39 protein-coding genes, 1 tRNA gene, 1 rRNA gene and 3 other annotated features are annotated in these 44,948 nt (G+C 34.3%); of the genes, 40 read left to right on the top strand and 1 reads right to left on the bottom strand.

Annotation, left to right across the window (positions count from 1 at the left end):
• The 26 genes from rrf to disA all read left to right on the top strand — a co-directional run.
• Positions 1 to 99: ribosomal RNA gene (rrf, locus tag C3E88_RS10500) — 5S ribosomal RNA — on the top strand; the annotation flags it as partial.
• Between the two features lie 126 nt (positions 100 to 225).
• Positions 226 to 732, top strand: a complete 507-nt coding sequence (locus C3E88_RS10495) for a thioredoxin family protein (protein WP_236910134.1) — start codon at positions 226 to 228, stop codon at positions 730 to 732.
• 12 nt (positions 733 to 744) lie between these two features.
• The gene (locus tag C3E88_RS10490; protein ID WP_236910133.1) at positions 745 to 1,614 is read left to right on the top strand and encodes a radical SAM protein; all 870 of its coding nucleotides are present in this window, start codon (positions 745 to 747) and stop codon (positions 1,612 to 1,614) included.
• 249 nt (positions 1,615 to 1,863) lie between these two features.
• Entirely contained in the window at positions 1,864 to 3,129 is a 1,266-nt protein-coding gene (locus C3E88_RS10485) for a uracil-xanthine permease family protein (protein ID WP_236910132.1), read from the top strand.
• Positions 3,130 to 3,249: 120 nt separating this feature from the next.
• On the top strand, positions 3,250 to 5,955 hold the full coding sequence (locus C3E88_RS10480; protein WP_236910131.1) for a sigma 54-interacting transcriptional regulator: 2,706 nt from the start codon (positions 3,250 to 3,252) through the stop codon (positions 5,953 to 5,955).
• Between the two features lie 244 nt (positions 5,956 to 6,199).
• Entirely contained in the window at positions 6,200 to 6,511 is a 312-nt protein-coding gene (locus C3E88_RS10475; protein WP_236910130.1) for a PTS sugar transporter subunit IIB, read from the top strand.
• 30 nt (positions 6,512 to 6,541) lie between these two features.
• Entirely contained in the window at positions 6,542 to 7,813 is a 1,272-nt protein-coding gene (locus C3E88_RS10470; RefSeq protein ID WP_236910129.1) for a PTS sugar transporter subunit IIC, read from the top strand.
• Positions 7,814 to 7,984: 171 nt separating this feature from the next.
• Entirely contained in the window at positions 7,985 to 9,313 is a 1,329-nt protein-coding gene (locus C3E88_RS10465) for a 6-phospho-beta-glucosidase (RefSeq protein ID WP_236910128.1), read from the top strand.
• Between the two features lie 78 nt (positions 9,314 to 9,391).
• Positions 9,392 to 9,733, top strand: coding sequence for a PTS lactose/cellobiose transporter subunit IIA (locus C3E88_RS10460; protein ID WP_236910127.1), 342 nt, complete (start codon positions 9,392 to 9,394; stop codon positions 9,731 to 9,733).
• Positions 9,726 to 10,814, top strand: coding sequence for a DUF871 domain-containing protein (locus tag C3E88_RS10455; protein WP_236910126.1), 1,089 nt, complete (start codon positions 9,726 to 9,728; stop codon positions 10,812 to 10,814). The genes C3E88_RS10460 and C3E88_RS10455 overlap by 8 nt, the downstream gene beginning before the upstream one ends.
• A gap of 158 nt (positions 10,815 to 10,972) precedes the next feature.
• Positions 10,973 to 12,196, top strand: a complete 1,224-nt coding sequence (locus C3E88_RS10450; protein WP_236910125.1) for an NAD(P)/FAD-dependent oxidoreductase — start codon at positions 10,973 to 10,975, stop codon at positions 12,194 to 12,196.
• 28 nt (positions 12,197 to 12,224) lie between these two features.
• Positions 12,225 to 13,517 (top strand): NAD(P)H-dependent oxidoreductase, encoded by a 1,293-nt coding sequence (locus tag C3E88_RS10445; RefSeq protein WP_236910124.1) that lies wholly within the window; start codon positions 12,225 to 12,227, stop codon positions 13,515 to 13,517.
• 72 nt (positions 13,518 to 13,589) lie between these two features.
• Positions 13,590 to 14,576, top strand: coding sequence for a lipoate--protein ligase (locus C3E88_RS10440; RefSeq protein WP_236910123.1), 987 nt, complete (start codon positions 13,590 to 13,592; stop codon positions 14,574 to 14,576).
• Positions 14,577 to 14,631: 55 nt separating this feature from the next.
• Positions 14,632 to 14,849 (top strand) — a binding site (T-box leader).
• A 48-nt stretch (positions 14,850 to 14,897) separates the two neighbouring features.
• Positions 14,898 to 18,005, top strand: a complete 3,108-nt coding sequence (gene ileS, locus C3E88_RS10435; protein WP_336513087.1) for an isoleucine--tRNA ligase — start codon at positions 14,898 to 14,900, stop codon at positions 18,003 to 18,005.
• A gap of 101 nt (positions 18,006 to 18,106) precedes the next feature.
• The gene (locus C3E88_RS10430) at positions 18,107 to 19,618 is read left to right on the top strand and encodes a M3 family metallopeptidase (RefSeq protein ID WP_236910121.1); all 1,512 of its coding nucleotides are present in this window, start codon (positions 18,107 to 18,109) and stop codon (positions 19,616 to 19,618) included.
• A gap of 160 nt (positions 19,619 to 19,778) precedes the next feature.
• Positions 19,779 to 20,309 (top strand): dCTP deaminase, encoded by a 531-nt coding sequence (gene dcd, locus C3E88_RS10425; protein WP_236910120.1) that lies wholly within the window; start codon positions 19,779 to 19,781, stop codon positions 20,307 to 20,309.
• 63 nt (positions 20,310 to 20,372) lie between these two features.
• Positions 20,373 to 20,717, top strand: a complete 345-nt coding sequence (locus C3E88_RS10420) for a hypothetical protein (RefSeq protein ID WP_236910119.1) — start codon at positions 20,373 to 20,375, stop codon at positions 20,715 to 20,717.
• Positions 20,718 to 20,852: 135 nt separating this feature from the next.
• Positions 20,853 to 21,212 (top strand): ferritin-like domain-containing protein, encoded by a 360-nt coding sequence (locus C3E88_RS10415; protein ID WP_236910118.1) that lies wholly within the window; start codon positions 20,853 to 20,855, stop codon positions 21,210 to 21,212.
• Positions 21,213 to 21,227: 15 nt separating this feature from the next.
• Positions 21,228 to 22,013 carry a family 1 encapsulin nanocompartment shell protein gene (locus tag C3E88_RS10410; protein ID WP_236910117.1) on the top strand — a complete coding sequence of 262 codons (786 nt, stop codon included), beginning with the start codon at positions 21,228 to 21,230 and terminating at the stop codon, positions 22,011 to 22,013.
• Positions 22,014 to 22,324: 311 nt separating this feature from the next.
• Positions 22,325 to 24,388: an elongation factor G gene (fusA, locus tag C3E88_RS10405; protein ID WP_236910116.1), complete on the top strand. Its 2,064-nt coding sequence runs from the start codon at positions 22,325 to 22,327 to the stop codon at positions 24,386 to 24,388.
• Between the two features lie 169 nt (positions 24,389 to 24,557).
• On the top strand, positions 24,558 to 25,016 hold the full coding sequence (locus C3E88_RS10400) for a CtsR family transcriptional regulator (protein WP_236910115.1): 459 nt from the start codon (positions 24,558 to 24,560) through the stop codon (positions 25,014 to 25,016).
• 13 nt (positions 25,017 to 25,029) lie between these two features.
• Positions 25,030 to 25,533, top strand: coding sequence for a UvrB/UvrC motif-containing protein (locus tag C3E88_RS10395; protein ID WP_236910114.1), 504 nt, complete (start codon positions 25,030 to 25,032; stop codon positions 25,531 to 25,533).
• 13 nt (positions 25,534 to 25,546) lie between these two features.
• On the top strand, positions 25,547 to 26,569 hold the full coding sequence (locus tag C3E88_RS10390; RefSeq protein WP_236910113.1) for a protein arginine kinase: 1,023 nt from the start codon (positions 25,547 to 25,549) through the stop codon (positions 26,567 to 26,569).
• A gap of 21 nt (positions 26,570 to 26,590) precedes the next feature.
• Positions 26,591 to 29,023 carry an ATP-dependent Clp protease ATP-binding subunit gene (locus C3E88_RS10385; protein ID WP_236910136.1) on the top strand — a complete coding sequence of 811 codons (2,433 nt, stop codon included), beginning with the start codon at positions 26,591 to 26,593 and terminating at the stop codon, positions 29,021 to 29,023.
• A 35-nt stretch (positions 29,024 to 29,058) separates the two neighbouring features.
• Complete coding sequence (gene radA / locus C3E88_RS10380; protein ID WP_236910112.1) at positions 29,059 to 30,453, top strand: DNA repair protein RadA; 1,395 nt, start codon at positions 29,059 to 29,061, stop codon at positions 30,451 to 30,453.
• Between the two features lie 205 nt (positions 30,454 to 30,658).
• Complete coding sequence (gene disA / locus C3E88_RS10375; protein ID WP_236910111.1) at positions 30,659 to 31,729, top strand: DNA integrity scanning diadenylate cyclase DisA; 1,071 nt, start codon at positions 30,659 to 30,661, stop codon at positions 31,727 to 31,729.
• Positions 31,730 to 31,757: 28 nt separating this feature from the next.
• Here disA and C3E88_RS10370 read toward each other — a convergent pair whose 3' ends face one another.
• The gene (locus C3E88_RS10370) at positions 31,758 to 32,180 is read right to left on the bottom strand and encodes a DUF1573 domain-containing protein (protein WP_236910110.1); all 423 of its coding nucleotides are present in this window, start codon (positions 32,178 to 32,180) and stop codon (positions 31,758 to 31,760) included.
• 214 nt (positions 32,181 to 32,394) lie between these two features.
• Between C3E88_RS10370 and C3E88_RS10365 the strand changes: the two genes are divergently transcribed.
• From C3E88_RS10365 to C3E88_RS10300, 14 genes are all read left to right on the top strand, one after another.
• Positions 32,395 to 32,877 (top strand): CarD family transcriptional regulator, encoded by a 483-nt coding sequence (locus tag C3E88_RS10365; protein ID WP_236910109.1) that lies wholly within the window; start codon positions 32,395 to 32,397, stop codon positions 32,875 to 32,877.
• Positions 32,878 to 32,950: 73 nt separating this feature from the next.
• Positions 32,951 to 34,048 (top strand): PIN/TRAM domain-containing protein, encoded by a 1,098-nt coding sequence (locus C3E88_RS10360; protein ID WP_236910108.1) that lies wholly within the window; start codon positions 32,951 to 32,953, stop codon positions 34,046 to 34,048.
• A 107-nt stretch (positions 34,049 to 34,155) separates the two neighbouring features.
• Entirely contained in the window at positions 34,156 to 34,896 is a 741-nt protein-coding gene (gene ispD, locus C3E88_RS10355; protein WP_236910107.1) for a 2-C-methyl-D-erythritol 4-phosphate cytidylyltransferase, read from the top strand.
• 10 nt (positions 34,897 to 34,906) lie between these two features.
• Positions 34,907 to 35,383: a 2-C-methyl-D-erythritol 2,4-cyclodiphosphate synthase gene (gene ispF / locus C3E88_RS10350; RefSeq protein ID WP_236910106.1), complete on the top strand. Its 477-nt coding sequence runs from the start codon at positions 34,907 to 34,909 to the stop codon at positions 35,381 to 35,383.
• Positions 35,384 to 35,439: 56 nt separating this feature from the next.
• Positions 35,440 to 35,651: a binding site (T-box leader), on the top strand.
• A gap of 81 nt (positions 35,652 to 35,732) precedes the next feature.
• Complete coding sequence (locus C3E88_RS10345) at positions 35,733 to 37,457, top strand: proline--tRNA ligase (RefSeq protein WP_236910105.1); 1,725 nt, start codon at positions 35,733 to 35,735, stop codon at positions 37,455 to 37,457.
• Positions 37,458 to 37,585: 128 nt separating this feature from the next.
• Entirely contained in the window at positions 37,586 to 38,443 is an 858-nt protein-coding gene (locus C3E88_RS10340) for a DUF1002 domain-containing protein (RefSeq protein ID WP_236910104.1), read from the top strand.
• A gap of 83 nt (positions 38,444 to 38,526) precedes the next feature.
• Positions 38,527 to 40,014, top strand: coding sequence for a glutamate--tRNA ligase (gltX, locus tag C3E88_RS10335; RefSeq protein ID WP_236910103.1), 1,488 nt, complete (start codon positions 38,527 to 38,529; stop codon positions 40,012 to 40,014).
• 49 nt (positions 40,015 to 40,063) lie between these two features.
• Positions 40,064 to 40,280: a binding site (T-box leader), on the top strand.
• Positions 40,281 to 40,348: 68 nt separating this feature from the next.
• The gene (cysS, locus tag C3E88_RS10330) at positions 40,349 to 41,746 is read left to right on the top strand and encodes a cysteine--tRNA ligase (protein WP_236910102.1); all 1,398 of its coding nucleotides are present in this window, start codon (positions 40,349 to 40,351) and stop codon (positions 41,744 to 41,746) included.
• The gene (thyX, locus tag C3E88_RS10325; protein WP_236910101.1) at positions 41,731 to 42,531 is read left to right on the top strand and encodes an FAD-dependent thymidylate synthase; all 801 of its coding nucleotides are present in this window, start codon (positions 41,731 to 41,733) and stop codon (positions 42,529 to 42,531) included. Before cysS ends, thyX begins: the two co-directional genes overlap by 16 nt.
• A 36-nt stretch (positions 42,532 to 42,567) precedes the next feature.
• Positions 42,568 to 43,314 carry a 23S rRNA (guanosine(2251)-2'-O)-methyltransferase RlmB gene (rlmB, locus tag C3E88_RS10320; RefSeq protein WP_236910100.1) on the top strand — a complete coding sequence of 249 codons (747 nt, stop codon included), beginning with the start codon at positions 42,568 to 42,570 and terminating at the stop codon, positions 43,312 to 43,314.
• On the top strand, positions 43,298 to 43,831 hold the full coding sequence (locus C3E88_RS10315; protein WP_236910099.1) for an NYN domain-containing protein: 534 nt from the start codon (positions 43,298 to 43,300) through the stop codon (positions 43,829 to 43,831). The genes rlmB and C3E88_RS10315 overlap by 17 nt, the downstream gene beginning before the upstream one ends.
• 111 nt (positions 43,832 to 43,942) lie before the next feature.
• Positions 43,943 to 44,560 carry an RNA polymerase sporulation sigma factor SigH gene (gene sigH, locus C3E88_RS10310; protein ID WP_236910135.1) on the top strand — a complete coding sequence of 206 codons (618 nt, stop codon included), beginning with the start codon at positions 43,943 to 43,945 and terminating at the stop codon, positions 44,558 to 44,560.
• A 56-nt stretch (positions 44,561 to 44,616) separates the two neighbouring features.
• Positions 44,617 to 44,692 (top strand) — tRNA-Thr (locus C3E88_RS10305).
• Between the two features lie 172 nt (positions 44,693 to 44,864).
• A partial coding sequence (locus tag C3E88_RS10300; protein WP_236910097.1) for a GTP-binding protein occupies positions 44,865 to 44,948 on the top strand: 84 nt, incomplete at its 3' end.

Raw genomic sequence — 44,948 nt, 5'->3', positions numbered from 1 at the left:
AGGGATACACCTGTTCCCATACCGAACACAGAAGTTAAGCCTCTCAGCGCCGATGGTACTTGGGTGGTAACGCCCTGGGAGAGTAGGACGCTGCCAGATACATAAGAAAAGCTCTATTTCGTAGGTCGAAGTAGGGTTTTTTTATTTGCAGTAATATAAAATACATAATATAATCTATTTAATCCGTTAAGATATTTTGATAATTAGCATAGAAAGGGGATTAGTATGGACATGAAAAAAGTATTTTATGAAGGCATATCCTTTGAGGTATTTGTCAAAAATGGCGAGGGATCCCATATAGAAAAGACATTAGACTTGCTTCATAGTATTCAGTTTGAAGAAAATATTGTAAGTCGAATAAAAGCAATTGACAAAAAAATTAATATTTTAGCCTTAGCGGAAATATGGTGTCCAGATTGCATGATAAACGTTCCCGTACTTCAAAAGATGAAGAAATATAATGATAATATCGAGTTTTCCATAATAAAAAGAGAGGGTAATGAAAAATATTTTAAAAAGTATTCGGTAGATGGGAAAATAAAAATTCCTACTTTTATAGTTTTTGATGATGATTTTAATGAAATTGGATACTTTATAGAAAGACCTAAAATTATAAAAGATATTTATAAAAGCGATAATCAAGTGGATATAATAATTGCTACGAAAAAATATAGAAATGGGCAGTATGGAAATGAAACAGCTAGAGACATATTAGATATGTTGAATTATTGAGGAGAGATAATAATGAAATATGAAGGTGCACTGTATAGGCCACCTAGTGAAGCCTATAGCTTAATAGTTCAGGCTACTATAGGATGTTCTCACAATAAGTGTACATTTTGTTCTATGTATAGAGGAGAACAATTCAAAATAAGAGAGACAGATGAAATAATAGAGGATCTAATTCTAGGTAGAAAATATTATAAAAATGTAAAAAGAGTATTTTTAGCTGATGGAGATGCATTGGTAATTAAGACGGAGGAATTGGTAAGGATACTCAAACAGATTCAGAGGATATTTCCTGAATGTGAAAGAGTAGGTATATATGGCTCTCCTAGATCTATTTTACTAAAAACAAGAGAAGAATTGAAACTTCTAGAGAAACTAGGTTTGAGAATAGTATATCTAGGCTTAGAATCTGGAAGTGATAAGATTTTAAGGGATATCAATAAGGGAGTTAACTCCACTGAGATGATAGAAGCAGGTAAGATGGTAGTGGATTCTAATATAGCCCTTTCTATCACATTGATATCTGGAATAGGTGGTATGAAATATTCAAGGGAACATGCCCTTGAGTCAGCCAAAGTATTAAATGAGATGAATCCTGACTATATTGGTTTATTAACATTACTATTAGAAGACGGAACAGAACTATATAGAGATGTACAAGAAGGAAGTTTTCAACTATTAACCCCTAGGGAAATACTTTTAGAAACAAAGTTATTAGTGGAAAATCTTAAGGTAGACAATTGTATCTTTAGGAGCAATCATGCTTCTAATTATCTCCCATTGAAAGGAACTTTAATGGAGGATAAACAGCTTATACTTAAGCAAATTGAAGAAGGTTTGAATATGGATGGGTTTGAGGATAAAGAACTATATAGACGCTTGTAAAAAAGTTTTAGTTGCATAACATTGAAAATGGTGATATACTATTTAGGAAAAAGTGAATATAAGATCTTTAAATCAGTCCCGAGAGGCTGGCAAGATTGTAATATAGTATACTTATGTCATAGCACATAAAACTTCTTGCTGCAGCAAGAAGTTTTTTTATGCAGATTAATTACAATCGTGCCTTTAAATCAGTCCTGAGAGGCTGAAAAGGAGAGTATTCTCCTTTAAACTTTAAAAGGAGGTTTTTTTATGACAGAAAATATTATCAAAACTAATGAGACCCATGGGTCTAAAGAAAAAATATGGAATAATTCTAAAAAGGTGATATTAGCTCTTCAGCACTTAATTGCTATGTTCGGTGCTACTGTATTAGTACCAATATTAACAGGATTTGACCCATCGGTAGCATTGTTTTCAGCAGGCCTCGGAACACTAATATTCCATCTTTGTACAAAAGGGAAAGTTCCAGTATTCTTGGGCTCATCCTTTGCTTTTATACCAGTAATATTAACGGTAAAGGAAGCTTATAATGGAGATTTAGCCTATGCTCAAGGAGGAATAATGGTAGCCGGTCTAATATATGTATTGCTATCCTTCTTAATAAAGAAGATAGGGGTAGAAAGAATTAAAAAATATTTATCTCCCCAGGTAGTAGGACCTATGATAATAGTAATAGGTATGAACTTAATCCCTGTAGCTTTTCAAAATGCTAGTGAAAACTTTCTAATAGCAGGTATAACCTTAGGAACAGCATTACTAGTCAATTTTAAGGGCAAAGGTATATTTAAACAATTGTCAATATTAATGGGTGTAACCGTTGGATATATAATTTCATTAAGGATGGGAATTATAGACATGAATATAATAAAAGAAGCGCCAATACTAGCAATACCAGCTTTTAGATTGCCTAAATTTGATATAGGTGCTATAACCATAATTGCTCCTGTAGTATTAGCAGTATTCATGGAGCATTTAGGGGATATAACTACTAATGGCCAAGTTGTTGGCAAAAACTTTATAGAAGATCCAGGCTTAAACAGAACCCTATTAGGGGATGGATTAGCTACAATGGCAGCAAGTTTAATTGGAGGACCAGCCAATACAACTTATGGTGAAAACACAGGGGTTTTAGCTATAACTAAAAACTATGATCCATCTATATTGAGATTGGCGGCAGTATTTGCAGTAATATTAGGATTTGTATCAAAAATAGGCATATTTTTGAATACTATACCAACGCCAGTAATGGGTGGAATAAGCTTGATGCTTTTTAGCATGATATCCCTTATAGGGGTTAAGACCATTAAGGCTAACAAGGTAGAGTGTAACTTAAAGAATATAATAGTTATTGGGACTATATTAGCACTAGGACTTGGTAGTGGAATAATAGAAAGTAAATTTGGCATAACTATAGGGATTCCAATAAATGAAACGGTGAAAATTACAGGACTAAGTTTTGCAGCTATAGTAGGAATAGTATTAAATGCAATATTAAATAGAAATGAAAATAAATAAGACAATATCAAAAGCCTGTCCAAAACAATGGGACAGGCTTTATTTTATTTGGTATAATAAATACAAGTTTATATAAAGGGTTAGTCTACACCCTACTATGGCCAGAAGGAGGTGGTATGTTTGAAGAGGGTAGACGAGGTATATAAAATTTTGGTTCACTTACAAGGAGAAAAGCAGGAAGGCGTATCTGCTTCTGATATAGCGTCTATATTGGAAACGGATAGATCTAACATCAGCAGGTATTTAAACATCATGTATAAAGAAGGGAAGTTAGAGAAAATAGATGGAAGGCCTGTGCTATATAAGTCCATTAAAGCCGATACAAATATGGATTATGGTAAAAAGGCTTCTTCAACAGATTCTAACAACAGTTTAGATAGAATGGTAGGTGCAACTCAAAGTTTGGCTATGCCTATACAAAAGGCAAAGGCAGCTATAATGTATCCTCCTAAAGGTCTACATACTTTACTTTTAGGTGAAACTGGTGTAGGAAAATCCATGTTTGCAGAACTTATGTATCGTTTTGCCGTAGAATCTAATGCCATCTCAAGTGATGCCCCCTTTATTAGATTTAATTGTGCTGACTATGTAGATAATCCAAATCTATTGACGGCTCAAATATTTGGGGTAAAAAAGGGAGCCTATACTGGCGCCCATAGGGATAAGGATGGATTACTTGCCCAAGCAGATAAAGGATTTATTTTTTTAGATGAAATCCATAGATTACCGCCCCAAGGTCAAGAGATGTTATTTACATATATTGACAATGGTTTTTTTAGACCTTTAGGGGAAACGGAAAGATTAACCTATGTAGATGTTAGAATAATCGCTGCAACTACAGAAAACCCAAACTCCCATCTATTGACTACTTTTACTCGTAGGATACCTATGACAATAACCCTCCCACCTATAAGAGATAGGACTTTATCTGAAAGATATTTATTGATAGAAACCTTTATCAAGGAAGAATCCTGTCGTATAGGTAAAAGTATATATATAAATAAAAACTCAATTATTTCTTATCTACTATATAACTGTCCAAACAATATTGGACAGCTTAAATCTGATATTCAACTAGCCTGTGCAAAGGCATTTTTAAAATATAAAGCCGAGAATGGCGATTATATAATTATCAATCAAGGAGACATACCTAATCACGTGAGAAAAGGAATTTTAAGAATAAAAGAATATAGAAATGAAGTAGATGATATATTAAATTCTACTTACGATATTTTGAAATTTAATCAATATGATGCACCTTCTCTTCCATTAAATGTAGGTGATAATAGATCAGAAGACTTTTATACTGCCATTGAACAAAAACTAGAATCCTTAAAAGAAGCGGGTATGGATGAACAGGACATTAATGAGATAATGAATATTGATATTGAATCTCATTTTGAAAAATATATTGGAAGGATATATAGGCGTTTTGATAAATCTGAGATATCAAATGTAGTAGATGAGGATATATTGCAAGTAGCTGAAGAAATATTATTGTTAGCACAAAAACATTTGGGAAAGGAATTTGATGAAAAAATATATTTTGGGCTATCCTTTCATTTGGAACGGAGCATAGAAAGGATAAGAAAAGGGGAAAAAATATATAATCCTAAGTTAAATTTCATAAGAATAAATTATGAACAGGAATTTTTATTTGCCATGAAAATTGCAAAGATAATAGACAATAAGTTTGACATCGAAACACCTGTAGATGAAATAGGGTATCTAGCAATGTTTTTTGCAACGGATTCCAATAAAATATATAAGGAAGAAAAACCTAAGGTAGGGGTAATAGTTGTTATGCATGGTAGGTCTACTGCTAGCAGTATGGTAGAAGTAGCCAATAGTCTAATAGGTACGAAACATGCTGTAGCTTTAGATATGCCCCTATCAATGAAACCAAAGGTTATGTATGAGATAACAAAGGAAAAGGTTCAACAGATAGATAAAGGGAAGGGAGTAGTATTACTAGTAGATATGGGTTCTTTAACTACCTTTGGAGATATGATATGGGAAGAGACTGGAATAGAAGTAAAAACTATAGAAAGGGTTAGTACTCCTATGGTTCTTGAAGTGCTAAGAAAAGCCGTAATGGGTTATAGCATAGATGAGATGATAGAAGTTTTAGATGAAAAAGAACTATATAGGGAGGATATAACAAGGAAACAGATAAGAAGAAATGTAATTGTAACTGCTTGTTTTACAGGAGATGGTGCTTCGAAAAAGCTTCAATCTATAATAGAATCTACCTTAGGTGATGAAGATATAGATACAATGGCCATAAACATAGTAGATGAGGAAAAGCTAGAAAACAGAATATATAAATTAAGTAAAAGGCATAATATAATAGCTATTGTAGCAACAGTACATGTAGACATAAGATATATACCTTTTATACCTGCTATAGAAATACTTAAGGGTGATGGTATAGATAAATTGAAAAAGATCACCTATGAAGAAAATATGTATATAAAAATAGCAGAATCCCTAACAGAACATCTAATTAATCTGGATGGGGAAGAGATAACTAAGGATACCAAATATCTAATTCATAGTATTGAAAACAGATTAAAAATAAAAGTAATCCCTGATGCTAAGATGGGAATTGTACTTCATATAGCCTTTTTAATAGACAATATATTGACTGGTATAGTTCCAAGGAAGTTTGAAGGTTTAGATATATATATAAATTCGTATGAAAGGCAGATGAATATTATTAGAGAATCCATTGCCTTTATGGAAAACAAGTACAAGGTCTCCTTAGGTGAAGATGAATTAGCTTATATATTAAAATTATTTTTGTTAAATCAAAGCAGTGTGTAATAGTGTGTAAAAGTTTACACACTATTTTGTTTTTTATAAAGAAGTTTACACTGTATTTATCAGGTACATAATGGCATATACTTGTCACAAACCACTATTGGTATGGCATTATTCTTTTACTATTCTATTGGAAATGTTGGCGAGGTAATTGCATTTATAATATAGTACATAGAAAATAAATTATAGGAGGTGGATAAGGTATAGACCAAACCGTATACTAATATTTTCGAAAGGACTGATTCCTATGCTAAACATTATGCTTGTTTGTTCTGCAGGCATGTCGACCAGTTTACTGGTTAGTAAAATGAATAAGGTAGCTGAGAGTAAAGGAATGGATGTAAATGTATTTGCAGTAGCAGAAGCAGATGTTAAAAATAACATGAATAAAGTAGATATCATGTTACTTGGGCCTCAGGTACGATACTTACTGCCAAAGATGAAAGAGATGATGAAACCTAAGGGTGTACCTGTTGGGATAGTCGATACGATTAGCTACGGGACTATGAATGGGGAAAAGGTTTTAGATCAAGCATTAAGTATGGTTAAGAACCAATAATAAAGTTTCATATCTAAAAGGGGGATGAACATGGATAGGTTTATGGATTTTATGGAAAGGAAGTTTGTTCCGGTTGCAGCTAGGATCGGGGGACAAAGGCATTTAGTTGCTATTCGTGATGGGTTTGTTGCCATTATGCCACTAATACTTGCAGGATCTACTGCTTTATTATTAAAAAACACCATCTTTAAATGGATAACGCCATTAGAAGTATTAGTTCCCATATGTGACCAGGTTTGGTGGGGTTCCTTAGCTATAATGACCTTATTAGTCATTTTTTCTACAGCTTATAGTTTAGCAAAATCTTATGATGTCAATGCTCTAGCAGCTGGACTAATAGCAGTAGGATCTTATTTTGCTACATTGCCACAGTCCCATGGAGATGCAGGTTGGGGATATATTCATTGGGGATATTTACAAGCTACAGGCTTGTTTACGGGATTAATAGTTGCTTTAATTGCGACAGAAATATTTGTTAAACTAATCAAAAAAGACTTGACTATTAAAATGCCAGAAGAAGTACCACCAGCAGTAGGTAGGGCTTTTGCAGCGGTTATACCAGGTATGATTACCATGTTTACTTTTGGAATTGTATTTCTAATAATAGATAAACTAGGTGGCGTAAGCTTATATGATGTGATATATGAAGGAATTCAAAAGCCATTACAAGGCTTTAGTCAAGGAGTAGGCTCAGCAATGTTAATGGCTATGCTTATTAACCTATTTTGGTTCTTTGGTCTTCATGGGGCAAATATACTAGATCCGATAATGAATGCATTATATTTGCCAGCTCTTACAGACAATGCTGCCGCTATAGAAGCAGGAAAGGTAGCACCAAATGTAATAACTAGGGTTTTCTTTGATTCCTATGTGCACCTAGGAGGTTCTGGAGCAACATTAGCATTGATAATTGCTATTTTTATTGCGACTAAGAAGAGAACAGAATACAAAGAAGTGGCAAAATTATCAGCACCATCAGGGATATTTCAGATTAATGAGCCGATGATGTTTGGAATACCTATAGTATTAAACCCAATACTATTCATTCCATTTATAATAACTCCTGGAATATTAACCCTAATAGGTTATATTGGTACCGCTACAGGCTTTGCACCACCAACATATGTTGCTATTCCTTGGACAACTCCTCCAATAATTGGAGCGTTTTTAGCAACAGGAGCTACTGGAGCCAGTTGGAGAGCGGCTGTGTTGGCAGCAATAAATCTAGTAGTTGCAGTGCTTATCTATCTACCCTTTATAAAACTAGCTGATAGACAAAGAAAGGAAGAACAAACAAATTAGTAACTGTGCTTTTTATGCTAAAGGGGTTTGGGAATATCTATGTAAGAAGTAGAGAAGAAATTCTCTACTTCTTACCAATACTCTGTATAAACCAGTTTATTTATTGATATATAAGAATTTCTTAAATTTTTATATATCAATAAATAATATACTCTAAGAGAGGTGGTATATTTGAATAATAAAATTAAAATAGCTGTAATTGGAGGTGGTTCATCCTACACTCCCGAATTTGTAGAGGGAATTATTAAAAGATACGATGAGCTTCCAGTAGAGGAACTTTGGCTTGTAGATATAGAAGAAGGTAAGGAAAAACTCGATATTGTTGGAAATTTAGCGAAGAGAATGGTAGATGAAGCCAATATACCAATGGATGTTTATCTAACTTTAAACAGTGAAGAAGCATTGTATGGAGCAGATTTTGTCACGACCCAAATAAGGGTAGGGATGCTTGAAGCCAGGGGTAAAGATGAAAGTATTCCTCTATCCCATGGATTTATAGGACAGGAAACCAATGGTGCAGGTGGACTTCTTAAAGGGTTGAGGACTATCCCAGTATTATTAGGAATTACTGATGACATGGTCAAGCTGTGCCCTGAGGCATGGTTGATAAACTTTACAAATCCAGTAGGTATGGTAACAGAAGCCTTCTCTAGGTATTCAAAACACAGGAAGTTTATAGGCCTTTGTAATGTTCCTATTGGGGTAGAGAGAGGGATAGCAGAGATAATGGGTATAGAAGAGGATAGGATTAGAATAGATTTTGCTGGATTAAATCATATGGTATATGGTTTCAACGTTTTTATAGATGGAAGGGATAAAACAGAAGAGGTATTAGATGTGTATGTAGAAAATTCAGTTTCTGTAAATATGGAAAACATTGATCCTATGGAATGGGACAAAGAATTTATCAAGGCCCTTGGTCTGATACCTTGTCCCTACCACAAATATTATTATAAAACTGCAGATATGCTTAGAAATGATATGGAAAAATTTAAAGAGGGTACAAATAGGGCAGAAGAGGTAATGAAAATAGAGGAGGAATTGTTTGAACTATATAAGGACACAAAATTAAGACAAAAGCCTAAAGAACTGGAAAAACGGGGTGGCGCTTATTATTCTGATGCGGCTTGTAATCTCATAAGTTCCATATATAATGATAAGGGAGACCTTCAGGTGGTAAATACATTAAATGGCAATACCATAAAGGATTTAGATGAGACCAGTGCTATAGAAATAACTTGTAAAATAACAAAAGATGGGCCTATGCCTTATAAATTTATTGACCAGTTTCCTGTTCCTATAAGAGGGCTTATACATCAGATAAAGTCTTTTGAAATATTGGGGGCAGAAGCAGCAGTAGGAGGAAATTATGATAAGGCACTCCTAGCAATGATAACAAATCCTCTTGTTGCAAACGATAAAGAGGGACGAAAAATGTTAGATGAATTGTTACAAGCACATAAAACATACTTATCAAATTTTTTTGATAAACATGAATAACATTATTTTTTAGAGGATTTATAGGATATTATAGGCTGTTATTATATAACTATCTAATTTTTTAAAGGGGAGAGTAATATGAATTTAGAGATGATAATTATGAACATAATAAATTATAGTGGTGAAGCTAGGAGCCTATGTATGGAAGGGATATCCTATGCAAAAAAAGGTGATTTAAACAGAGCAAGGGCTAATATTGAAGAGGCAAATGAAAAAATAGCTTGTGCACATAAAAGTCAAACTAAATTGATACAATCAGAAGCTCGAGGTGAGAAACAAGATTTTTCTTTGCTATTAGTCCATGCCCAGGATCATCTAATGAATTCAATAATGGCTAGGGATATGGCCAGAGAGTTTATAGATTTGTATGAGGTGGTTTATGACTCTTTAATAGCAGAAGGGAGAAGAGCTAATGCGTAAATTGGGTGTATCTATATATCCAAATAATTCATCTATAGAGGAGGACAAAAAGTATTTGAGTTTAGCATCCAAATATGGATTTAGTAGAATATTTACAAATTTGATATCTGTAGAAGAAGATAAGGATAGGATATTAAGAGAATTTAGAGAAATAGTAAGCTATGGAAGAGATTTAGGCATGGAGGTAATAGCAGATGTATCCCCGTCAGTATTTAGATCTTTAGATATCCATTATTCAGATCTAAGGTTCTTTAAGGATATGAACTTAACAGGAATAAGATTGGATCTAGGCTTCACTGGTAATGAGGAAAGTATAATGTCCTTTAATCCCTATGATTTAAAGATAGAGATAAATATGAGTAGCAATACAAGATATTTGGAAAACATAATGACTTATTTACCTAATAAAGACAATATTATTGGATGCCACAATTTTTATCCCCATAGGTATACAGGATTATCCAGGAAACATTTTATGGAGACATCTGAGGTATTCAAAAAATATGGCATAAGGACGGCAGCCTTTGTTTCATCGGCAAAGGCTACCTTTGGACCTTGGACAGTAAATGAGGGGTTACCTACATTAGAGGAACACAGGGAACTTCCCATAGAAATCCAGGTAAAGGATTTATTTAATACAGGTCTGATAGATGATGTAATCATAGCAAATTGTTATGCTTCTGAGGAGGAATTGAAAATAATAGGAGATATGGACAAGAATATACTTACATTAGGAGTAGAGTTAATAGAAGATCTACCAAAGGTAGAAAGGGATATAGTATTGGGAGAAATTCACTTTAATAGAGGGGATGTTTCAGAATACGTAATCAGATCCACTCAAAGTAGGGTTAAATATAAAGACCATGATTTCACATTGATGAATCCAAAAGATATTGAAAGAGGAGATGTAGTTATAGATAGTAGTCTTTATGAACATTATGCTGGAGAGTTACAAATAGCATTGAAACCTATGAAGAATAGTGGTAGAACTAGTGTTGTAGGAAAGGTAATAGATGAGGAGATGTTTTTATTAGATTATATAAAACCTTGGCAGAAATTTAGGCTAAAATCTTCTATATAGAATTTAGAGAATAAAAAGAATAAGGTTGTAGATTAGCCATTCAGATGGAAAATCTACAACCTCTTTTTTAATTAAAAATAGACAAAATTACAAATAACGTATAAAATGTAATGGAATAATAAAAAAGATGAATCTTAATTAGGGAGGAATTTTAAACTATGCCTAAAGTATTAGTCGTAGGCGGTGGGGCGGCAGGGATGATGGCTGCCATTTCAGCTACAAACCAAGGTGCAGAGGTTGTTATACTTGAAAGAAATAATAGAGTAGGCAAAAAAATACTAGCTACAGGTAATGGAAGATGTAATTATACAAATATAAATCTATCTATCAGCAATTATCATGGGAACAATCCTAAATTTGCTTATAGTTGTATTTCCAAGTTTGGAGTAGATAAAACATTAGATTTCTTTGAACAGCTAGGCATAACTCCAGCTGTAGAAGATAATGGTAAAGTATTTCCCTTATCTTTTCAAAGTTCAAGTGTATTAGACGTATTAAGATTTGAGCTGGAGGACTTAGGTATAGAGGTTTTGACCGATGGTTTTGTTACGAATATAAAAAAAGAAGATAAATTCCAACTAACCTTGATGAATGGTAGGAAAATATATGGTGATAGAGTAATTTTAGCTACTGGGGGTAATGCAGCGCCTAATACGGGTTCAGATGGGAATGGCTATACCCTTGCTAAAAATATGGGTCACAGTATAGTAGATGTTTTCCCAGGGCTAGTGCAGCTTAAACTTGAAGGAAATATATTTAAGCAAGTAGATGGAGTTAAATTTGTAGGAACAGCAGGCCTTTATAGAAAAAATCAATTGATTAAAGAAGATAGGGGAGATATATTATTTACCAATTATGGTATATCAGGTCCCCCTATACTCCAATTGAGTAGAACTGCTTTAGAATATTTAAACAATGGTAAGGATATAGAGCTAAAGGTATCTATTATAGATACTAAGACAGAAGAGGAGCTATATGATTATTTAATATATAGATTTGGATTTATGGCAAAGAAGACCATAGAGAGGGGACTAATAGGACTAATAAACAAGAGATTAATCCTTCCCATATTGAAGGAAATAAGAATTGATAAAAATAAACAAATTGCCCATTTGAGCAATGAAGAAGTCAGAAGATTATCGGGAATACTTACGGATTGGAGATTTAATATATCTGGAAGCAAATCATTTAAAGATGCTCAGATAACGGCAGGTGGAATAGATACAAATGAAATAGATAGTTCTACCATGGAATCTAAATTAGTAGAGGGATTATACTTTGCAGGAGAAATAGTGGATATAGATGGAGATTGTGGTGGATTTAATCTCCAATGGGCTTGGTCGTCAGGATATATAGCTGGGGAAAATTCTGCTTTAAGCTAAGAAGAAGGATAGGGAAAGGAGTATTACAATGTCAAGTATGAATAAAAAACTAGTTAGATTAGCGAAACAAGATAATCCAATAAAGGTTGCCGTAGTTGGAGCAGGCAAAATGGGCAAAGGTTTAGTCAGTCAGATGTCAAGGATAAAGGGGATGGAGCCTTCCCTAGTCATAAATAGAAATGGCGGAAAAGCGTTAAAGGCTTTATTATCTGCAGGGATTAAAAAGGATGATATAGTAATATCCAACTCCTTAAAGAATATTAATTTTGCGTTGGAAAAGGGAAAGTATGTAGTAAGTGAAGATATGGATATGGCTGCTAAAGCCAATAGTATTCAGGCAATAGTAGATGCAACAGGAGTTCCTGAAGTAGGGGCAAAGCTCTCAATAGATGCTATTGACAATGGAAAGCATATTATAATGCTAAATGTAGAGGCGGATTCAGTAGTTGGACCTATACTACATAAATACGCAGAAGAAGCAGGTGTTATCTACACGGGAACGGCGGGAGATGAGCCAGGAGCAGTTATGGAGCTATATGATTTTGCAGTAGGATTGGGATTTGAAGTATTGGCCATTGGCAAGGGGAAGAACAATCCAATAAACTTAGATGCAAATCCAGATACCGTGCATGAAGAGGCGCTAAAAAAAGAATTAAAACCTCATATGTTGGCAGGCTTTATAGATGGTACCAATACCATGATAGAGATGACATGCATGGCTAATGCTACGGGATTTGTTCCAGATATCAGAGGTGGACATGGCATTGTTAGCAATATAGACGATTTAACAAGTTTTTTTAGGTTAAAAGAAGAGGGTGGAGTTTTAGATAAATATAAAATAGTAGATTATGTTAGAGGAATTGCTCCAGGTGTATTTTTAGTATTTACTACAAACTTGGAAGAGATTCATAGCCAATTAGAATATTTAAATATGGGTGCTGGTCCTAATTATGTACTATATAGGCCTTACCATCTGACTAGTTTAGAAACCCCTAACACCATTTATGATGCTTGTGTAAACAATAGAGCCACCATAGCACCAACAGAAGGGGTTATAGCTGATACGGTAACTATAGCAAAGAAGGATCTAAAGGCAGGGGAAAGATTAGATCGTATTGGCGGATATACGGTCTATGGGAGCATCGAAGAACACACTGTGGCCAAGAAAGGGAATCTAGTTCCCATAGGTTTAATAGATGAAAACGCAAAAGTTTTAAGAGATATTAAAAAGGGTGAATTTATTACCTACGATATGATACAACTAGATACTAGTACAAATATATATAAATTGAGAATGATTCAAGAGGAAAAAATAGGGTAGACTGTGTTTACAATTATTAGATTATTATTTATCATATAATATGGACAAAAATATTAAATGGAGGAGATAATCGTGATATACATAAAAAATGATGACAATAGGCCACAATTTAATTTAGCATTAGAACAGTATGTATTTGATAACTTAGATCAATTTGACGAGATATTTTTACTATGGATCAATGAGCCATCTATAATCGTTGGAAAGAACCAAAACACTATAGAGGAGATAAATTTAGATTATATTAAGGAAAACAATATCAATGTAGTTAGAAGATTATCTGGTGGTGGGGCAGTCTATCATGATTATGGTAACCTAAACTATACCATCATTTCTAAAAGCAAAGAAACTTCTTCCTTCAACTTCGAAGCTTTTTCCCAGCCAGTCATAGAAGTACTAGCTAAGCTAGGAGTACAGGCAGAATTTACAGGAAGAAATGATATTGTAATAGATGGTAGGAAGTTCTGTGGGAATGCTCAATATATGAAAAAGGGCAAAGTTCTTCATCATGGTGCTATGCTATTTGATACGGATTTAAATGTACTAGGTAATGCACTAAAGGTATCCAAGGATAAAATTCAATCTAAAGGGGTAAAATCAGTTAGAAGTAGAGTTACAAATATAATTGACCATTTGGAGGAAAAGATTACGGTAGAAGATTTTAAACAACTTCTGCTGGATCATATGTTTGAGGGAGACAAGGAAATAAAAGAATATAAATTAACAGAAGAAGATTATGATAATATCAATAAATTGATGGAAGAGCGATATTCTACTTGGGAATGGAATTTTGGCGAATCTCCTGAGTTTAATATAAGTAAAGCTAAAAGGTTTACTGCTGGTAAAGTAGAAACTAAAATAGATGTAGAGGAAGGCATAATAAAGGATATAAAGTTTTATGGCGACTTCTTTGGTGGTGGAGAAATATCCACTGTAGAAGAAAAGTTTAAAGGAGTAAAATATAAAGAAGAGGAAATAGAAAAAGTATTAGACAGTATAGATATAGGGTATTATTTTTCAGGTATATCTAAAGAGGAAATAATCCACTGTATAATATAAAACAAACTTGACAAAAGACCTTGTTTTGATGTATATTAGTACTCAAAATATAATATAAAATGTAGAGATGAGGACAGTAGTAAGGAACCTTACTTACAGAGAGATGATCATCAGGTGGGAGATCATCGGTAAGTTCTTTATGAAGATCACCTCGGAGCATGGTATCTGAAATATTAGTAGGATACTACGTCTAGGGCGTTATACTTAATGAGTGATAAGACAGATATTTTTTGTCTTATAATTTGGGTGGTACCGCGGAAATCCGTCCCTAAGCATAGCTTAGGGACTTTTATTATACTAAAAATAGAAAGGATGAAAAAATTGACTAGATTTAGAGAATTATCTACAAAACCCGTAAGCGAAAGGGAGCAACAGATATCAAGATACTGGGAAGAAATAGATCTTCTTCATAAATCCGTAGATACTAGAGACGAAAACAAACCCTTTGTGTTCTATGAAGGGCCTCCGACAGCCAATGGAAAACCTGGCATACATCATGTAATGGCCAGAACATTAAAGGACCTAGTATGTAGATATAAGACTATGGAAGGTTATCAGGTAAAGAGAAAAGCAGGTTGGGATACCCATGGTTTACCAGTGGAAATCGAGGTAGAAAAAAAATTAAATTTAAAAAACAAACAGGAAATTGAAGAGTATGGAATTGAAGAATTTAATAAACAGTGTAGGGAATCCGTATTTCAATATGAAAAGTTATGGAGAGAAATGACTACTAGGATGGCATATGAAATCGACTTAGATAATCCCTATATAACTTTAGAGAACGATTATATCGAATCTGTATGGTGGATATTGGACAAATTTTTCAAGGAAGGTCTAATATATGAAGGACACAAAATATTGCCTTATTGTTCCCGCTGTGGTACAGGATTGGCATCTCATGAGGTAGCTCAGGGCTATGAAGAGATAAAGACGGAAACGGTAGTGGTAAAATTTAAACTAAAGGATAAAGATGAGTATTTCCTTGCCTGGACTACTACTCCTTGGACCTTACCAAGTAATGTATGTCTAACTGTAAACCCAGAAGAAGTATATTTAAAGGTAAAACAAGATGATGAAATATACTATGTAGGAAAGGTTTTAGCTGACAAGGTGTTAGGGGAAGACTATGAGGTAATTGAAGAATATAAAGGAAAAGATTTAGAGTATATAGAGTATGAACAGCTAATTCCATTTATAGAAGTTGGAGAAGATAAGAAAGCTTTCTTCGTTACAATGGGAGATTATGTAACTACAGAGGATGGTACCGGTATAGTCCACTCAGCGCCAGCTTTTGGTGAAGATGACTACAATACGGGAGTAAGATATAATCTACCAGTACTACAACCAGTAGATGAGGAAGGAAAATTTACCGATACTATATGGAAGGGTAAATTTGTAATGGATGCAGATCCAGAAATAGTACAATGGTTAAGAGAAAACGGGAAACTATATAGAAAGCAAAAGATGGAACATAACTATCCTCATTGTTGGAGATGCCATACCCCACTACTATATTATGCAAAGCCTAGCTGGTATATAGAGATAACCAAGTTAAAAGAACAGTTAATTGAAAACAACAATGGAGTCGACTGGTATCCTGATTTTGTAGGAGAGAAAAGATTTGGCAATTGGTTGGAGAATTTAAATGATTGGGCTATATCCAGAAGCAGATATTGGGGTACACCATTACCAATATGGAGATGTGAGGATTGTAATCATACGGAGAGTGTTGGTTCAATAGAGGAATTAGTAGAAAAGGCCTTAGAAGATATAGATGAAACCATTGAACTACACCGCCCCTATGTAGATCATGTACATTTTAAATGTGAAAAATGTGGCGGTACCATGAATAGGGAAAAGGATGTAGTAGATGTTTGGTTTGATAGTGGAGCCATGCCCTTTGCTCAATACCATTATCCCTTTGAGAACAAGGAAAACTTTGATAAGCTTTTCCCTGCAGATTTTATCTGTGAAGGGATTGACCAGACTAGAGGTTGGTTTTATTCACTACTAGCCATATCTACCTTTGTAACGGGTAAATCCCCTTATAAAAATGTATTGGTAAATGATCTAGTATTAGATAAAGATGGCAAGAAGATGTCCAAATCTAGGGGTAATACTGTAGATCCCTTTGTATTATTTGATGAATATGGTGCCGATGTACTAAGATGGTATTTGATATATGTATCTCCACCATGGACCCCTACAAAATTTGATGAAAATGGTCTTAGGGAAGTAGAGAGCAAATTCTTTAGAAGTATCAGAAATGTATATAATTTCTTCTCCTTATATGCCAATACCGACGATGTAGACCCAAGGGAATTTTTCATCCCCTATGAAGAAAGAGAAGAAATCGATAGATGGATTCTTTCCAAATACAACAGCTTAGTAAAGCAGGTAAGAAGGGATATGGAAATATTCGAATTAACTAGGGTAGTAAGATCTATTCAAGAATTTGTAATCGAAGATCTTTCTAATTGGTATATTAGACGTACAAGAAGAAGATTTTGGTCAACAGAGCTAGACGACGACAAGAAAGCTGTATACAATACTACTTATGAAATATTAGTAGGATTGAGCAAAATGATAGCCCCCTTTGTCCCCTTTACAGCAGAAGAACTCTACAGAAGTTTAACGGATAAGGAATCAGTACATTTAGACTACTATCCAGAACATAGTGAGGAATTAATAGATCTGAAACTAGAGGAAAAAATGGATCTAGTAAGGGATTTAGTGGGATTAGGTAGAGCATCAAGAGAATCTGCTAGAATAAAGGTTCGTCAACCACTAAAGGGTGTTTTGATAGATGGAAAATATGAACAAACAATTGATAATTTAGTACCATTAATCAAAGAGGAGCTAAATGTAAAGGAAGTAATATTTGAAAAGGATTTAAGTCAATATATGAACTTTACACTGAAACCAAATTTTAAAGTAGCAGGACCGATTTTAGGCTCAAAGATAAAATCCTTTGGAAAGGTATTAAATCAATTAAATCCCCATGAAACTGTAGAAAAACTAGAAGCAGGAGAGACCTTAGTATTAAATCTTGATGGTGAAGATATGGAAATTCCAAAGGACTATGTAATGCTTACCATATCATCAAAAGAAGGATTTGATGTGGCTATGGGCAACAATCTGTTTGTAATTCTGGATACCAATCTTACTAAGGATTTAATTAACGAAGGTTATGCAAGGGAATTTATATCAAAAGTACAACAAATGAGGAAAAACAGTGGATATGAAGTATTAGATAATATAAACATATATTACGACAGCAATGATGAAATAGAAGAAGCAGTAAAGCTATTTGAGGACTTCATAAAAGAAGAAACTTTAGCTAAATCCATTGAAAAGGTAAAGGATGATTCCTTTGAAAAACAGGATTTAAATGGCCATATGACAGGAATAAAACTAGAGAGAATATAAAATATAAGAGCCTTTTTTAGGCTCTTATATTTTAAAACCACCTTATCATTTAGAGTCTCTAATGATATAATAAACATAACAAATATTAAGGGGGTTTTTACATGGCCATTAATGAAGTTGAACAATTGTTTCAACAATTAGAAAAGCTAGGAATTATAGCTAGCAGACTTGGTTGGACCCAATATACTACAGGGTATGATTTTGGAATTGAAGAGGCTTATGATGATATTTTGAATTTTCTTAAAGATGAGAAAAACTATGAAATAGTATGTAAGTATAAAGAAAAGGATTTAGACCCAATTGATAGTAGGCGTATGGAAATAGCCTACAATATATTTAAGCCCTATCATTTAAGCAAGGAAATAAATGAATTGAATTTAGAGATAAGAAAGAAGACCAATGAATTGTCTAAAATACTAAATACCTTCAGATTTAATATAGACGGCAAAGAAATAGCCTCGGTAGAGATAGATCAGATACTATCCAAGGAAGAGAATAGAGAAAAAAGAAAGAAGGCTTTTTTCGCTAGGAATCAAATAAACGAAGCCCTAGTAGATGGGGGATTTATTGAGTTAATAAATTTAAGGAAGGAACTAGCTAGAATTTATGGCTCTGAGGATTTTGTCGAATATCAACTAGAAAAAGATGAGCTCAGTCCCGATATATTTAATGGTTGGAAGGTAGAATTAAAAGAGCATATTGATGTACTAAATAAGCAGAGAAGGGAATATGCTAGTAGATACATCCATGAAGAGGATATGTTCCCTTGGGATGAGGAATACATAAAATCTCAAATTTCACCCTCACTAAATGCCACTGTAGACATGTCCAATTACTATAATATTATTAGAGATTTTTTCGTCAATTTTGGCATAGATATAGATCGATATAACATAACTTACGACATATTTCCAAGAAAGAACAAATCTGAATGGGGGTACAATTTCCCCATAGAAACTGGGAAGGATTCAAGGATACTTGCTAATGTGAAAAACCGATATAGTGAATATAAGGTTTTGCTACACGAAACAGGCCATGGAGTCCATTCCTTCTTGCAAGATCCTGATGAGACAATACTAAATAGTGGAATAAGTGGAATAATAACAGAGGGGATAGCTAATCTGTTTGGAAGTTTTTTATACGATGAATTGTTCTATAAAAATTTCTTTGTTGAGGATGTGGATGATGAATTTAAAGAAATGGCCCGGTATGAAAAGCTTAGCTATTTAAGATTTGTAGGAAACATATTCTTCGACCATAGTCTCTATAGAAATAATATAACCTCCCTAGAGGATATATATGGCTTATATTTTAAAACCTATGAAGAACTATTCGGCGACAGACCTTATGATGAAGCTCCACCTTTTGGATATAGAATCCACTATACAACTCATCCCATCTATATGCATAATTATTTCATGGGAGATGTAACCTGTGAAATGTTAAGAAAGGTATTCTGTCAAAATCATGGTGTTACTTCTATATCTGAAAAACCAAGGGAATTTGGAGATTTCCTAATAAATAAGGTAATCAAGCCTTCAGGATTATATAAATATGAGGAATTGTTTAAGCATATAAGTGGAGAAGAGTTTTCTTTAAAATGGTATTTTTAAAGCGATAAAGATGATGTAAAGGTAGATAGCAATGCTATCTACCTTTATTAGTATATTAAATGTGGAATTATTACTTGTGCAGTATTTATAGATGGAACCATACAAAGTTGGGTATATATTAACAAGTATGTAAATTTTACAGAAAGACTAGGAGGTAATTATGCTTTTATCGGGAAAGGAAATAGAAAAAAGAATTGGTAAAGAAATAATTATAGAACCTTTTAATAAAGAACAGTTAAATCCTAATAGCTACAATCTTAGATTACATAATGAACTATTGGTTTATGAAGAACAAGTCTTAGATATGAAAAAGGCCAATGCTACAAAGAAAATCTATATTCCAGAAGAAGGCTTAGTTTTAGAGCCTAATAGACTATATTTGGGTAGAACTGTAGAACATACCAAAACCGACAAATACGCACCTATGCTAGAAGGTCGTTCTTCAGTGGGGAGATTAGGTTTATTCGTCCATGTAACAGCAGGTTTTGGAGATGTGGGTTTTAGCGGATATTGGACTTTAGAAATATTTTGTGTCCAGCCAGTGAAAATTTATCCTAATGTGGAAATATGTCAAATATATTATCACAGCATATATGGAGATTATGAAAAATATAATAGTGGAAAATATCAAAACAATAGAGATATCCAACCAAGCTTATTATATAAGGAATTTGAGGAAGATGATAGATAGCCTTAATGTTTTTAGGAAAAAAATTAAAGGGCTAAGGGAATATGTTAACAAGGGGGTGAAACTTTGGCTTATAAATACAGGGGGTATGACCCGCCATGGAAGAGGATACTAAAATATATAGCTAAAATATTGATTACTGCAGCGATAGTCATGGTATTGGTGTATGCATTAAGTTATTTTTTAAAAAAGGAATTTAAAATAATGTTGGAATATGCAGGAGTTATTGTTATGCTCGTAGGTGGGATGTCTTTTTTAGGTGGTAGAAGTCTAGGAGTAAATCCAGCTTATTCTAAAACCCATGAATATGCAAAAAGACATGTAGAATTGTTAAGTGATACTGCTAGATTTGTAATTTTCATGACATCTGTTGGGGTAATTTTGTTTATCGTAGCTTTATTAATATGGTAAAGACCAGAACAGGGAAATATAATGCTTATTTAATCATAAAAGTAAGAGTAAAAGATGGAAAGATGAAGAATATGCGATAATTTTATGGAAAATGGGTAAGAATAGAATAGCATGAAGATATGGGAGGGGTATTTTATGAGTCAATATCATGAACCGGTAGAATTGCTAGACGAAAAGGCAATGGACATAGTGAGAGCCTTAAATAGTTTAAAAGAAGAAGTAGAGGCTATAGACTGGTATAATCAAAGAGTGATAGCTTCTAATGATGAAGAGTTAAAAGCTATTATGGCTCACAACAGGGATGAAGAAATCGAACATGTATGTATGACTTTAGAATGGTTAAGAAGAAATATGCCTGTATGGGATGAAGAATTAAGAACTTACTTATTTACCGAAGGTCCCATTGCTAGCATTGAAGAAAGGGCCATGGGAAAGGAAACTGAAGGAGAAGATACAGAGGAGAAGTCTGGATTAAGTGTTGGAGATTTAAAATAAGGGAGTGAGATAATATTGCTATATAAAGAACTTGCACCAATAACTAAAGATGCATGGAAGGAAATCGAAGATAGGCTCATGGAAGTTTTTAAGACCTATCTATCTGCAAGGAAGGTAGTTAGGGTAGAAGGTCCTAAAGGACTGGAATATAATGCAATTTCTGAAGGTAGACTAGGCAATATTAAAGAAGATGGAGATGTCTGCTATGGCATTTACAATGTATTGCCTTTGACGGAAGCCAGGGTAGAATTTGAAATGGATAGATGGGAATTGGATAATATATCTAGGGGTGCAAAAGATATTGATTACGAACCCTTAGAGGAAGCAGCTAGAAAGATGGCTATTTTTGAAGAAAGTGCAGTATATAATGGATTGGAGAATGCACATATTAAGGGAATGACTCAGCTAGCCGAAGGTGGCACTATTGCTTTTGGTAATGATCCTAAGACCATCATGGACTCTATTGCTACAGGTTTGATAAAGCTTCGAGAGGTGTATCAAGAAGGTCCTTTTACGCTGGTAGTAGGAGAGGAAGTTTATAAGAGGATTATATCTAGGGAGGCTGCCTATCCTCTAGAAAAAAGAATAGAAGAATTAACTGGGCACAAGATCGTCTATAGCCATGTTTTAGATGGAGCGCTATTAGTTCCATACGACCATGAAGACCTGGAGCTAACTATAGGAGAAGATCTATCCATTGGTTATCAATATAATGATAACAAAAAGATAAAATTTTTTATTACCGAATCCTTTACCTTCAGGGTATTAGACCCTAGCATTATAGTAAAATATAGTGTATAAAAAACTGTAAATTAGAATCATATTAATAAACTAGAAAAGGGCGATTTGTCGCCCTTTTCTAGTTTATTAATATTAAAAGCTTAAACTTTTCTTTTTTTCCCTAATTAATACAGTTATTGATTATTTCATGTATAATTCTTCAGGCAATAAAAAATACTATGATAAATCTGAGATTCATGATATAATCTATAAGGATAGTTATAAATATTTTTATGAATACAAGGCTCAAATTAGTATTTTAAGGTTTAAAAGGTTTTAATATTAAAATCTTTAACATAAACAAAAATGCTGGTTAAGGGGGAAAGGTATTAATGAAAGTATATCAATCAGACAAAATTAGAAACGTAAGCTTAATAGGCCATAGTGGTAGTGGAAAGACAACGCTAACAGAAGCAATACTATATGTGACAGGCGTAACTAAAAGACAAGGTAAAGTAGATGACGGAAATACTGTATCAGATTTTGATAAAGAAGAAATAGCAAGGAAAGTATCCATTGGAACAGCAGTAATTCCAGCTGAATGGGAGGATATAAAATATAATTTCTTAGATACTCCAGGTTATTTTGATTTTGCTGGAGAGATGTATGGTGCACTAAGGGCAAGTGAAGGTGCTATTCTATTAGTAGATGCTTCTTCAGGAGTAGAAGTTGGTACGGAAAAAGCATGGAAATATACAGAGGATCATAATATTCCGAAAATGCTCTTTTTAAATAAAATGGACAAGGAAAATGTTAACTTTGAAAAAGTCTTAGCTGATATCAAAGATCATTTTGGGGATAAGATAGTACCATTTACATTACCAATTGGTGAAGCTGAAAGCTTTAAAGGATTTGTCAGTGTAATAGATGAAATAGCTTATGAATATGATGGAAAAGATGCAAAAGAAGTAGATATACCAGCAGAACTTCAAGATCAGATTGCATCTATTAATGAGTCGTTGATGGAAAAGGTTGCAGAAACCGATGAAGAATTGATGGAAAAATACTTTGAAGGTGAACAGTTTACAATAGAAGAGATAAGAAAGGGTTTAAAGCTTTCAGTAATGAATGGAGATCTAGTTCCTGTAATAGTAGGTTCAGCAGAGAATGCAGTAGGGGCAGATTTCTTACTAAATGTAGTTAAAAACTATATGCCAAATCCAACAGAAGTAGGACCATATTTGGGACAAAAAGGTGAAGAAGAAGTAGAGAGAAAAGTAGATGTAAATGAGCCATTTTCAGCAATAGTATTTAAGACCGTAGTAGACCCATTCGTTGGGAAACTTTCATTATTTAAGGTATTATCAGGAAAGATTACAAAAGATGATGAATTATATAATGCAAGCAAAGATCAAACTGAGAAACTAGGTGGATTATTTGTTTTGAGAGGAAAGAATCAAATAGAAGTATCAGAAATAGTAGCTGGTGATATTGGAGCTACAGCAAAACTCCAAGTAACTCAAACAGGCGACAGTATATGTAATAAATCCAACCCAACTTTATACCATAGAATAGAGTACCCACAACCAACATTATTCTTTGCAGTAGAGCCTAAAGCAAAGGGAGATGAAGAAAAGATAGGTACTTCCCTACAAAGGCTTACTGAGGAAGATCCAACTTTTGTTACGGAGAGAAATTCAGAAACAAAACAACTATTAATCGGCGGTCAAGGCAATATGCAGTTGACGGTTATCACGGATAAATTGAAAAATGCTTTTGGAGTAGATGTGACTTTAGCTAGTCCAAAGGTTGCATATAGGGAGACTATTAAAGGCAGTTCTAGTGTTCAAGGCAGACATAAAAAACAATCTGGAGGAGCCGGTCAATACGGTGATGTTCATATAAGATTTGAGCCAACGGATGAAGAATTTGTATTTGAAGAAGAGGTATTTGGTGGAGCAGTACCTAAAAACTTCTTCCCAGCTGTTGAAAAAGGCTTAAGGGAATCCTTAGAACGGGGTGTTCTTGCAGGATATCCAGTAGTTAATTTGAAAGCTACATTATTTGATGGATCTTATCATCCAGTAGATTCCAATGAGATGGCATTTAAAATTGCAGCATCTCTTGCATTTAAAAAGGGAGTAGAAGAAGCTAAACCTATATTATTAGAACCTATTATGCGAGTCGAAGTATTGGTTCCAGAAGATTATATGGGGGATGTAATGGGAGATATGAACAAACGTAGAGGTAAGATCTTAGGTATGGAACCTCAAGCTGATGGATCCCAGTTAATAATAGCAGAAGCCCCTCAAGCAGAACTATTTGAATATGCCATAGACTTAAGAAGCATGACCCAGGCAAGGGGAAGCTTCACCATGGAATTTATAAGATATGAAGAAGTACCATCAAATATTGCCGAAAAAATAATAGAAGAGGCGAAAACGGAGAAAGAATAATAATAAAGAAAAGGTTCGATTAATTTAGTCGGGCCTTTTTTATTTTGATAGCATATAAAAACCCTAACGGGGAATTATAGAATTTAATAAAAAACTATTGAAAAAAAATAGAATATAATGCATAATATAATAAAAGGCAAAGATAGTCAAAGTCAAAGGAGTGGAACTAATGCCAGGAATGAGTAACCTTATAGAAAGGTTTATAAAGGAAATGTTAGAACAAGCGGAAGATGGAATAATAGAGATAGGGCGAAATGAATTAGCAGAACAATTTGGTTGTGCTCCATCTCAGATTAACTATGTGCTTACCACTAGGTTTACTCCCTATAGAGGATATTATATTGAGAGTAGACGAGGCGGTGGTGGGTATATAAAGATAGTGAAGGTAGGAATTGAAGAAGATGAAGCAATGGAAGATTTAATAATAAATGCTATAGGTGATTCCATTACAAAGAACAAGGCTTATCATATAATTGAAGGTTTGGTAGAAGAAGAGGTAGTGACACTAAGGGAAGGATATTTGATGAAGGCTTCTATAGAAGACAATGCTTTGAAGAATGTGACCACAGGACGGAATCAGCTTAGGGCGGATATACTTAAAAATATGCTACTTATTCTAATGAGATGATGGGGGCGATAATATGCTATGTCAAGTTTGTAATAAAAACACCGCTACTGTTCATTATACTAAAATAATAAATGGAGAAATAGAAGAACTACATCTATGTGAAGAATGTGCTGTGGACAACAATGAATTTGAATTTGACACCACTTTTTCTTTTCATAAACTATTGACAGGGTTAATAGATAGTATTCAAGGAGAGCCTGTAAAAGAAGAAGTATACAATACTACATGTCCTTTTTGTGGTTTAAGCTATTCTGAATTTAAACAGACAGGCAAATTTGGTTGTCCAGAGTGCTATACTACTTTTAAAACTAAACTATATCCTTTATTTAAAGGTATACATGGCCATGGTGAACATATAGGTAAAATACCAAAAGGAGCAAGTAAGGTTATTGTAGCAAAGAAGGAGATCGGAAAGTTGAAGAAAGAGTTGGAAGAACTAGTCGCCAAGGAAGCCTTTGAAGAGGCAGCAATAGTAAGGGATAAGATCAACGAACTAGAAAAGGAGTTAGATAGATAAAGAGGTGATAGGAATGACCAGATGGTTTGAAGGTTCTGGACTGGAGGAAGATGTGGTAGTCAGTACTAGAATAAGGATTGCAAGAAATTTAGAAAACTATAGATTCCCTCAGAAGATGAGTATAGAGGAGTCAGAAAAGCTTACACAAGAAGTGTTAAATGCAATGAAAAATCTTTCTAGCAATCACAACTATAAATTTATTAGAATAAGCAATTTAAGTCCACTACAGAAAGTTAGCTATATGGAAGAACATTTGATTAGTCCTGGATTAATCCAAAAATCAGACCTTAGTAGTTTTTTATTAAGGGATGATGAAATGGTCACCATAATGATAAATGAAGAAGATCATCTAAGGACCCAAGTATTACTTCCAGGGTTAAACTTTGAGGATGGATGGAAGCATAGTAACGATATAGACGATTTTCTCGATAGCTTTTTAAATTTTGCTTTTCATGAGGATTTTGGTTATTTAACTACCTGCCCTACTAATGTTGGTACAGGGCTTAGGGCTTCTGCTATGGTTCATATACCATCACTAGTTATGACTGGACATATAAATAATTTAATTCGAGGGTTAAATAAGATTGGTTTAACCGTAAGAGGATTATATGGAGAAGGAACGGAGGCCATAGGGGATTTGTATCAAATATCCAATCAAACTACTCTAGGAGAAGAGGAAGAGAAGATAATAGAAAAATTAAAAAATGTAATATATCAAGTCATAAACAAAGAAAGGAATATAAGAGATGAGTTGATAAATAGACAAAAAAACCAGTTAGAAGATAGAATATTTAGATCCCTAGGCATTTTAAGATATTCTAGAATTATATCTTCTAAAGAAGCGATGAAACATCTATCCAATGTAAGATTGGGCGTGGAAATGGGTATAATTAATGATATGAAATTTAAGGATATTACTGAACTGATGATAGGGATACAACCTGCTAGCATTCAAAAAAGATTTAATATAGAATTAAATAAGAATCAAAGAGATATAGAAAGAGCCACGCTAATAAGAGAATACATGAGTGTATAAGATAGGAGGGATAATATGGCGATGTTTGGAAGATTTACAGAAAGGGCTCAAAAATCCATATTGTTAGCTCAAGAAGAAGCTAAGAATTTACGCCATAACTATGTAGGAACTGAGCATATATTGCTAGGCTTGTTAGCAGAGGGAGAAGGGGTTGCGGCAGTAGCCCTTAACAATATGGGAGTTACCTTAGAAGGTGCTAGAAACGAAGTGATAAAGGCTATTGGGCAGGGAAGTTATGCTGCTGATATTATGGGATTTACCCCTAGAACTAAGAGGATATTTGAACTGAGCTTTTTAGAAGCTAGAAACTTAGGCCACAACTATGTAGGTACTGAACATATATTATTAGGATTGTTGGAAGAGGGAGAAGGGGTGGCTATAGTAGTACTAAAAAAACTAGGGGCAGACATAGACAAGTTGGAACAAAATATATTAGAGATGTTATCAGATAATCAATCAAAATCAGCACCATCCCAGGATGGCGGTAGCAACGCTACACCTAATCTAGATAAATACAGTAGAGATCTAACTCAGCTATCCATAGACGGGAAAATAGATCCAGTTATTGGAAGAACTAAAGAGATAGAAAGGGTAATCCAAGTATTAAGTAGGAGGACTAAGAACAATCCAGTGCTTATTGGGGAACCTGGTGTAGGTAAGACTGCTATTGCAGAAGGTTTAGCTCAAAAGATAGTTGAGGGTCAAGTACCAGAGATAATAAGGGATAAGCGGGTAGTAACATTGGATCTACCTGGAATGATTGCTGGGGCAAAGTATAGGGGAGAATTCGAAGAGAGATTAAAGGCTGTAATGAAGGAAATAAAGGAAGATGGAAATGTAATGCTATTTATAGACGAACTTCATACCATAGTTGGTGCTGGCGCAGCTGAAGGAGCTATAGACGCATCTAATATATTGAAACCTGTACTTGCTCGAGGAGAGCTCCAGATAATTGGAGCCACTACTATAGATGAATATAGAAAATATATTGAAAAGGACTCGGCATTGGAAAGGAGATTCCAGCCAATAATGGTAGAGGAACCCACCGTGGATGATTCTATCAAAATACTAGAAGGGCTAAGAGATAGGTATGAAGCCCATCACAGGGTGGAAATCTCCGATGAGGCTATTAAGGCAGCAGTTGAACTATCCAATAGATATATTACTGATAGATTTTTACCGGATAAAGCGATAGATTTAATAGATGAGGCTTGTTCTATGATAAGGATTAAATCCTTCGTTGCTCCAGATGGCTTGAAGGGTTTAGAAGAAAAGTTAGAGGAATTAGGTCAAGAAAAGGAAGAAGCAGTTAATACCCAAAACTATGAAAAAGCAGCTAAGATAAGGGATATGGAAAGGAATTTAAAAGAGGAGCTTCAAAGGGAAAAGGCAAGATGGGAAAAGGAGAAACAAATTTCCAATATGGTAGTGGGCTATGATGAAATTGCTCATGTAGTATCTAACTGGACAGGAGTTCCTGTAAGCAAGATGACTAGGGAAGAAAGTCAAAAACTATTAAACCTAGAGGAGATCCTTCACCAAAAGGTAATCGGTCAAGATCAAGCAGTAGAATCGGTATCCAATGCAGTTAGAAGGGCTAGGGTAGGATTAAAGGATCCTAATAAACCTGTAGGGACTTTCATATTTGTTGGACCAACAGGAGTAGGTAAGACCTACCTTGCAAAGGCATTAGCAGAGACTCTATTTGGTGATGAAGATTCAATGATAAGGATAGACATGAGTGAGTATATGGAAAAACACTCAGTATCAAGGCTTGTAGGTTCTCCACCAGGATATGTAGGATACGATGAGGGAGGACAATTAACAGAAGCAGTAAGGAGAAAACCTTACTCTGTAATTCTATTTGATGAAGTAGAAAAAGCTCATCCTGATGTGTTTAATATATTGTTACAAATACTAGACGATGGAAGATTGACGGATTCTAAGGGAAGAACTGTAGATTTTAAAAATACAGTAATAATAATGACTTCCAATGTAGGAGCTACGTCTATTAGAAAGCAGAATGTATTAGGTTTTTCCGTGGTAGAAGAGGAAGAAAAGGAAGAATATGAAAGAATGAAAGAGACCATATTGGAAGAATTAAAAAGAACCTTTAGACCGGAGTTTCTAAATAGAATCGATGAAGTTATTGTATTCCACTCTCTAAGGGAAGAAGATGTAAGAGAAATAGTTGGTATAATGATAGAAGATCTAGAAAAGAGAATGAAAAAACTAAATATCAATATAAATGTAACAGATAATACTGTAGACTATATAAGTCGCAAAGGTTTTGATCCAGTATATGGGGCTCGCCCCCTTGAAAGGACTATCACCAAGATGATAGAAGATCAATTAGCAGAAGAAATCCTAAAGGGAAAGGTTTCTAAAGACGATAATATAGTAATAGATATTAAAGAAGATAAACTGGTATTTGACAAGGAACCTATAGCTTAAGCTATAGGTTTCAGTTTACATATTGGAGGTTCTATATGAAAAAAAAGACTGTTTTTAAATGTTCTAAATGTGGGTATGAAAGCATCCGATGGATGGGACGATGTTCCGAATGTAATTCTTGGAACAGTTTTGAAGAGATAGAAATAGATCCAAAGGCCAAAACGCCTAAAGGAAAATCTCAGAACAAAAAAAGAGTATCCCCGGTGAAACTACATTCAGTAGACACAGATGCTAGTCAGAGGATAGAAACGAATATAGGGGAGTTCAATAGAGTACTTGGAGGAGGTATTGTTAAAGATTCCGTAACCATAGTAACGGCTAGGCCTGGGGCTGGTAAATCTACCTTACTACTGGAAATATCTAATGATGTGGCAAATAAAGGATATAAGGTATTGTATGCCTCAGGTGAGGAAAGTGAGACCCAAATTAGCAATAGGGCTAATAGGATATTAAAGTGGATTCCAGAACATATCTGGATATTATCTGATACTAGCATGGATAATGTGTTAGAAACTGTAGAAGAAATAGATCCAGATTTAATTATCATAGATAGTATTCAAACTTTTTCTTTAGATGAATTTGACTCAAGAGCTGGTTCTCCTATTCAGACAATAGAATGTGCCAATGCACTAGTAGATATAGCCAAGAATAAAAACAGGCCTAGAGCTGTAATAATGGTAGGACATATGACGAAGGCAAATGAAATGGCTGGTCTTAGAACCCTGGAACATTTGGTGGATACGGTTTTGTATCTAGAGGGAGAAAGTGATGAAGAATTAAGGACTTTAATGGCTACTAAAAATAGATTTGGAAGAACTGGAGAAATAGGATTGTTTTCTATGTCGGAAGAAGGGATGATTCCTATAGACAACCCCTCTGAATATTTTATAACCAAAAGAGAGTATGGTGAGCTTGTACCTGGCTCGGCCTTATCGGTAATAAAAGAAGGCTCTAGACTTATTATAGTTGAAATAGAGTCCCTAGTTTCTCACTCCTTCACCCCTTATCCTTCAAGGATTGGTGAATGCTTAAGAAGGGATCAGTTAAGTACGTTAATATCTATTCTGGAGCAGAGAGGTAATATTAGTTTATATGATAAAAATGTAGTTATTAAAGCTACCGGAGGATTAAAATTAAGTGAACAATCGGTAAACTTAGCTATTATAATGAGCATAGTATCTTCTGTCGTAAACAAAGGCATTCCAAATGATGTAGTATTTATTGCAGAGGTAGGTCTTACTGGAGAATTAAAGAAGATTCCATCTATGGAGGCTAGAATTAGGGAGTTGGATAGGATGGGATTCAAGATAGCTTATATACCAAAGGATGGATTGAAAAAAAATGTAGAATTTGAAAATATCCAAGTAATACAATTAAAGACTTTACAGGATGTAATAGATCATGTGTTTAGGGGTAGTTTTAGACAGTGATAGAAAAAATTAAAAAACATGAGATTCTTCACCTTGTGTTTAGAATGGCAAAGAAAATGTCCTTCTGCACATTAACGAAGAATCTCTTATTCGGCTAAAACTAGAGATATTGCAGGTTTATATGGCTCTTTATATTTTTTTAGTATTAGAATGTTAAATTATTCATATAATATCTTGTGAAGTAGATAAGCTTGGAGGTTATTATATGAATATGGATTTGTATGAAACATTAAAGATTGTTGCTCCTGGGACTTCCTTAAGGGCCGGCCTAGATAATATAATAAATGCAAAAACAGGGGCTTTAATAGTATTGGGAAATACTAAAGAAGTGTTGGATATCGTTCATGGAGGTTTTTATATAAACTGTGAATATACTCCTTCAAATATATATGAACTAGCAAAGATGGACGGTGCTATAATACTTAGCAGCGACTTAAAGAGAATACTATATGCTAATGCTCAACTATTACCTTGTCACCATATCGATTCAAAGGAGACGGGAACTCGACATAAAACTGCTGAAAGGGTAGCAAAGCAGACTAATACATTGGTAATATCCATTTCTAAAAAAAGGGATATTATAACCCTTTATAAATCCAATTATAAATATATATTAAAGGATATTAATGAGATATTAAATAGGACTAATCAAGCAGTACAAACCTTAGAAAGATATAAAAATGTGCTTGATCAGTATATGAATACTTTGACTATTTCAGAGTTTCAAGACTCAACAACCTTATATGATGTAGTCAAAGTTCTTCAGAAAACGGAAATGGTTTCAAGGATCGGAAAGGAAATAGATATGTATATATCAGAATTAGGAACAGAAGGAAGGCTTTTAAATATGCAGGTAAGAGAACTGATGGATGGAGTTGAGGAAGATTGCATAAACCTGGTCAAGGATTATAAAAATGGCAATAAAAAGGACTATATACCCATAATCAATAGAATAGGTAATCTAAATTCTCAGAAACTATTAGATTTAAATGAAATAGCTAATTTATTAGGCTATAATGAGGGATTGAAGACATTGGATATAAAGGTAGCACCAAAAGGCTACCGGATACTAAATAAGATTCCGAGGATTCCCCATTATGTTATTGAAAACGTCATAGAATCCTTTGGAACCTTTCAAAACATAGTAAATGCCTCTATGGATGAGATGGATCTAGTAGAAGGGGTAGGGCAGATTAGATCTGTAAGCATTGTTGAAGGGTTAAAAAGGTATAGAGATCAAATTCCGGTTGATATGAATAGGAAATCAAAGGGCTAAAAGATCCCTAGCCCTCTTTATATTAGTCCTATTTGAGGCTAAAAATGCCTAAAGCCTTGGTATTACTGTACTCCCTTAACATAGCATCGGACATATTTACATCCAATGTATTGCATAGTGCTGCTAGATAAAATAAATATGCGCCTATTTCTTCTTCTAAAATCTCTCTACATCCAGGACATAGACTACCTTCTACATGGCTTTCTAAACTGTTCTTAATCTCTTCTAGAGAATCCCTATTATAATTTTGCTTTGTGGCGTTAATCTCAATGCAACCACAGGAAGTGGCAGATTTAATTACAGCTCGATTGATTCTTGCAGTATATTCGTCTAGTTTTGTGATTATATCCAAGATGCTTTTATGTCTAATAAGCACATCATCTACTTGATTTTGAAAATCATCCATATTTAAATTTTTTTTAATACTAATAACATTTTCATTTAAGTCCATTTAGTCCACCCCTGTCAAATGATTATTGGTTATGATTTTATTATACTGATAGGGACAAGCATTTGTCAAATATTTCTAACAATATATTTTTGGAAATATTATCGCTTAAGAAATAGTTGACAAGGGAAATATGAGTATGGTAAAATATAAGCTTTACAACCTTTGCCTATTATTGTATAATATAATGGATAGTAGTATGATGGGAGGTTGTACTATGTTTAATATTGGTGACAAGGTTGTTTATCCTATGCATGGTGCTGGGGTGATTGAAGGTATTGAAGAGAAAGAAATTTTAGGAGAAAAAAGAAAGTATTATGTAATGAAGATGCCCATTGGAGAAATGAAAGTTATGATACCTGTAGACAATGTAGAAGAGATTGGTATTAGAGAGATAATTGATGACAGCGATATGGAAAGGGTATTGACTATTCTAAAAGGTGATAAGACTAAAATGCCTCAAAATTGGAACAGACGCTATAGAATAAACATGGAAAAGATAAAATCTGGGGACATATTCGAAATCGCTTCTGTTGTAAGAAATTTAATGCTAAGAGATGCAGAAAAAGGACTTTCAACAGGAGAGAGAAAAATGCTAAATAGCGCTAAACAGATGTTGATTAGTGAGATCGTGTTGGCATCCGATTATGACCAGGAAGAAACAGAAAGGCTAATCGATGAAGCAGTTAATTTTGCATGATGTAAATTAAATATTATTTTTTGGTTATATTATTTATTTTTATGGTAATAAATATACTATGGGAGGTGAACTAATGATTGACAAGATAATAAGAGGCATAATTAGTTTGATAGGCTTATTAATTGGATATGGTACAGTTGCTGGATTAAAGGCTTTGGAGATAATAAGCTTATCAAACAAAGGCTGGTTAAGTTTAGTGGTATATGCAGGTGTAAGTATAATATTTGGAATTATATTTTTCTTACTGGCCCCAAAGATGATAAAAGGTGGAAGGAAGTCCATTCAATTTTTTGAATCGGAGCTTCAAAAAGTTCCCGCTTATGAAATTGCATTGGGGTCTGTTGGGTTGATCATTGGATTGATAATTGCTTATCTATTGAGTCAACCATTTTATAATCTTGGCATTCCATATTTGGGAGTTATCATTTCTATTTTTCTTTATGCGATATTTGGATATCTTGGGATAAAGGTCCCTACCAGAAAAAAAGAGGATTTTTCCAACACTATCGGGAACCTTAAGAAAGGTAGCGGTAAAGACAAACTAAAGACCAATTGTAAGTCTTGTCCAAAGGTGTTGGATACTAGTGTTATTATAGATGGAAGAATTGCAGATATCTGTAAGACGGGATTTATTGAAGGACCTTTGGTCATACCAGAATTTGTTCTAGAAGAGTTGCAGCATATAGCTGATTCTTCTGATGCCCTTAAAAGAAATAGAGGAAGAAGGGGCTTGGATATATTAAATAAGATACAAAAGGAATTGGATATTGAGGTAATAATCCATGATAAGAAATTTAACGACGTGAAAGAGGTAGATACTAAGCTATTAAAACTTACACAGTTGTTAAAAGGAAAGATCATCACCAATGATTATAATTTAAACAAAGTAGCAGAGGTTCAGGGTATAGATGTATTGAATATTAACGAATTAGCTAATGCAGTTAAACCTGTAGTATTACCAGGAGAAGAAATGGTCGTTCAAGTGATAAAGGATGGCAAGGAATCTGGTCAAGGGTTGGCTTATTTAGACGATGGAACTATGATAGTAGTTGAAAGTGGTAAGAAACATATTGGAGAGACTATAGATGTTTTGGTAACTAGTGTGTTGCAAACTTCTGCAGGAAGGATGATCTTCGCAAAGCCAAAGACTATGGCAGATAGAGCAGTTTAGGGTCAAATCATTTGGCCCTAATATTTTTGTTTTTTTGGGGTATTATAGACATATAAAATATTTCACATTCCATTTTTATGTGCTATAATAGGTGAGAGGTGAATCAAATGTATAAGAACCAATACATTTCAGCTATAATTGCTGCAGCTGGAATGAGCAATAGAATGGGAAGCAAGATAAACAAACAGTTTATTTCCATAAATGATAAGCCTATACTTGCTCACGCTATAGAGAAGTTTGAAAGATGTAAATACGTAGATGAAATAATAGTAGTGGCTAAAGAAGATGAAATAGAATATTGTAGAAAAGAGATAGTAAGGAGATATAACTTTAACAAGGTAACTAAGATCGTCAGAGGGGGAAAAGAAAGACAGGATTCGGTATACAATGGAATTTTGGCCCTGGATGAACGATGTGATATAGTGTTATCCCATGATGGGGCAAGACCCTTTGTAAAGATGGAAAATATAGTAGATGGAATAAAGTCTGCTTCAGAACACGGAGCATGTGTAGTTGGGGTTCCCGTTAAGGATACCATAAAGGTAGTTGGAAACCATAACAATATTGACAAAACTCCTAACAGGGATTTGCTGTGGGCAGCGCAGACTCCCCAATGTTTTAAGAAACATATTATTATGGAAGGATATAGAAGAGCAATAGAGGATGGATTTGTAGGTACCGATGATGGGGCTATAGTAGAAAGATTAGGCCTAGATGTGAAAATGGTCATGGGAAGTTATGAAAATATAAAGATAACAACCCCAGAGGATTTGATTATAGCTGAATCATTGGTAAAGGATAGGGATACCATATTTAGTAGAAGAGAATTTGCATTTCAAGGTAGATAGGGTGAAAAAATTGAGAATAGGAATAGGTTATGATGTTCATAAACTAGTTAAAAATAGAAAGTTGATAATAGGAGGAGTGGACATACCATTTGAGAGAGGATTGTTAGGCCACTCCGATGCAGATGTATTAATTCATGCTATTATGGATAGTATACTAGGGGCATTGGCATTAGGGGATATAGGCAAACACTTCCCGGATACTGACGATAGATACAAAGACATTTCTAGCCTTATATTGTTAGAGAGAGTATATCAGATTATGACAGAGGCCCAATATACAGTAGGGAATATCGATAGTATTATAGTAGCTCAAAGACCGAAGATGGCTCCTTACGTTGAAGATATGAGAAGGAAAGTTTCTAATGTATTAAATATACCTGTATCGAATATGAATATAAAGGCTACTACAACGGAAAAACTAGGTTTTGAGGGCAAAGAAGAAGGCATTGCAGCTCATAGTATTTGTTTATTGCTACCTATAGAATAGGATATGAAGATATTTGACATTTTACATAGATTTTAGTATTATTAATCTAATTATTAATATATGCTATGATAGAAAACAGTAAATATTAATGGTCCAAGAGAGGAAATCATTAGGTGGAAGATTTCTGACCCCCTTGATATTGAACCCCTTCTAGAGCATTTAGGCTGAATATAGTAGGCTTAAACGTTAGTTGCGTTAAAACTTTAAGAGGGCTTATATTTTAAGCTCATTAGAGTGGTACCACGGAATTAAACCTTTCGTCTCTATTTATTGAGATGAAAGGTTTTTTATTAATCGACTTATCCCGTAAATATCATAAAAAAGATTAAAAAAGGAGGAGAAATATAATATGAGGATGTCCAAATTATATATGCCAACTTTAAGAGAGGTGCCATCGGAAGCAGAAATTCCCAGTCATAAGCTATTGCTACGAGCAGGAATGATGCGTAAATTGGTATCGGGGGTATATTCTTATCTGCCTCTTGGATATAGGGTCATCAGAAAGATTGAGGATATCGTTAGAGAGGAGATGGATAACGCAGGTTCCCAAGAATTGTTGATGTCAGCTATTCAGCCTAAGGAGCTTTGGGAAGCTAGTGGAAGATGGGAAAACTTTGGACCAGAGATGTTTAAACTAAAGGACAGAAATGTTAGGGAATTTTGCTTAGGACCAACCCATGAGGAATACTTTACATCTCTTATAAAGGATGAGGTAAAATCCTATAAACAATTGCCCTTAAATCTATATCAGATCCAAACTAAATACAGAGATGAAAAAAGGCCAAGATTTGGTTTGATAAGGGCTAGGGAATTTATTATGAAAGATGCTTATAGCTTTGACAAAGATGAAGAAGGAATGAAAAAATCCTACCAAGACATGTGGGAAGCCTATGAAAGGATATTCACTAGATTGAAGATGAAGTATAAGGTAGTGGAAGGAGATTCTGGCGCCATGGGAGGAAACCATTCCCATGAATTCATGGCTATGTCAGAAGTTGGAGAAAGTTTAGTAGCATATTGTGACAATTGTGATTATGCTGCTACCGATGAAAAAGCTACAGTGGTTTATGATGTTAAAAAGGCAGAGGAAGAGATGGGGAATATGGAGAAGGTATATACTCCTAATGCTACCACCATTGATGACTTAGTAGACTTTTTCCATATAGATAAAGGTAATTTCGGAAAGGCCCTAGTGTATAAGGTTCTTGGGGAACCAGTGGTAGCCATTATCCCAGGAGATAGGGAATTGAACGAAACCAAATTGTGCAATTATTTAAAAGCACCAGAACACGAATTGGAATTAGCAGATGAAGAAACAATAAAAAGGATTAGTGGAGCTGACAAAGGGTTTACAGGTCCAGTAGGCCTTAAGGAGGATGTAAAAGTACTAGTAGACTCAAGAATAACAAACATGAACAACATAATAGTAGGAGGAAATGAAACTGATTATCATTTAAAAAATGTAAATTACGGAAGAGATTTTACAGGGGAAGTGGTGGAGGATCTATTGCTCATAGAGGAAGGGGATATCTGTCCAAAATGTGGCAAACCCTTACTAATAGATAGAGGCATTGAAGTGGGAAACATATTCCAACTTGGTACGAAATATAGCGATAGCCTTAAGTCTACTTATCTAGACGAGAATGGTAAGGAAAAACCTATTGTTATGGGTTCCTATGGAGTAGGTGTATCTAGATCTATGTCTGCTATAGTGGAACAATATCATGATGAAAATGGTATAATATGGCCACTGATAGTAGCGCCTTATCATGTGATAATAACAGTTATAAATACAAAAAAAGAAGAACAAATAGAACTTGGAGAAAGGATATATAAGGAATTAACCCATAAGGGGATAGAGGTATTGTTAGATGATAGGAACGAAAGAGCTGGAGTCAAATTTAATGATAGAGATCTAATAGGTATACCCATAAGGATTACGGTAGGTAAAAGAGCTGCCGAAAATATTGTGGAATATTCCTTAAGAAAGGATAATGAAAGAACTGAGATTCCTGCAGATGAGATAATGAGCAATGTCATAGATGAATTTAAAAAAGAAGGAATAGGAATTTAAAATAGGGCTGGATATCCAGCCTTATTCTACTTTTATAAATAATATATAATCATAACAAACTTGTAATATTTAAATTAATAGGGTATTCTATCTAAAGAAGCTATATTTTAAATATGGGGGGAAAAGCAATGAAAAAAAGAGTCCTATCCTTAATATTAGTAGTTGTTTTTATTTTTTCGAGTATGGTCTTTGCAGATGCCGAAACCAATCAGATTGTTGTGAGTCTAGGGAAGAATTTAGATTCAGAACAGCGAAACCAAATGTTAAATCAATTTGGGGTAGATGAAAATGTAAAGATTATAGAGGTTACAAATGAGGAAGAAAGGGAATACTTAGGAAAATATATTGATGAAAAACTTCTTGGGACAAGGGCTATATCTTCTGCGTGTGTAGAAAAACTTCCGGAGGGTGAAGGAATATCTGTAGAATCAAACAATATTACTTGGGTTACCAACGATATGTATAGAAACGCTTTGGTAACAGCTGGCATAGAAGATGCCAAAGTTAAGGTGTCTAGCCCTTTCCAAGTATCCGGTACTGCTGCCTTAACAGGAGTAATCAAGGCTTTTGAAGATATTACAGGAGAAGAAATTACTGAAATGGAGAAGAAGGTAGCCAGTGAAGAAATAGCTAAGACCGCTACATTAGGAAATGAGATAGGCCAAGAGGAAGCTGAAGAGTTAATCAGTAGTATAAAAATGTATGTAATAAAAAATGACATAAAAAATAAAGGTTCTATTAAAAAAGTTACAGATGAAATGGCTGAGGAGCTAGGAATAGAGCTGACTAAGGAACAAAGGGATCAAATAGTATCCCTTATGAAGGGCATATCTAAGTTGAACTTAGATATAGATCAGATTAAAGAACAGCTGAAGGATATATCCGGTAAAATTGACAAGATCACTGAGCAAAATATAGAGATTAGATCTTTAGTGGAAAGAATATTAGATGCCATAGTCAACTTTTTTAATAAATTGTTTGGATAAAAGGGTATATTTACACTAAAAATAAACTAGTATATAATCTAGTATATGATATATAAGTAATTAAATAAGAGGAGGTTATAGGTTTGCAGAATGTTAGAGTTAGATTTGCACCAAGTCCTACAGGATATCTACATATAGGTGGCCTTAGGACGGCTTTATATAATTATCTATTTGCAAGGCATAATAAAGGTGAGTTCTTATTGAGAATCGAGGATACTGACAGGACTAGGTATGTAGAAGGAGCAATTGAAAACCTTATAGAATCCCTATACTGGGCTGGTATTGAATACGACGAAGGAGTTTTTTTAGAGGATGGAAAGATCATTCAAAAAGGTCAATATGGACCTTATATACAATCGGAGAGATTGGATATATATAGGAAATATATAGATGAGTTAGTGGAAAAAGGAGATGCTTATTACTGTTTCTGTTCCAAGGATAGATTGGATAAGGTTAGAGAAGAACAAAAAATAAAGGGTTTAATTCCTAAATACGATGGATTTTGTAGAAGCTTAAGTCTTGAAGAAGCAAAACAGAGAATAGCTAATGGTGAAGAATATGTAGTTAGATTGAAATTGCCTCATGACAAGGATATTCATTTTCACGATATGGTAAGAGGGGATATAGTCATAAATACAGAGGATATGGACGACCAAGTATTATTAAAATCTGATGGATTTCCTACTTATCATATAGCTGTAGTCATAGATGATCATCTTATGAAAATTACCCATGTAGTAAGGGGAGAAGAGTGGCTACCCTCAACGCCAAAACATGTGTATTTATATGAGGTGTTTGGATGGGATAAACCTACTTATGTCCATTTGCCTACAGTACTAAATAAGGATAGGAAGAAACTAAGCAAACGCCATGGAGATGTCTCCGTAGATGATTTTAAGGATAAGGGATATTTGCCAGAAGGATTGGTTAATTATTTAGCTTTAGTAGGTTGGAGTCCAGAAAGCAACGAGGAAATATTTGATATGGAAGGGTTAATAGAGGAGTTTTCCTTTGAAAGAGTATCTAAAACTGGAGGAATATTTGATAAAGATAAATTGGACTGGGTAAATGGCCATTATATAAGAGAATATAATTTAGAGGAATTAACGAAACTTTCCATACCTTATCTAATAGAAGCTGGCTATATAGATGATCAATTTGCAAAAGAACATTTCCATTGGTTAAAGGTCATGATGGATACAATAAGGGAGAGCTTATCAACTGTAGCGGAAGTAGTAGATAAGGTAGATATTTTCTTTGAAGATAAAGTTCAATTAGAAGATGACGAGGCTTTGGAAGTATTAAAGGGAGAACAAGTACCAACCCTTTTAAACGCAATTAAAGAAGAGGTTAACTCTTTAGATGAAATCCATGAAGAAGATGCAAAAGGTCTCATGAAAAAGATACAAAAGAGTACAGGCATAAAAGGTAAAAAACTGTTTATGCCTGTAAGAGTAGCTTTAACAGGAAATACCCATGGACCAGAATTGGCAAATATTATATATCTTCTAGGTAAACAAAACATATTGAATAGAATAGACTATGTAGAGAAACATTATTTAAAGGATTAACTTAACGTGAATTTAATATTAGGTTAAAGTTATATAAGATGTTTAATATTTACCGGTTAAGACGGGAAAAAGTAGGCTTTAACAGCTTAAAAGAGAGGAGCTTTCATAGGCTGAGAAAAGCTCTTAGGATGAGTTAAAGTTGAAGTGCGTCTCTGAACTTAGGGCCTGAAGTTTTATAGTAGGGCAATACGGGTAACGACGTTATACGTAATAGAGTGGAGGACATTCCTCAAATAGAGTGGAACCACGGATTAGCCGTCTCTTTAATTAGAGGCGGTTTTTGTCAATTGTAAGTTGGACATCGTGCATTGATTAGAGAGGGGAGGATTTAGGAATGAAACTATTCAATACTTTGACTAGAAAAAAGGAAAAATTCATACCAATTGAGGATGGAAAAGTGACTATGTATGTATGTGGTCCTACGGTATATGATTATATCCATGTAGGCAATGCAAGACCACTGGTGGTATTTGATACATTAAGAAGATATTTTATATATAAAGGTTATGATGTAAAATACGTTGTAAATTTTACCGATATAGATGATAAGATTATCAATAAAGCCAATAAAGAGAAGACCAATGCAAAGGAAATAGCAGATAAATATATTGAAGCATTTATTGAAGATGCCAAGGGATTAAATCTATATGAAGAAAAAACAGTACACCCACGGGCTACGGAATTCATACAGCCTATCATTGAATTTGTAGAGGGATTAATCGAAAAAGGTGCTGCTTACAATGTAGATGGAAATGTATACTTTGACATAAATAGTACAGAAGACTATGGTAAGTTATCTAAAAAAAATATCGATGATTTGATATCGGGAGCAAGGGTGGTAGTCAATGATGAAAAGAGAAATCCTCTAGATTTTGCTCTGTGGAAAAAGGCGAAGGAAGGAGAGCCTTGGTGGGATAGTCCATGGGGCAAAGGAAGACCAGGTTGGCATATTGAATGCTCTGTTATGGCTAAAACTCTTTTAGGGGATACTATAGACATCCATGCTGGGGGAGAAGATTTACAGTTTCCCCATCATGAAAATGAGATTGCTCAATCGGAAACATTGACGGAAAAACCTTTTGCAAATTATTGGCTTCATAATGGTATGTTGACAATAGAAGATCAAAAGATGAGCAAATCTCTGGGTAACTTCTTTACGGTTAGAGATATTCAAAAGGAATTTGATCTGGAAACACTGCGTTTCTTTTTGATATCTGCCCATTATAGAAATCCTATAAACTTTAATAGAGATGTAATGAAACAGCTAGAAAACGGTTTAGAGAGACTGTATAATGGTAAGAACAACCTAGAGTATCTTGTAGACAGGACAGAAGATAAAGCTTTAGATAGAGAGGATAGAGCTTTACTTAAACAGATAGATATATATAAGGATAATTTTACCAACAGTATGGAGGACGATTTAAACACTGCTGATGCCATAGCTAGTTTGTTTGATATGGTTAGATATGCTAATACTAATTTTAGCCAACGAACACCCAAATATGTGGTACAATATACTTATCAAGTTCTAATGGGTCTATCTAAAGTTTTAGGTATACTCTCTAAAGAGGAGAAAATTCTAGAAAATGAGATAGTGAAGCTAATAGAGAAAAGGACGCAAGCGAGAAAAGAAAAGAATTATAAATTAGCCGATGAAATAAGGGATGCACTGAAGGAAAAGGGGATCCTTCTAGAGGATACTAAAGAAGGAGTAAAATGGAAGAGGATTTAGTTACAAATGAAAAGGGGGGAAAGGTCTTGAAGGTAGAATTAATGAGATATACGCCAGACGGTGAAAGATTAATTGCTTCTGCAGCAAAACTATGTTATTCACCGGTTGGTATTAGCGATATAGAACAAAATCTTGATGATAAAACTACAGAAAACTTTTTGGAAATGCTAGTGGATCTAGGTCATGAATCTCCCATAGAGCATATAAACTTTACCTTTGGAGTAGAAGGAGTTTCCCGAACTTTAACCCACCAGCTAGTAAGACATAGAATAGCAAGTTATTCCCAACAATCTCAAAGGTACGTAAGACTAGACCAATTTGAATATATAATACCACCGTCTATTGCAAAGGATGAAGAAGCTAAGCAACTGTTCATTGAAGCTATGGAAAAGGATCAAGAATACTATAATCGTCTGACGGATATGTTGTTTAACAAATACTACTACGATTTCATAGATCGGGGTGTAGGTGAAAAGGAAGCTAGACAAAAATCAGAAAAGCAAGCAATAGAAGATGCCCGATATGTATTTCCCAATGCTTGTGAGACTAAAATCGTATTTACTATGAATGCCCGTTCCCTGTTAAACTTCTTTAGACTAAGAACCTGTAATCGAGCTCAATGGGAAATAAGGGATATGGCAATAGAGATGTTAAGGCTAGTGAAAGGAGTCTATCCTAATCTATTTAAAAATGCTGGACCAGCTTGTTTAAACGGACCTTGCCCAGAAGGTAATATGACTTGTGGAAAGATATTGGAAGTTAGAGAAAAATTCAACGATATATAACAAAAGTTAAATAGATATAGAAAGTAGGAGTTTACCATGAAGGAACAATATATAGTTGGAAGAAATCCCGTATTAGAAGTATTGAAAACGGAAAAAGAAATAGAAAAGATACTTATATTAAAGGGAGAATTAAGAGGATCTATAAAAAAGATTATAGGTATAGCAAAGGATAGAAACATAAATATACAAGAGGTAGACAAGGCTAGATTAGATCAAATATCCCAAGAAAGTGTTCACCAAGGAGTGGCTGCTCTAGTTGCTCCTTATGTGTATTCTTCCATAGATGAAATTTTACAAATAGCAAAAAAGTTAAATCAACCACCTTTCTTGCTAATACTAGATGAAATTGAAGATCCACATAATCTAGGGGCCATCCTTCGAACAGCTGAGTGTGGAGGAGTACATGGAGTTATTATTCCTAAGAGAAGATCTGCCCATGTGACAGGAGCAGTTTATAAGAGTTCTGCAGGAGCAGTAGAACACATATCTGTTGCAAAGGTAAACAATATATCTGATGCTATAGAAGAATTAAAGCGAAAGGGTCTCTGGATATATGGAGCTGATATAAGGGGAGAAGATTATTATTATGATTTAGAGTTAACAGGTCCTATAGCATTGGTAATAGGAAGTGAAGGCAAAGGAATATCTAGATTGGTTAAAGAAAAATGCGACTTTTTAGTAAAAATCCCCATGCTTGGACAAATTACTTCTTTAAACGCTTCAAATGCTGCCTCAATACTAATATATGAAGTGGTAAGACAGAACTATGGCAAGAAAAGATAAAAGCCAGAAAGAATATTTATTTGTAGACGGTTACAATATAATTAATTCTTGGAACAATTTAAGGGAGTTGAGCGATATAAGTTTAGAGGTAGCACGAGAAGAGTTAATGGATATAATGGGAGAGTATCAACACTATTCTGGGATAAAGGTAATAGTTGTATTTGACGCCCATCTAGTGAAGGGAAACAGCGGTAAGAAGGATACCATTAAAGAAGTTGAGGTAATTTATACAAAGGAAAACGAAACAGCAGACCAATATATTGAAAAGGTGTTAGATGACATTGGTAGAATGGTAAAAGTAAGGGTGGCTACCTCGGATTGGATGGAACAACAGATAATACTAGGTAGAGGTGGCACTAGAATATCTGCTAGAGAATTGGAATTAGAAATATTAAATTATAAGAGAAGGGAAAAACAGAAAAGGAGGGTAGAAAACGCAAAAAATGATCTACTTATAGGAAGATTAGACGAAGAAACATTAAAAAAGCTTAACAAATGGGGTGAAAAGAAGGAATAACTTGACTATCAGCTTATATTTATTTATAATTTAGTTAATTATGGTATTGCTTTACAAACAGAACACTGGAGGGGATATGTGGTGGGATTAGGACTATACAATGAGTTGGATATGACAATTTACAAAGATATGGTAGATGAAGATGTGGTAGAAGAGGCAAGATCCGGCGATCCCTTAGCTTTAGATTATCTTATGACGAAATATAAAAACTTTGTCAGGCTAAAGGCTAGATCTTATTTCCTAATTGGAGCAGATAGGGAAGATATTATCCAAGAGGGAATGATTGGACTTTATAAAGCTATTCGAGATTATGATAGGGACAAGCTTACCTCATTTAAAGCCTTTGCTGAACTCTGTATAACTAGGCAGATAATTACTGCAATAAAAACTGCTACTAGACAGAAGCATATACCACTAAACTCCTATATATCATTAAACAAGCCTATATACGATGAAGAATCGGATAGGACTTTATTAGATGTCATATCTGGAGCAAAGGTTACCGATCCAGAAGAGTTAATAATTAGTAGTGAGGAATTGTATTCTATGGAAAACCAAATCGTTGAACTATTAAGCGATTTAGAATGGGAAGTGCTCATGGCCTATCTAGATGGCAAATCTTACCAAGAGATAGCTGGTGAGCTGGACAGGCATGTTAAAAGCATTGATAATGCTTTACAAAGGGTTAAACGCAAGCTAGAAAGGTATTTGGAGTTAAGGGAAAATTAAATTAGCTATTGACAATAAAATATGTTGGTAGTAAAATATGTTACAGTGGATAAGATGCCCATGTAGCTCAGCAGGTAGAGCACTTGCATGGTAAGCAAGAGGTCACCGGTTCAAGTCCGGTCATGGGCTCCAAAAATAATAGCAATGATAAAGAAACACCCGGGACAGTTTCCTTGTACTAGGTTTTGTAAATTGTATATACTAAAATTCATCGTCATTTTGCAAGAATACTCCCTTCAATGAGGTAAAAGGGATGTTCAATGTCCTTTCTTTGATGATTAAAATTATTAAGGAGGAATAGAAAATGGGTAAAGCAAAATTTGAAAGAACTAAACCTCACGTAAATATAGGAACTATAGGTCACGTAGACCATGGTAAAACCACATTA

Source organism: Clostridium sp. Cult3 (assembly GCF_021655115.1).
GTDB lineage: Bacteria > Bacillota > Clostridia > Tissierellales > Tepidimicrobiaceae > PPXY01.
Note: the sequence above shows the minus strand (reverse complement) of the source record. Positions and strands in the feature narration are given on the sequence as shown.

What these genes read in the sequence shown, in the direction of transcription:
- C3E88_RS10340 (WP_236910104.1), top strand. Translation starts at nt 37,586, where the DNA reads ATGAAAAAAAGAGTCCTATCCTTAATATTAGTAGTTGTTTTTATTTTT.
- C3E88_RS10495 (WP_236910134.1), top strand. Translation starts at nt 226, where the DNA reads ATGGACATGAAAAAAGTATTTTATGAAGGCATATCCTTTGAGGTATTT.
- C3E88_RS10360 (WP_236910108.1), top strand. Translation starts at nt 32,951, where the DNA reads ATGATTGACAAGATAATAAGAGGCATAATTAGTTTGATAGGCTTATTA.
- C3E88_RS10445 (WP_236910124.1), top strand. Translation starts at nt 12,225, where the DNA reads ATGTCAAGTATGAATAAAAAACTAGTTAGATTAGCGAAACAAGATAAT.
- C3E88_RS10460 (WP_236910127.1), top strand. Translation starts at nt 9,392, where the DNA reads ATGAATTTAGAGATGATAATTATGAACATAATAAATTATAGTGGTGAA.
- C3E88_RS10485 (WP_236910132.1), top strand. Translation starts at nt 1,864, where the DNA reads ATGACAGAAAATATTATCAAAACTAATGAGACCCATGGGTCTAAAGAA.
- C3E88_RS10370 (WP_236910110.1), bottom strand. Translation starts at nt 32,180, where the DNA reads ATGGACTTAAATGAAAATGTTATTAGTATTAAAAAAAATTTAAATATG.
- disA (WP_236910111.1), top strand. Translation starts at nt 30,659, where the DNA reads ATGAATATGGATTTGTATGAAACATTAAAGATTGTTGCTCCTGGGACT.
- ispD (WP_236910107.1), top strand. Translation starts at nt 34,156, where the DNA reads ATGTATAAGAACCAATACATTTCAGCTATAATTGCTGCAGCTGGAATG.
- C3E88_RS10395 (WP_236910114.1), top strand. Translation starts at nt 25,030, where the DNA reads ATGCTATGTCAAGTTTGTAATAAAAACACCGCTACTGTTCATTATACT.
- C3E88_RS10345 (WP_236910105.1), top strand. Translation starts at nt 35,733, where the DNA reads ATGAGGATGTCCAAATTATATATGCCAACTTTAAGAGAGGTGCCATCG.
- C3E88_RS10455 (WP_236910126.1), top strand. Translation starts at nt 9,726, where the DNA reads ATGCGTAAATTGGGTGTATCTATATATCCAAATAATTCATCTATAGAG.
- sigH (WP_236910135.1), top strand. Translation starts at nt 43,943, where the DNA reads ATGACAATTTACAAAGATATGGTAGATGAAGATGTGGTAGAAGAGGCA.
- C3E88_RS10400 (WP_236910115.1), top strand. Translation starts at nt 24,558, where the DNA reads ATGCCAGGAATGAGTAACCTTATAGAAAGGTTTATAAAGGAAATGTTA.
- C3E88_RS10490 (WP_236910133.1), top strand. Translation starts at nt 745, where the DNA reads ATGAAATATGAAGGTGCACTGTATAGGCCACCTAGTGAAGCCTATAGC.
- C3E88_RS10415 (WP_236910118.1), top strand. Translation starts at nt 20,853, where the DNA reads ATGAGTCAATATCATGAACCGGTAGAATTGCTAGACGAAAAGGCAATG.
- C3E88_RS10365 (WP_236910109.1), top strand. Translation starts at nt 32,395, where the DNA reads ATGTTTAATATTGGTGACAAGGTTGTTTATCCTATGCATGGTGCTGGG.
- cysS (WP_236910102.1), top strand. Translation starts at nt 40,349, where the DNA reads ATGAAACTATTCAATACTTTGACTAGAAAAAAGGAAAAATTCATACCA.
- C3E88_RS10315 (WP_236910099.1), top strand. Translation starts at nt 43,298, where the DNA reads ATGGCAAGAAAAGATAAAAGCCAGAAAGAATATTTATTTGTAGACGGT.
- fusA (WP_236910116.1), top strand. Translation starts at nt 22,325, where the DNA reads ATGAAAGTATATCAATCAGACAAAATTAGAAACGTAAGCTTAATAGGC.
- C3E88_RS10390 (WP_236910113.1), top strand. Translation starts at nt 25,547, where the DNA reads ATGACCAGATGGTTTGAAGGTTCTGGACTGGAGGAAGATGTGGTAGTC.
- C3E88_RS10430 (WP_236910121.1), top strand. Translation starts at nt 18,107, where the DNA reads ATGGCCATTAATGAAGTTGAACAATTGTTTCAACAATTAGAAAAGCTA.
- C3E88_RS10470 (WP_236910129.1), top strand. Translation starts at nt 6,542, where the DNA reads ATGGATAGGTTTATGGATTTTATGGAAAGGAAGTTTGTTCCGGTTGCA.
- thyX (WP_236910101.1), top strand. Translation starts at nt 41,731, where the DNA reads ATGGAAGAGGATTTAGTTACAAATGAAAAGGGGGGAAAGGTCTTGAAG.
- C3E88_RS10475 (WP_236910130.1), top strand. Translation starts at nt 6,200, where the DNA reads ATGCTAAACATTATGCTTGTTTGTTCTGCAGGCATGTCGACCAGTTTA.
- C3E88_RS10385 (WP_236910136.1), top strand. Translation starts at nt 26,591, where the DNA reads ATGTTTGGAAGATTTACAGAAAGGGCTCAAAAATCCATATTGTTAGCT.
- radA (WP_236910112.1), top strand. Translation starts at nt 29,059, where the DNA reads ATGAAAAAAAAGACTGTTTTTAAATGTTCTAAATGTGGGTATGAAAGC.
- C3E88_RS10450 (WP_236910125.1), top strand. Translation starts at nt 10,973, where the DNA reads ATGCCTAAAGTATTAGTCGTAGGCGGTGGGGCGGCAGGGATGATGGCT.
- rlmB (WP_236910100.1), top strand. Translation starts at nt 42,568, where the DNA reads ATGAAGGAACAATATATAGTTGGAAGAAATCCCGTATTAGAAGTATTG.
- dcd (WP_236910120.1), top strand. Translation starts at nt 19,779, where the DNA reads ATGCTTTTATCGGGAAAGGAAATAGAAAAAAGAATTGGTAAAGAAATA.